Genomic DNA, 57,671 nt, shown 5'->3' with positions numbered 1-57,671 from the left:
ATTAGTTAACAGCCTTGATGACCATGCATTATATGGCAAGTCATGGTACAACCAGTGGACGTTAGGCAGAATGATTCAGTTCAATACCGCCTCCCCAATGAAAAATGTACGCACTAAAGTACGACGCTTTAAAAGGGATTATTCCCTAAAGTAATGAACAAGCCCCAGACCGCCTCATTACTTTTCGGCTGTACGGATATTGATACTGGTCTGTGATTCATCTAACAGCCAAACCCTCACATATGACTTATCTTATTGATTATTAACAACTCTAATGATTATTCATTTCTATCATCCTTAGTGGTATAACAATGAGCTATAATTTATCTGATTTCTCCGTCAACATTCCAATTACCCCTGCACTCTTTGAATTTCAAACCAAAGTAAGGGACAAGTTGTATGATTTTAATCATACTCGCCCATCAGCGTTTCAACACCGAACCGCGATCCTCACCGATTTGCTCGGCAGCCTAAATGGCGCGGTTATCCTCTCACCATTTCACTGTGACATGGGTAAAAACATTCACTTCAAACAAGGCGGCTTTTTAAATGCTGGGGTCACCATCCTTGATCTAGCTCCTGTCACACTGGGTGAATTTATCTTGATCGGACCGAATGTGGTGATCAGTACCGCAGGGCATCCGCTTGATCTTGCCCAACGAGTGCAACCAGTGGCGGCAGGCAACCCTATCACCATAGGTGATAGCGTCTGGATTGGTGCGGGAGCTATCATCCTTGGCGGTGTCACGATTGGTGATCGTAGTGTCATTGGTGCTGGCAGCGTGGTCACAAAAGACATTCCGGCTGACAGCCTTGCGGTTGGTAATCCATGCAAGGTAATAAGACGGATTGAACATGGCGATATGCCATCAGATGAAGCGATTGCTGAGATGTGGCGGCCTATATTTGAAATGAGGTCGCAAACAGCAACCTCGTGATTCAGTGAGCGATCCTATACTTACTGTTCAGCATTGCGCTGCGCATACAATCTCTTACGGTAAAGCCCTTGCTAAATACGGCCATGAAGCATTTAATGACAAAAATATTGTGTATTAAATGGCTATTTCCCCTAGAGAGGACTTTCACCTCATTAGTTCTTTGCCCATGTAGGGCGTGCACAAATCATTCTCAAGAATGTCGCACAACACCATGAGGCGAGTATGGCAACACAGCAAAAAGGTTTACAAGCAGTCGCGTTATTAGAGGCATTGAAGGGAATGGCCTCTTTGCTTGTTGGATTTGGCATCCATGCATTGGGTGGCCAGGATATTCATCAAGCGGCTGAATTTATTGTCAGTCATTCACACTTAAATCCAGCCAGTGATATTGCAAACGTGTTTCTTCACGCTGCAGACTCTCTTGCTGATACCAATATGATACTTATCGCGCTAGGCGCCTGTTTTTACAGTTTAATTCGATTCATCGAAGCATATGGTTTATGGCGTGGTCTGGAGTGGACAGAATGGTTTGCCTTAGTCAGTGGCGGTATCTACTTACCTTTTGAAGTGTATGAAGTCGTTGTTCATAAGAATTCACTCAGCTTTGGGGTGCTAATCATTAACCTGATCGTCGTCGGGTACATGGCCTATATCTTGCGCAGCACACATCACTCAAGCAGTGATAATGAAAAATGAGCAAGCTCTAAAACAACTCATTGATAAAAGGCACCTTTATCTGGTGCCTTTTACTATTAACCGTTGACTGTCAAACGATAGTAATCAATGTCTTGCTCGTTATAGGCATAAACAAACCCTAACTTGGTTAACACATTGATTGAGCCTTTATTTTCAGGCTCAACACCGGCAATGAATGCTTCGGCCTGTTGCTGCTGAATAAGATGCTCTACCAACCCTTGCATTGCCTCCGTGGCAAAGCCCTTACCCCATGATGCCTCAGCGATCACATACCCGACACGGTACAGCTGACCATCGGGAAAAACAAACAGATAACCAATCACCTGCCCTTCGCTGGTCAGGCGAATAATCTCACCAGTGGCTTGCATACTATCCAGCCACTGATCAACTAAAACGGGAGAATTCAACTGCTGACAAGCGGGTGGTAAAAAACGGCTAACACGCTCAGTAAAGATCGACATAATTTCATTATGTAATCCACTGAATGTGCGATCTAACCCTGCTGCGTGTAGTCTAGCCGTCATAAAAGCCATGTTATCGTGCATATACTCAGTACCTTGTTTTATGCCCTCAGAATGCTGGCTATTCTACCGCCATCGTGACTAGTGAGTAAAAAAGGATTAATAAGAATCAATTTGTTATCATACTGGCTCAAAGTTATAACCCATATCAATTTCCTTTGTGGGTATACACGCCATACTCTTATCGAATCATTTAACATCTCAATACAAAACAGGAGAACACCATGGATGTGCTCATTTTGGCAGCACTGATCCTACTTAATGGCGTATTCGCCATGTCGGAAATCGCCCTTGTTACTGCACGAAAAAGCAGACTACAACGTTTAGCGGACGAAGGGGATAAAAGAGCGACTAGCGCAATTGCGCTTGGGGAAGAACCAACTCGATTTCTGTCTACCGTCCAAATCGGGATCACCGCTATCGGTCTGCTAAATGGTATTTATGGTGAAGCAGCACTTGCCGATCCCTTTGCGGTGATCCTGCAAGATATGGGAATGGATGCAAAAACCAGTTCAATCGCCTCTACCGCGATTGTGGTTATCGGTATTACTTACCTCTCGATTGTGGTTGGTGAACTGGTACCGAAACGTCTGGCACAGATCAATCCCGAAGGGATAGCCCGCTTAATGGCTCGTCCCATTTCATTACTGGCTAGCCTTTCCCGTCCATTTGTTTTTCTCCTCACGCTATCAACAAACTTGCTATTACACCTGCTTGGTCAGGGAAAAACTAAAAACGATAACGACAGCCTGACGGAAGAAGATATTCAAGCCGTACTGAAAGAAAAGTCACAGAACGGTATTGTCGAAAAGCAAGAGCATGAGATGGTTCGCAATGTTTTCCATTTTGATGATCGCCGTGTCACCTCGTTAATGACCCCGCGCAATGACGTGGTGGCGCTGGATCTCGATCAAGCGATCAATAATAACCTAAATAAGCTTATTGCCTCTGAGCACCACTGCTTTCCCGTCACCAAAGGGGATCTCAATAATGTACAGGGCGTGATCACCACCAAACAGCTGCTACAGTACCAAATTAGTGCATCCCACAGCGACATCAGCCAGTATACAACTACCCCTGAATTCGTACCGGAAACATGGACAGGTACCCAACTACTGGAATATTTCCGTCACACAGGCATTCCCATGGCCCTTGTTGTTGACGAATATGGTGATATTCAAGGTATTGTGACGCCGAAAGATATCCTTGAGGCTCTTGCCGGCGAATTCAAAACCTGTAACCCGGATGATGTCTGGTCAGTCGAAAATGACGATGGTAGCTGGAGCATGGATGGTCTGATCCCCACTCAGGTCCTCAAAGATCTCCTCGATATCAAGCGACTGCCTGATGAAGATAAAGGCGGCTACCATACCCTCAGCGGGATGGTCATGTGGTGCTTAGGCGGAATGCCTACCGTAGACGACAGTGTCGACTGGGAAGGTTGGCATTTCGACGTGGTGAACGTTGAAGGTAACCGAATCGACAAAGTGACTGTCAGCAAGCTATGCGACCACTCTGAAAGTGAAGACGGCCAACAACAACCACAAGGCCAAGAAGAACAACAAGAAGATAAATAGCGCCAATTTCATCACGCAACGAATTAGCGAGATGGCTAAGGTAAAGGCAGATAAACGGGTTCTAGCGAACCCATTACTGTTTTACCCCAACATGCGAGAGTAAAAAAAAGCCCCGCTATCACTTTTGATCGCGGGGCTTTTTGTCAGTTATACGTCGTTATTATTATCAGGCGACGACATATTCCCCTTTTTTCTCAGCCTTCTCTGGCGCCTTCACATTGAAGAACAAGGCAAACAGCACAGGTACCACAATCAAGGTCAAGATTGTGGCAAAGCCCAAGCCCGCCATAATGGTGATCGCCAGTGAATCAAAGAAGGCATCAAATACCAATGGGATCATCCCCAAAATCGTGGTCAGGGCAGCCATGCTCACCGGACGTACACGGCTGATAGCACTATGAACGATGGCATCATACGGTGCTTTACCTTGCTCCAATTCAATGTTGATTTGATCCAACAAAACAATACCGTTTTTCAATATCATCCCACTCAGGCTCAACAGGCCAAGCAGTGCGGTAAAGCTAAACGGAACATTGGTAGCCAATAAACCAATCGAGACACCAATAATCGACAACGGCACCGTAGCCCATATCACCAACGACTTCTTGACCGAGTTGAACAAGAAAATGGTAATCACAAACATCAGTAGATACCCCATCGGCATCGAGCTCATCATCGATTGCTGAGCGTCCAGTGATGACTCATACTCACCGCCCCAGTCAATGCTGTAACCTGCTGGTAATGGCAGCGCATCTATCTGCGGTCGAACTCGGGCAAACAAGCTGGCAGCCGTTTCATCCCCAAGTACATTGTGATCAGCCAATACGGTCAAGGTTCGTTTGCGGTCACGACGCTGGATCAATGGTTCTGTCCAGCCTAAATCAACCGAATCAATGACCTGCTCAATCGGCACATACGCTTGCTGCACCGGACTCCACAACTTGAGGGTTTGCAGGGTACTGAAATCTTCTCGTTCAGCCTGCGGCAAACGCGCAATAATCGGTAGCATGTGTGTACCGTCGCGCAATACGCCAATCGTGTTACCGCCATAGGCCATTTGCAACGTACGGGATAAGTCTTCTTTCGAAATCCCCAGCCGACGAGCCTTGGTTTCATTAAACTGCGGGACTAACTCCTTGGTTCGCTCCCGCCAGTCGTGACGCACATTTCGCGCCCCCGGATCGGCCAGCAGAATATCTTCCACTTGCACGGCAATATCACGCAATACTTGCGGATCCGGGCCGATGATCCGCGCCTCTATTTTTGAGGCCGGTGACGGGCCAAATTCAATCAACTTAAACTGAAATGTTGGCTTTGGAAAATCGAGAGCTAGCGAAGCATCAAGCTGATGCAACAGCGCAAACATAGCTGCACGATTGGTTGTCCGTACTTGCAACTGGGCATAGGCTTCATAGCTTTTCTCTGGCTGATAAGTCAGCACAAAACGCGGTAGGCCCTGTCCAACCGAAGTAGTGACAAATGCTACATCATCGTGATCACGAATGTATTTTTCGACCCGCTCTGTCTGCTTAATGGTTTCACGAATATCGGTCCCTTCCGGCATCCACATATCCACATAAAACATCGGCATGTTCGATGGCGGAAAGAATGACTGCTTAACATGACCAAAGGCGATAATCGCCGTCACTAATAAGCCCAGCATACTGATCATGGTTAGCCAGCGAAAACGCAGGGCAAACTTAAGTGTGCTGGCAAACAGGGTAAACAAAAAGCCTTGATAGGGTGAATCATCGTCTGTATTAGTCGTATCACCGTCTTTCAACAACAGATCAGCCAAAAACGGCGTCAATGTCAGAGCGGTCACCCAGCTGAGGAACAGGGAATAGCACAATACCCAAAAGAGCGATCCCATGAACTCACCCGAGGCATCGTCTGACAACCCGATCGGGGCAAACGCGGTGATCGCAATCACCGTCGCACCCAACAATGGCCATTGGGTCTGGCGCACGATATCAACGGATGCCTGAAGTTTCGTCCGCCCTTTTTTAATCCCGACCAAGATCCCTTCGACCACCACAATGGCATTATCAACCAGCATACCCAGTGCGATGATCAAGGCCCCGAGCGAAATTCGGTGCAGTTCGATATTATTCCACTTCATCAAAATGAAGGTACCAAGCACCGTCAACAACAGTACCAAACCAATGATGATGCCGCTGCGTAATCCCATGGCGAACAACAGCACCACGATCACGATTGCCACGGCCTGCCCAAGGCTGACAATGAAGTCCTGAACCGATTTGTCGACCTCTTTGGCCTGATTATAAAACTCATGCAGTTCTATACCGGCCGGTTTGAAGTTCTCTAATTCAGCCAGGCGGGCATCAATCCGTTGCCCTACTTCCACCACATTCACACCAGAAGAGAACGATAACGCAAGGCTAATCGCCGGCTCACTGTTATAGGTCACCACATGGGTCGGCTTTTCTTGCAAACCTCGGGTGATGGTGGCGACATCTTTCAACCGGATCAAATTACCGGTGTCCCGACCATGGATCACTAGATTTTCCAGCTCCTCAACACTCCCCATGCTGCCGTTAGGTCGAATGATCAAGCTCTCACCATTCACCATGATCTCACCGGACGAAATCACGCTATTCTGCTGATTCAGCAAACCCACTATGGTATTCATATCGAGGTTAAGGGCTGCCATGCGCTCCAGAGAAAGTTCAACAAAGATTTGCTCTTGCTGGTTACCGCTGATGCTGACTTTTCCTACCCCTTCAACCAAATCCAACTCGCGAATCAGATAGTCGGCATATTGCTTGAGCTCAACATAACTATACCCTTTGCCAGTCATCATCAGCATCACGCCATACACATCGCTGAAATCGTCAACAATTTGCAATGAAGTGACACCCGCTGGCAACATCGGCTTGAGATCATTGACCTTACGCCGCATCTCATCCCAGATTTGCGGTAACTCTTCGGCACCGTATATCATTTCCATACTGACCATGATCTGGGTCATCCCCGCCGATGAGGTTGACGTTACCTTATCGATATACGGTAACTGCCGCACCGCTTTCTCCAGCGGATAAGTCAGCTCTTCTTCTACTTCTGTCGATGTCGCCCCCGGGTAGGTGGCGATAATCATGGCGTCTTTTATAGTAAATGCGGGATCTTCTAAACGACCAAGACCAAAAAATGCGCCGATCCCCCCCACCGCTAATACAACTAAAATAAGCCAGCTAATGACTTTATTTTTAATGGAATATTCCGCTATATTCACGGCTTAGCCTCCACCGCTTCCGGTGCTATCATCCAATGCTTATTCACACTACGATCTCCTAATGACTCCAAACAAAATGTCTGTTTTTCAGTCGCTTGTCGCCATTCCACATGCTGAACACTGTCGTCAATCAATGTCCAGACTAAAAATTGTCCCAACTCACTCATTGCAAGTAGTCCCATGATGCTCACCGCCCCGACCAGCCCCCATCCCAGCAGCTGTAGTCTCGGTTTCTGAGTACGGGTATGGGCGACGATCTTCACAGGCTACCTGCCTCAGAGAGATTTAAAGGTAATGACTCAACCACCATCCCTTCACGTAATTTACGCAGACTTGATGTCACCACACGATCGCCCATGGCTATCCCCTGATTCACAATAGCCCCCTGATTATTCAGCTGCTCAACCAATACTGGCACTCGATTGACACGGCCATCAACCCACTTCCAGACATAAAACTGCCCAGCTTCACGGCCTGCTACCAACGCTGATAATGGCAGTTGGTAACCTTGCAATGCACTCAATCCGGCAGCGGCCATATCGACATTCAAGGTCACATTGGTACCAGGTAGAATGGCAGGATCACGCTGTGGCATTTCAAACCACATTTGGTAAGTCTGGCTTTGTGGCGCGAGTTCACTGGTGTGCTCGCGGTAGCTCACCGGATACATTGTGGTTTCAGAACCAAATCGGGCTAATGGTTGATATCTGCGGTCACGCTGCTGCGGATTAATCATTGCTATCACGGCATCGGGCACCGCAATATTGATATACACCCGATCATCCTGATAAAGGCTCACTATCGATTCACCAGGGCTTACTGCCTCAAATGACTCTTTCTCGACCGCGGAAACCACGCCATCAAAAGGCGCGAGCAAACGGGTATACCCCAAGCGTGCCGTCGCGGCTTCAAATCCGACTTGAGCCAAACGCTGATTGGCCACCAACTCATCCAGCTCAGCATTAGAAATCATCTTGCGCTGATATAATTCACGGCCACGCTGCAACTGCTTTGAGGCGAGCTGGTATTGCACCGTTGCGTCACTGAGTTGTTGTTCAAACTTATCAGAGTCTAATTCAGCCAATCGCTGCCCTTTAACCACTCGTTGTCCGGCATGCACCAGCACTTGTTGCAATTCACCTTCCACCCGGAACGCCAACGGGGTATTTTCTGCCGGTTCCACCTGACCATTAAAGCGGCGAGGTTGACTCATCACCGATTCAGAGACCGACAAGGTCGACACTGCCAGCGGTGCTGTCGCTTTCGTCTCCGGCGGATCTTGACAACCTTGCAACAAAATAAGTGACAACGTCACAATCGAGATTTGCTTGATCATAATTAAATGCCACCCTCACGCTGCCACGCACGAACTTGTTGACCCGGTTGCAAATCTTTTGCACCCGCCGTCACAATCACCATCCCTTGTTTCAAACCATCTACCACGTCACCGTTATCATTCAAGGTAACGGCTAATGCATTAACCACGCCCGTCGCAGGATCAAACTGCCATACCGTGCCGCCATGACTGTCTTTCTCTACCCAACTCCCTTCGGGTAGGTGAGTCGCAGCCGTTGATAACGTTTTAGCAAAATGGACTTGTCCTGCCATGCCAGAAAGCAGATTACGATCTGATGGGCGATCAATCGTGACCTTTGCGATATAGCTATTAGTATCTGGATCAGGCTGAGTAGACAGCTCTTTGAATTGAGCCGGAATCGGTAGGGTCGGATAGTTGTCCATCACCACCCAAGACATGGCCTGCTGCAAGGTAGTCAAGTCCGACTGCTCAACAAACGATACTGGCAAACTAAAAATAAGATCGAGCCGATCGACATTTTGAATATTCAATACTGGCTGGTTAGCACCAATAAACTGGTGCTGATTTACAAATTTCAGCGACACCACGCCCGCAAAAGGGGCACGCAACACGGTATCCTCAACATCCTTATGAGCCAGCGCCAAATTGGCCATCGTGGTTTTATAGTGAGTTTCATTACGGTCAAACTGATCGGTACTGATCAACGTCTTTTCATACAGCTGTTTCGCCCGTAGATACTGACTTTTAGCTAATTCAAATTCCGCTAACTTAGCCTCATACGCCAGCTGATAATCGCGATCATCAAGTTGGGCGAGAACCTGGCCTTCTTCAATATACTGACCCACACACACGGTTACTTTTTCAATTTCACCCGGTACCTGAAACGACAACTTGGCATGCTGAAAAGCTTCAGCCCGTGCAGGAAACGTATCACTATACTGATCCATCAGCACCGGAATTTCATAAAGCTTCACGGGCTTCACTATAGCTTGATGGGGTTCTGAGTTGGCCTGATTGCATCCCGCTAACAGCCCACCGAGTAGCACAATGGCAGCCATTCTTGTCCGTGGGAAACAAGGAATAACGACGTTACTCACTGTTGATCTCTCTGATGTCGATACTATACATGCGTGCAGTATATGTTGATCAAAGTGAAGATCAAGTTTATTTTACACTTGGACAATAAGTGGCTAAGTACGTATCAAAGATGATATTTGGTACAATATCTGGTAAAAAAGGCTAAGGCTCTAAAGTAGATAAAGTGATGACGGTAAGAAAACAAGGCCGACGCAGCGCAGAGGCTGCCGAAGAAACAAAGCTAACAATCATGACAGCTGCTGCTAACATGTTTTGTGAACTGGGGTATGAACGCGTATCACTGCGAAATATCAGCGAACGAGCCGGTGTATCCCACAGCTTGATCCGCCACCACTTTGGCAGCAAAGAAAAAATCTGGCACAGCATCAGCGATTGCTTAGAATCCTATATCCATACTTATATGTTCGCTTTATTGAACGATATCCCTGCCGACTGCCCGTCTAACCAACGGTTATACCAGTTTGTGGTTCGTATGCTTGCGCATATGATCGTGCACCCCCAATCAATCCAGCTCATTGCCGATGCGGTCAGGCAAGAAGATACACTGTTTGATTACTTCATCGATAATTCAGGAAAAATTGAGCATCTTGTCCAGCAACAAATCGATGCCTTTCACCATGACTTCCCTCAACACCAAATTGAGATGAAAGTGCTGAAATGGCAGATGATGATATACGGCCATGCAGCCGCGAGCATGAAACCGTTTATTGCCGATACTTGGGCAGAGCAAACCCGTGATCTCAACCAGTGTCTGCTTAATCACTGGGAATTATTTAACCAGCAGATGGCGACAGCTTTTGTCATTTCACCCGATCAAATGCTCCACCCAGACTCGCTGGAAGAGCTGGTATTGGATATAGCCTGCCAGTGGGTGGGTGGGTGGTAAGTAGCCATATTCAATTAATGGCAATAAAAATGCCGTCCAACAATGAACGGCATTTCAATTAAACAATCAGGACTCGATGCAATAACGTTTGAAGGAACGGATCTTGCGCTGATAACCACTTCAGAACAGCGGTTTCAACTGCTGATATAACGACTGGTAGACATCGCGTTTGGTCTGGTAACGCGCAGCATTGTCCTCATTCGGTTCATGCCGTTGTACCAATGCCGGAACCGGACAGACATCCGATAGTGTCGCCCCGTCGCAGACCCCTAACATGGCCAAGCGCGCCGCCCCTAATGCCGGCCCCACATCTCCGCCCTGACGGTAAACCAAGGGCAAACCCACGATATCGGCCAGCATCTGACGCCAGTATTCACTACGGGCACCACCACCAATCAGTGACACCTCTTCTGGGATCATTTTGGTGACATGCAGGGCATCGAAACCATCAGCAAAGGCAAAGCCTACCCCTTCCAACACCGCTTGAGCCAATTCAAGCTTCGTCGTAGAGTGGGTCATTCCGAAAAAGACCCCTTTTGCATTTGGGTTATTATGTGGCGTACGCTCACCCGACAAATACGGCAGAAACACTACCGAGGAATCGCGATCCGCGCCGTTTTCAACCTGCTTGATCATCTCACCGACCTCATCAAAACCGGTTAAGTCAGCCACCCATTGCAGGCACGACGCCGCACTTAAAATAACAGACATGGTATGCCACGTACCGGGAAGCGCATGGCAAAAACTGTGCAGCGCCGATTCAGGGTTGGAGATAAAACCATCACTGACCGCGAAATAAACTCCCGATGTACCCAATGACAACATCGCCTGACCCGGTTGAGTGATCCCCACACCGACCGCCCCTGCGGCGTTATCACCGCCACCGCCAACCACGGGAACAGACTTCATTCCCCATAGTGCCGCTATGTCGGGTGACAAAATGCCAGTCACATCACTGCCCTCGAACAAAGCCGGCATATGTTGACGCGTTAGCCCCGTCGCCGCCAGTAACGAATCATCCCAATCACGGCGGTTCACGTCCAGCCACAACGTACCGGCTGAATCTGACATCTCAGACGCAAAATCCCCGGTCATTTTAAATCGCAGATAATCTTTAGGCAGCAGTACTTTATCAATCTTAGCGAAAATCGTTGGCTCATAGTTCGCCACCCACTTCAGCTTCGGTGCGGTAAAGCCCGGCATCATAATGTTGCCAGTAATAGCGCGACTATTTGGCACCGCCGCTTCCAGTTCCAGACACTCTTGCTCGCAGCGACCGTCATTCCATAAGATCGCAGGACGCAACACTTTGCCCTGTGCATCCAGCAGTGTGGCACCGTGCATTTGACCCGATAAACCAATCGCCTTGACGGCCTGCAGATCGATCTGATTTTTTAATCCGTCGATAGAGGCGCAAGTTGCCGCCCACCAGTCTTGCGGGTCCTGCTCTGACCATAACGGTCGAGGACGAGAGACCTCCAGAGAGACGCTATGAGAAGCAACGATCTCCCCCGAATCCAGCATCACAATAGATTTAACGCCAGATGTCCCTAAATCAATACCAATATACATTTCGAGCTCCTCAATTCTGATGCAGATCGACAGCTGTACATGACACTAGGATGGCAGCCACCGAGTTCTTTAACCTTGAGCAATCTTAGCGCGCCCCTTTATTTGCACAATTATGATTTTTAATAGTCTGATACACGGATTTAACGACTGAGCGTAGGATCACATCGAATGCGGTGACAGACTGGTAGACTCTGCGCAAACGAATAAATAAACCTTAAGGACATGATGGATAAGCGTTTTCGAATCACCCTGCTTTTTAACGCCAATAAGGTATACGACCGAGAAGTCATTGAAGGGATCGGTGAATACCTGCAAGCATCGCAATGTGACTGGGATATCTACCTCGACGAAGAATTTACTACCCACATTGAGAACTTCCACGAATGGAAAGGGGATGGGGTGATTGCGGATTTCGATAACCCGGCGATCAGAGCCTTACTAAAAGATGCCACCATTCCCGTAGTCGGTGTGGGTGGATCGTATGAAAATGATGCGGATTATCCCGATGTACCCTATGTCGCCACGGATAATCACGCACTGGTTGAATTGGCCTTTCAGCATCTACGTGATAAAGGACTTGAAAACTTTGCCTTTTACGGCACCCCTCCGGATCCGTCAAAACACTGGGCACAAGAGCGGGAAAAAGCATTCAAAGCTCTCACCCAACGTGAAGGCTATGCCCACGCAGTTTATCAGGGAAATGAAACCAGCCCGCAAACCTGGCAATACGACATGAATCGGCTAGCCGATTGGGTACAGCGATTACCCACCCCGATAGGGATCATCGCGGTAACCGACTCACGTGCACGTCATCTGCTACAAGTGTGCGAGCACCTCAATATTATGGTGCCCGATAGAGTCGCGGTGATCGGGATCGACAATGAAGAGCTGGCGCGTTATCTAACCCGCGTCTCGTTAAGCTCGGTCGGCCAAGGCTGTAAAGAGATGGGCTATCGCGCCGCGAAAGTACTGCATAAACTGATTGAAAATAATGCCCCTACCATGGCCAAGCCGACACGCATTCTGGTGCCCCCCACTCAAGTATTTGAGCGCCAGAGTACCGATTATCTGGCATTAAATGATCCCTATGTCATACAGGCGATGCACTTTATTCGCCACAATGCCTGCAAAGGGATCAAAGTAGACCAAGTTCTGAATTACGTCGGCATTTCACGATCCAACATGGAGGCGCGTTTTAAAGAAGAATACGGCCATTCTATCCATCAGGAGATACATAACGCCAAGTTAAAGCGCGCCTGTAACCTGTTAGTGTCAACCTCATTGCCCATTGCGGAGATTGCCGAACTGTGTGGCTACCCTTCATTGCAGTATATGTACACCGTCTTCAAGAAAAACCTGAACCAGACGCCTAAAGAGCACCGAGATAGCGAACATGCCGTGGCGGAGTAATTTCCAATATCCATGATCCCCCAATTGTCTCTCCGAGTGGTGATGTGATACCGCCTCTCGGAGATATTCAAATAGATATCGTTAAGCTTTATGCTGAAAAACATACCCATGATAAATATAACAACGATAAAGTTAAATATGATAAACAACGCTAAGTCGATTAATAAAATGAATCACTATTCGTCACCATATACAATTATGATGAAAAATAATTAAAATTATTAATACGTCAATTATTTTAACAAACAGTTAAACAATAACATTATAATTCAACTGCAATCACTCATGACTGACAACAGAAAAGACAACGTGTATGCTTCACAAGATAAAATTTACTAATATTTTAAATTTTATGTGAACTTCCGCACTTTTATTTATAAATAAAACGAGATATTATCAGCCCATCAAAGGATTTGCTCTACAGTTCAAGTTAGCACTATTTAAAGGATTTTTTCGTGCCAGTACGTCTTACATTCCAAGGTAACTATCGCCGCTTAAGCTTCGATTCTATCACCTAGCCTTCTAGGTTGATTTGTATAAGCGATTAGCTGCATATGAATCAACACCTCAAATCTCACCGCTTGTTGGGTAAACATAACTGCTTAATTCTATGAATTTAAGGTTAACGTTATTATTTATCTGTTAAAGAACATACCCACACAATTCGGAAATGAGTAATAATTTAGTCATATCAACACGTTAGATTAATATCAACAGTGCTATTGACTTTATTTATGCCTTAATAATACAGACCAAAAATAAATATTTATGGTTGTATATTATTGCACCTAAAAAATAATTTATTCTATAAAACAGTATTCACAACATTGATCTATTAAGAGGTTTTAACATGTCTTCTAAATTATGGGGCGGCCGATTCGATCTGCCAACAAATAAACTTGTTGAAGAGTTTAACGCAACCATTCTAATTGAAAAACGCCTATTCCCAGTGGATATTAAAGGCAGTATTGCCCATGCAACTATGCTGGCAAAACAAGAAATCATTACCCAAGAAGAAGCGGCACAAATTATTTCTGGTTTGCAAGCAGTCGCAAAAGAAGTAGAAGAAGGCACGTTTGTTTATGATACGGCTGATGAAGACGTTCATATGTCAATCGAGAAGCGCATGACAGAAATCATTGGCCCTGTCGGCGGTAAACTGCACACTGCGCGCAGCCGTAATGACCAGACCACGCTAGATTCAAAAATGCACATGCGTGCAACTATCAAAGAAAATCTCGCCCTGATCCGTCAGATGCAGGAAGTGATTATCCAGCGAGCAAAAGGCGAAATTAACGTCATTATGCCTGGCTACACTCACCTGCAAACCGGTCAGCCAATCCTGTTCTCACACTGGATCATGGCTTACTTCTGGATGCTAGAGCGCGATTTCTCTCGCTTTGAAGATCTGTACAAGCGCATGGGTCAATGCCCATTGGGCTCAGCAGCTCTTGCAGGTACAACCTTCCCTATCGACCGTTTCTATACCGCTGAGCTGCTTGGTTTTGACGAACCAACGCCAAACAGCATTGATTCTGTCAGTGATCGCGACCATATGGTTGAATTCAATGCTGCAGCGGCAATCTGCTTCATGCACTTAAGCCGTCTGTCAGAAGAAATTGTCATGTTCTCTAGCCAAGACTTTAAGTTTATTGAACTTTCAGATGATTTCTGTACTGGCTCAAGCATCATGCCACAGAAGAAAAACCCAGACATCGCAGAGAAAATCCGCGGAAAGACTGGTCGTATGTACGGTAACCTGATGGCAATCCTGACCACAATGAAAGGCCTGCCGCTTGCTTACAACACCGACATGAGTGAAGACAAAGAAGCCGTTTATGATTCAATGGATACGCTTCAGCTGTCACTTCAGGTAATGACACCGATGATTGAAAAGATGGTGATCATCGAAGCCAACACCCGTAATGCCGCAGATCGTGGTTTCTCAACGGCAACTGATATGGCGGATTACCTAGTACGTAAAGGCCTGCCTTTCCGCGAAGCGCACCATGTTGTGGGTTCAACCGTTAACTACTGCATCAAGCACGATAAGAAGCTAGATGAACTAACCATTGATGAATTCCGTTCATTCAGTGAACTGATTGAAGACGATATCTATCAAGACATCACCCTAGAAGCCTGTGTCTCTGCACGTGCCTCTTACGGCGGTACCGCACCACAAGCCGTTGAAGCCCAAATTCAACGCGCTGAATCCATTGTTGCTGCTGACTAACTAGCACACTCATGCTGCCAGCCAACGTTCCGGTTGGCAGCATCACTCCTTATTGATTAAACAATTAACTACTACGTCAAAACGTATGGTAGGGATTTCTTATGAGTATTGAATTTTGGCTACAGCTTGCTGTAGTGCTGGGCTGTATCGGTGTCGGTGGCCGATTTGGCGGGGTTGGCTTGGGTGCTGCCGGTGGCTTGGGTGTCTGTCTGTTGGTATTAGGTTTTGGTCTTCAGCCCGCGTCTCCACCGGTGACCGTACTGCTGATCATCATCGCCGTTATCGCGTGTACCAGTGTGTTACAAGGTGCTGGCGGTTTGGATTTCTTAGTTCGTGTGGCAGAAAAACTGCTCCGTAAGAAGCCGAGTGCCATTACCTTTCTGGGCCCATTGATTTCGTCAATGTTTGTTGTTTTCTGTGGTACGTCTTACGTAGCGTTTGCGGTTTACCCGGTAATTGCCGAAGTCGCAGCAGAAGCAAAAATCCGCCCTGAACGCCCGATGTCAATGGCGGTTATCGCCTCTGGTATCGCTATCACTGCCAGTCCGATGAGTGCGGCGACGGCAGGTATGATCGCGACCCTTTCTATCTATGACGTCTCTTTCTTCCAGATCCTTGCTGTTAGCATGCCTGCCTTTGTGATCGGCACCCTGTGTGGCTGTGCGTTTGTGTATAAACGCGGCCTAGAGCTAGAGCAAGATCCTGAATTCCAGCGTCGCATCGCAGCTGGTGAGTACCAACTTATTCATGAAGAAGTGGATGTACAACAGGAAGAGTACAAGCCATCAAAAGGCACCAAGGCGAGTGTACTGGTGTTCGCTTTAGGCGTAGCCACCGTTATTCTTTTCGGTACCTTTAAGAGCCTGCTGCCATCTTGGGATGTTGACGGCAAAACGGTCGTACTATCCACACCAATGCTGATCCAGATGGTCATGCTCGCGAGTGCCCTATTTATTATCGTGTTTGCCAAAGTACCAGGTGATAAATTTGCCTCTGGTTCAGTATTTCGTTCTGGCCTGATCGGTGTAGTCGGTGTATTCGGGATCTCTTGGATGACAGGTACCTTCTTCAATGCGTACCAGCCTTTCTTTGAAACAACCTTTGAAGGCATGGTCGAAAGCGCCCCAATGATGTTCGGCCTGATCCTATTCTGTTTCTCTGCCGTTATCTTCAGCCCATCAGCAACGGTTTCTGCGCTGATGCCACTGGGTGCCGCGATGGGCATTCCTCCGGGCCTGCTTGTTGCGCTGTACCCAGCGACCTGTGGTGACTTCATCGTCCCAGGTGCAGGCCAGATTGGTTGTGCATCATTTGACCGTACCGGCACAACAAAATTAGGTACCTACGTAATTAACCACAGTTACCTGCTGCCAGGTTTTGTCATGATTATTTCATCAGTGACTGCCGGTTACTTTATTTCAAAAATTGTTTTCTAACAGACGTTAATCACCCGTGGTTTACTGCCACAGCGGGTAATAACGGCACGACTAAAACAACAAAAGAGGGACTTTCGTCCCTCTTTTTTTATTACCATACATAGCATAATGGGGTCAGTTAAACGTTACTCAGTGACGCCCGATGCCAATAGCTCAGGAGAAGGAACATAAGTATTAAGCTGACAGTGAGCAATGACTTCGCCATTATGTTCTATCCGGCACCGAAATGCGGCCATCCCTTTATTCTCCATCAGACGCTCACCATAGATATCCAGCACGGAATGTTCAGCAAAAACTGCAACCTCACTGTGATAGCGACGAGTGCCTAATAAGAACCCAATGGCCGGTTTGCGCCCTTCACACCAAGCATGATAACCCGCCCACCCTGCTACAGATTGTGCCATTATCTCGATTCCGACATAGCCGGGCACACTGCGTAACACATTATCAAAGAACACATGACGGTCGGTAATCACCGTTCGGCAATGAATATGCTCACCACCGACATCAATTAACTCATCCACCATGGCCATTGGCGCATCATGGGGGAGCAGTTCAAGCAACGCGGGAGGTCTATTCATCAGGATACCCAAATATCAAGCTAACGTTGTTACCGCCAAAGGCGAAGGAGTTACTGAGGATCGCTGGGGAAGCCAATCTCATCCCCGGAGCCGCCAACTGAATGGGGAGATCCCCAAGCTCACCATCATTCACCTGATGCGGAAGCGGCAGCTGATAACGCAATACATGCCAGCACAGTGCAGCTTCTACCGCGCTGGCCGCCCCTAATGTGTGCCCGGTTAAGGGCTTGGTTGAGCTGACCGGTACCTCTTTACCAAACACCCTCGCGATGGCTTTACTTTCCATCGCATCATTAAGCGGTGTCGCGGTTCCATGGGCATTGATATACCCAATTTGCTCCAGCGTCAGCCCGGCATCGGCAAGTGCATGGCGCATGGCTTGTTCTGCCCCACGACCTTCGGGATGTGGGGCTGATATATGGTGAGCGTCTGAGCTGTCGCCCGCGCCCAATAAAGCAATTGCGGGGCCATCAGAGTGGTTATCCGGCTCGGTTGACAGCAGCATAAATGCTGCCGCTTCACCGATATTGATACCCTTTCGGTTCACACTGAAAGGGTTACAGTGGGTCGCAGACAGTGCTTCAAGGCCATGAAAGCCATTAAGAGTAAGTTTACACAAGGTATCTGCACCACCGACGATCACGGCATCCACCATACCCGCCCGCAACAACCGTGCGGCAGAGAGATAGACCCGGCCACTGGATGAACAGGCAGTTGATACCGTGTATGTCGGGCCAGTCACCCCAAAGTGATCGGCAATAAACTCAGACAGATTTCCCGGCTCTTGCTGATGGTAATGGTAACCATCAGGAAATGCCCCGGTCTGCTGATAGTGCAACATGGCGGTTTCACCGTCCGCCATACCGAACGTACTGGTTCCCACCACAACCGCAACGCGCTCGTGCCCATAACGTTTAATCGCATGCGCTATCGGCTCCGCTATCTGATTCAGTGCTGAAAGCGCCAACCGGTTATTACGGGTATTCTTATGGTGGAATTGATCCGTAATCAGCGGTAGTTCACTGGTGACCTGTCCAACAACGGTATCACTGCCATCATTAAGCCATGCGGTCGAACTCTGCATTCCCGCTGATTGCCCCGTTCGCAAACCCGTATGGATCTCTTCAACTGACTGGCCTAATGCGGAATGCATCCCACAACCGTGGATATATATAGGGTTACCCTTACTCATGGTTATCTTCTTCTTGGCTTAGTACAGTGGCCAGTGCTGATGCTGAATCATCGCAACGAATTTTCTCAGATCCCCTTCAAGCGGGCGATCTTCTTCAACCGGTGCAAAATCTTCCAACACATGGAACAACATGGCACTCAGTGCCGGACTCAGCTCAGCCTGCTTCAACTCCCCCTGACGCATTCGCAATACCAGCCCTTGCGCTGATGCAATCAAAGAGGCCGCGGTCACCTGCTCAGTTAATGTCAAGACCCGCAGGCAGTCACGGGCAGCAATCGTCCCCATGCTGACCTTGTCCTGATTGTGACACTCGGTAGAACGTGAAAAGACACTGGCAGGCATGGTGTGTTTAAGCGCTTCTGCTGTCCACGCAGAAATCCCGATTTGCACTGCTTTGAAACCATGATTAATGGGCTGACGTTCACCTTGGCAGCCACTCAGGTTATAAGGCAGGCCATTATTAAACTTGTAATCCATCAACTGGGCCATCTGGCGATCCAATAAATCGGCAATATTGGCGGTCGCGGTTTTTAGCATATCCATTGCCATGGCAATGTGACCACCGTAGAAATGCCCACCGTGCAGCACTCGCTCATTATCCCCATCGATGATCGGATTATCATTCGCGCTATTTAATTCGTTTTCAATCATCTGGCGTAGCCACGGCAGACTATCTTGCAAGACGCCGATCACATGCGGGGCGCAGCGCAGTGAATAACGGTCTTGTAAACGGTCACAATTCTGCGGCGGACGATTAGCCTGAAGATCGGCACGTAGCCAGCTAGCAATCTGTTGCTGACCAGGATGAGGTTTTACAGCAAATAAAGCTTCGTCAAAGTGGAAGTCATTACCCTGCATCGCCACCGAGACCATGCCGGTGATCTTGGTCGCCAGCTGTGCCAGATATTCAGCCCGTTTATAAGCAAGACAGGCCAGCGCAGTCATGACCGACGTCCCGTTCATCAGTGCCAGCCCTTCCTTTGGCCGCAATTTGATTGGGGATATACCCAACTCGGCAAATACATCAGCTGTCTGCTGAACTTCGCCTTTATATAGCACTTCTCGCTCACCAATTAACGCAGCAGCCAAATATGACAGCGGCGTCAAATCACCGCTAGCCCCAACCGATCCCTCTTGTGGGATACGAGGCGCAATATCATGATTGATAAGAGTGACAATTTGATTAAGCAGATCATGACTGACGCCTGACATCCCCTGAGAAAGCGAGCATAAGCGGGTAGCCAGCACGGCTCTGGCTTGTTGGTGATCGAGATCATCCCCTAAACCGCAACCATGAAAACGAGTCAGATGGAGAGGCAGCTCATCAACCAGCGCAGGAGGGATAGCAACCGTACACGAGTCACCGTATCCGGTTGTTACACCATAAATGACCCCTTCGTCTTGCAATAATCGCTCAAGAAAAGCGACACTTCGGTCAACTTTGCTGGTAAATTCAGCGGAGCTATTCATTACTGCGGGAGTACCATTAGCAATCGCTTCGACATCTTCGATGGTCAAACGGCCTTTGCCAAACATCACAGGTTGTTGTTTCATTGTTGTCATGACTTAATTCCATTTTTCAGTCAAAAAATAAAAGTATTACGGAAACGTCCTTCGTAATACGACTTTTCCGGTAGAGTGAAGCCGAGGCAGCCCCTGCCGATCAAGCGAGGTATAACTAAACTGCAATTTAGCCTTATCCTCATGCCATATCAGGCTCAGTTGCACTTCCATACCAGGTAAAATCGGCTCTTGAAACTTGATCACCTCCATCCCGCCAAAGGCTGCCACCAAACCAAATACGTCACAGGCGTATTTCACCGCCCAATCAATATGCGTTACGCCAGGCAGCACAGGGTGATCCGCAAAGTGCCCCTGAAAATCACTCAATTCTGGGTCAATGTGCAATTGCAGTTGCCGCTCAGCGCCCTGTCCCATAAGCGATAAGGGTACTGGCTTACGTTTACTCATACAGCCTTCCTTGATTTTGATGCTAGCCCGCCCGTCAGTGCGACCGTTCCGTAAATAAGTCAGATAATTGATTGATGAGTCGTTTACCCTGCGGATTAACTGGAATCGTTGTCACTATCCGATATCGGCGAGGGATCCCCACAGGCTCAATCCACTGACGCAGTAACTGACGAAGCAGCAATGAAAATTTTCCTTTACCTTGTTCTGCATATAACACCTGCCCAGCAGCAGAGAGCACAACAACCGCAGCCAATTGAATCCGCTGTCCAGTTTGTAACGGCAGTACGGCCGCCTCCTCAACCCAATCAAGTTGGCATAATCGCTGCTCAACCTCGACCAGTGAAATGCGCTTCTCTTCGATCTTCACGATTCGATCAGCCCGCCCCTTGAGAATAAAGCGCCCGCCATCAACAAGATCACATTGATCCTGAGTCTGATACCAGTGTTGAAGATCAATAAAAGGTGACAAGATCCGAAGACACCCAGCAGGATCCAACTGGGCTTGGATCCCAGGGAATAACCGCCAAGGCGTTGCATTATTGACTTGTTGCCGATAACCAATCCCACCCGTTTCAGTGCTGCCAAACACTTCAATGGCTAACTGCCCAAATCGCTTCTCAACCTCAATGGCAGAAGCATAAGGCAACGGCCCGCCGGATGAAAAAACACGTCGATAAGTCCGATCATTGATCGCAGGTGGCAGACGACGCAGTAACGCCGGGCTGCTGATCAAAATGGTTTCTGGATCCGCATGCGCCATCACCTGCTCAGGATAAATACGATCTAATCGCTCAAAACAGCGTCCTGCACACAGCGGCCAGATCACCCGAAACAGCAACCCATAGATATGCTGATGCGATACAGTACTGACCACGCAATTTGCTGAATCCAGCTCGGCCCCCCAACAAGCCTCAAGCTGATTAATCTCATTCTCAAGTTGTTGAAAAGATTTACTGACACATTTAGGAACACCGCTTGAACCAGATGTAAACAGCAATAATGTCGTCGTTGCTAAATCCAAAGGCACCGCAAATTGCCGCTGTACGGCGGCAGTGTGATGACGCGCCATGCATTCACAAAAATAACCTTCAGCCAGTCTTACAACGGGTAACTCTGTCCCTAGCTGAATATCGTCATCACACAGCAGGCCATCAAATTGACCAGTGAGCGCCTGCAGGGCGGCGGGTTGTGTGTTACCCGGCAGTACGCCTTGCCGCCCTGCTGCCGCGACCCCTAACAATGCCACCAACAGCCAGTAGCTATCTTGAAAGCACATAGCCCAACGCTGAACGGGCACCGTCTCCAATTCGGCAGCTAAACAAGCAACATCCAACTGCAGTTGCTGCCAAGTTTTATCCCCTGTTGCTGATGTCGCAACACGCAACATATTGTCTCGCGGCGTCTGCAGCAAGACGTCTGCGAGTGGTACCCAATGGGCTGATTTAAATGCTGTCACTGTTCTTGTCTTCCGTATGATTCATGTTTAATGACGACAAACGAAAGAATTAAACAACTGCATTCTGTGAAGAAATATAGTTCGCTAAGCTCTCGACGGATGTAAACTTCTCTTTGGTAGTTGAATCATCAGCATCAATAATAATGTTATATTTGTTTTTAATTGCTAAGCCTAATTCAAGTGCATCAATTGAATCTAAACCCAGTCCATCGCCGAACAAAGGCGCTGATGTTTCAATATCATCAACTGTAATATCTTCTAAGTTCAGTGAATCAATAATCAATTTTTTTACTTCAATATATAATTGTTCCATGATATCGAGTCCTTAATATTCCATTACAAAATGTAAATTTTTTGCTATGATTATCTTTGTTATTTCTGTTATTACCAATAAAACCCAGTACGACCACCCTATCATTTAGCCAACCAATACTGGCCATTAATGATAATTAAGATATGTAAACAATTTGGTAGCCTGTGAAAAACGTAAACTCACTTAAGAATGCAGTCACTCTTTTCGTCGGCGTTCAAACACAACAATGATAATTAACCCGTTGCAATGCGGCGTTGCCAACGCCAATCAAAACGCGTGTCCGATACTGACCACGCATCGGTTTCCGACAGAAGACCAGCAATGATCGCTAACCCTTGCGGATAGTCACTCTCCCCAACAGGCTGATCATGTTGGGTGATGATACGTTGGCTTTGCCAATCCAGCTGATATTGGTCCCCCGCTGAGAGCACTAAGCCCAAGGCATAGCCATGATATGGGCTTCGTTCATAAATAGAGTAGTTGTCCGGCAATGGCTCATCAAAATCAACCACCAGCACACGGTGATGTGGGTATTCAGATAAATAAGCCACCGCTTCTATTAATCCCGCATGCACAGAATGCAGACACGCTGATACCGACGTTGAGGGTATAGCCTGTTTAGTGGCAATCGTAAACAGCCCTACCGCAGTATTATGGACTGACTGAGAGAATGCCATTGGTGATGCGGGCTGCCCCGCAATCACATGGTCAAGCAGCTGACATGTTCGGCTAAACTCACCATGTCGACTCGAAAAAATAACGTAATCGACTTGCTGATCGGTCGAGAGAGTAATGGCCGTCTGAACGGCAAGCTTACTTAGCGTACTCATACGTCGCCGCATCATAGCCGGAATGCTATCGCTAGGTACCGCGGTTAATGCTTCTGGCCAACATTTCCCATCAGCTAACCATTGAGACCATGATTCGGGTTCAGTTAATCCTGGAGATATTGCACTCCAATTCAGAATATTAAATTTGATAGTGCTCATGTTTAAATTAAACCACCACTATTCCACTAAGGTATCGAAAAAATGATTAATACTTTGAAACATTTAGTCATCTTAAATTAAAAAATACCATAACAAAATAAGTTACCCAATGTCATTACTAAATATACGAACATCACCACAATAATTTAATCAGATGGACGCTATTTCTATATATTTAGATGAGCTCTGCAATGTAACACTTGTTATTACAGTTTTTAGGCATTAAACAATGCGTTTCATCTCTTACACAAAAACAATGATATCAGTCATCATCCTTAATAATAGAAATGTAAATAAACAGAATGTATTAAAATAAACTTTGCATAGCCTACTTCATCGTTAAAATAAAAAGCCCGCATCACAGCGGGCTTTCTCTTTTAAACAGTAGTCACCTATCGATACGGCTTAGTCTCGGATTTGTCGCACTCGGAATGAGCGACCTTTCAGCTTACCGTTATCCAGCTTTTTATGTGCAATACGCAGCACATCATTCAAAACCGCCACATAAGAGCAGTTATCAAACACGTTAATTTTACCGACTTGATCACCGCGGATACCATTTTCACCCGTTAGTGCGCCTAGAATATCGCCTGGGCGTACTTTCTGCTTTTTACCGCCATCGATTTGCAATGTCACCATCGCAGGACGGCGCGTCGGCTGATCCAATAACGATAATGGTGGCAATACCGCAGGTTCAATGGTTTTTTCCAGATATTCTTCCAGCATCAGTATCTTGTAATGCTCACTATTACTGTATAGCGAACATGCAACCCCTTGGCTGCCCGCACGGCCTGTACGACCAATTCGGTGAACATGCACTTCGGTATCTCGTGCCAATTGATAATTGATCACGCAATCCAGTGCATCAATATCCAGACCACGTGCCGCCACATCTGTCGCAACAAGAACAGATGCACTCTTGTTAGCAAAACGGACTAACGCCAAGTCACGTTGACGCTGATCAAGATCGCCATGCAGTGCAATCGCGCTGAAGCCGTAGTGATCTAAATCTTCTGAAATCTCCTGCGCTTCTCGCTTGGTATTACAAAATACCACTGCAGATTCAGGACGATGCTGAGCCAATAATACCCGTAACGCATTCATGCGATCGTCGTTGTTGTCTACTTTATAGAAAAACTGCTCAATGCTGCTATTGTCATGGGTCGCTTCCACTTTTACCGTAACGGGATTACGCATCACATCTGCGGCAATTTTCTCAATTTGTTTCGGGTACGTCGCACTAAATAGCAGTGTTTGACGATCCACCGGCGCCCAATCTAAAATCGCATCCAGTGAGTCCTGAAACCCCATCTCCAACATCCGGTCTGCTTCATCAAGCACCAGCATGTTCAGGTCATCAAGCGACAAGAAGCCCTTACGTACGTGCTCTTCCACGCGACCCGGAGTGCCCACAATAATGTGTGCGCCGTGCTCAAGAGAGCCAATCTGCGGACCAAATGGCATACCGCCACACAGTGTCAGCACCTTAATATTATGGATAGCACGTGCCAGCTTACGAATTTCTTTCGCAACCTGATCCGCCAATTCACGAGTAGGACAAAGCACCAACGTTTGTACACGGAAACGTTTTACGTTCAAGTGCTGTAGCAAACCAAGGCCAAAGGCCGCTGTTTTACCCGACCCTGTTTTCGCCTGAGCAATCACATCTTTACCATCAAGGATCGGCGGTAGACTTTGGGCCTGGATTGGAGTCATCTTGGAATAACCCAGTGAACTTAGGTTATCAATTAATTCCGGTTTAAGATTCAAATTAGAAAAGGCGTCTTTACTCACGGCCATATATCCTGTCAGGTTAAAGAAGGGGTTATGCGATACCTGTTACCATGAATATCAGGCCAAGAAAGGAGGTAGTGCTAACCACAAGGGCAGCGACACTACCAGTATCAAGACAAAAAAGATATACCCAAACGATCTCAAGGTGCGCGTTTCATCAGAATGAACCCGACACCTTAAGGGCACTTAACGGTCTTTGATAGAGCGGAGGACTAATCCGCAGGATAGATAACGCCGAGCGAAGCGGCACGCGAGGCCCCGGTCACCTCAGGCACATTACTCGGCAGGTTATGAATACGCTGTCGAGCCAGCCAGGCAAAGGCCATCGCTTCCATATAATCAGGATCCACGCCAGCATCTCGGGTATTAGCAACCTGCCATTCGGGCAATAACTGAGCCAGACGCGCCATCAGAGCCGGATTACAGGCCCCGCCACCGCACACCAACAAGCCTGGTGTCGGCCCACAGGCAAAACGCGCAACCTGTTGAGCAATGGTGACGGCGGTAAACTCCAATAAGGTTGCCTGCACATCGACGGGCAATAGCTCGTCAGATATTTGCGTCAGTTGCTGATCAAGCCAAAACAAATTGTAATGCTCACGACCCGTACTTTTCGGGTAAAGCTGTAACAGGTAAGGATCGGAGAGCAACAGGCTTAATAACTCGGCATTCACCGCCCCCTCAAGGGCGAACGCCGCATCCTGATCAAATTTTTCACCTCGGTGTTGATACACCCAAGCATCCATCAGCATATTACCAGGGCCGGTATCATAGCCGAGTACGGGCTGATCTGGGCGCAGCACTGAGATATTCGCGATCCCCCCTATATTAAGAACCACGGTTGCAGAGTCTTGCTGGATAAACAGGGTACGGTGGAAAGCGGGCACTAGCGGAGCCCCTTGGCCACCGAGCGCCATATCTTTCCGACGGAAGTCTGCCACCGTGGTGATCCCGGTGCGAGCGGCGATCAGATTGGCATCACCAAGTTGCATCGTAAACGGGGTATCTCCTTCCGGTTGATGGAACACCGTCTGACCATGATTACCGATGGCGGTTACTGCACTCGGCTCCGTGCAGGAAAGAGCAAGTAGCTGGTTCACGGCATCGGCAAACAATAGTCCCAGCCGGTGATCCAATTCACCGATCTGTTTGAGGTTGGTTGCCTGACCAATACAGACATCCAGCAATGCAGATTTCAACGTCACAGGCATCGGAAAACAGTCGCTGGCCAGCAAGCAGACTTGCTGATCGGCGTCAATCTTCACCAGTGCGGTATCGACACCATCAAGACTGGTACCCGACATCACACCAATATACAATTCCTCACCCATGGCTGCTCCCTTACTCATGCTCGTCCCCATGCTTTATCTGCCCATCAGCAATACAAATAACCGTGCATTACAGCTTAGAGATCTGATCATTCGTGCCAGAGAGGGATCCTTGTGGCTCATGACTTGCCGTTTGGATCGGTGTGGCACTATATGGCGACTGGATCAGCTGTACCTGCATGGAAACCACATTATTGATCATATTCAGCAATGATGCCCACTGTACCGTTTTTTCTTTTTCAAACAGTGAATCAAAGTTATCGGGGCTCCACTCAACAAATGGCCGCGGATTTAGAGCGCGTCCCAAAAAGCGCAACTCATAATGCAGATGTGGTCCCGTCGACAGCCCGGTATTGCCCGTCCAACCAATTAAATCGCCTTTTCGAACAAAATGGCCACTTTTTACGTTAAATTTTTTCAAATGTGAATAGGTCGTTGCAAACCCCAACGTATGGCTGAGCTTAAGAAAATTCCCGGACCCTTTATTGCTCGGTCGAACCACCTCAACCACGCCATCTGCCGGTGCATAGATCTCAGTGCCAATATTGGCGGCAAAATCGAGCCCAAAATGACGCTTACGCTTCCCTGTAACAGGATGTATCCGCGTTCCAAACTGGGACGACATCCGGATCTGTGGGGTTGGGTTGCCATTGGGGATCATCCGAAACAGCGTGCCCCGTACCGCAGAACTGATCGCGGCACTGTCTACCCGCTCTTCTAATGAAACCGGCTCACCGTCTTCATCACTCTGCAGCCCCAAAATGGTTTCAACATCATCAATACGCTGGGTGAGAAGCAATAACTCATTTTTCTTCTCATTGAGCTCTTCGAGCAACGCCTTGTTCGCCGCGTTTTCTTCCACCAAAGAGTCATTGAGCAGCTGCGCTTCCTCGCTTAACTGCTTGGCTTGGACATCAAGCTGCTGGGCTTGTGCATTGAGTACATTGACTTGGTGGGTAGATGACAGCTTAGCTTGATAGAGGGTATAAACGTTATAACCACCCGCTCCACACAACGCCAATATTGAGGCGACAGCTAATGCAAAATAACGTTTTTTAAAGCGGCGAATTAAATAATGGGAAGTGCCGCGATGATCGGACACCGAAATACAAATATTGTCTGACATGATAACTACGACTCATCGTTATGTTTTTGCAAATCTGCTAGCTGCTCTAGCTCACGATGTAATAGTTCATCAGTGCCAACATTCAATTCAACCAAGCGTCGCAAGTAGCTGACACTGTCTAAATCGATGTGGATAATATGCATGCGTAAATAATGAGAGTCATGATCGACAAGTTGAGTTTCCATCTGCAGCTCAATCTCACTGTCATTCAGAAAGAACCTGACAATATAATGGTTATCAGTATCTTGCGAACACCAGTGATCCGGACGAGTCAGTAATATACCCTGTAATGATAAGTCTCTGACTTGCAAAGACCATTCACCACTAGCATGGATCAGGGTTGCAGATGCCGGATAAAGAATACGACTAAAATGACGGCGTTCGACCATAATCTCTTCATTTTTGTTGTTCTTTTATGTATTAATTCTAATGATAAATATAAAAATTAACCAGATTTATCCGGAATATTGATAACTTTAGTGTTAAAACTATGATCCCATCACAAAAGGGGTCCCATTCCTCCTATGGAATATATAAACGTCTCATTATTTGCAGCGCCAATATTTTGACGAAAACATCAAAAAAACGCTAACTAGAGTACGGCTGACGGTATATTTTTGGTCTTAAAACAGCCGAAGGCTACCCCGGTAGCCTCAGGCAACCCGCGTCAATGTTTAAGAAATTCCGCAATTGCCAGATACACCCGTTCACACTCGTCTTTTACCAGGTTTTCCATGTTCAAGAAGGTGTGGATCATCTCGCTGAAATGCAGCCACTCACATCGCCCCCCCATGGCCGTCATTTTCTCGTAATAGGCGATCCCGTCATCGCGCAACGGGCAGAACTCAGCCGTGATCATCAAGGTATCGGGTAACTTAGGGCTTACATGACCATATAACGGAGAGCACTGCTGACGGTTCTCATTATTCTGGAAATAATTATCGAAATACCAGCCAACTTTCCCTTTTTGTAGCAGATACCCGGTTGCATTTTGCGCCATCGACGCTGAAGCCATGGTGTAATCCAGACAGGGATAAATCATCACCTGCTTGGCCAGTGTTACGTGATGATCATATTGCGCTTTACCGCTGACCGTCGCGACCATCGCCCCACCCGCTGAATCGCCGGCGATAGATAAACGCGGCACATAGTTCAGCTGCCTGCCATCCAGCGTTGTCCATATATTCTGAACCACAGCATACGCGTCATTCACCCCGGCGGGATACGGGCACTCAGGCGCCAGACGATAATCCACCGACACCACGATATGCTGAGTTGCCTTCGCCAACTTACGACAAATAGGATCGTAGACCGTTACACTACCGGCCATATGCCCGCCGCCGTGGTAATACACCAACACCGGTAATGACCGCTCAGGCGCCGGATGATAAATACGCACCGGGACGTTGTATTCATCGTTATGAACAACATCATCCTGCACCCAAGAAATAGCGGGAATATCGGTCACGAGCTCTTGGGTTAAATTCGCCAGCCCCTCGCGAGCATTCGTGGCTGTCGGCTTAAAACCATTATCAATGAGTACGGCCAGTTGCTGATTAAAATCAGCAAGCCAAGGCTGTAACTTAGGACTTACCTGACGCATAGAGGCTCCTTGTCCGTCATTGACACAGTTTGTGGGGATTAAGGTTGAAACCTCATCAATTCATCAACGCTGATTTCTGCCTGATAATCGACACCATCAAGGCAAAAGCCATTGAGTTGCATAAAATCAGTTTTATAGCCTTGATAGTCACCTATTTGCGCAAAATTATCCGGGGTTATTTGCGCCATCAGCACACTCACTGACTGCTGAATACGGTCATCGAGTTCCCAGTCATCCATTCGGATCAATCGACTATTATCAACGGGGACCGCGCTGCTCTCTCCATACAAACGTTGCGCATAAAGTCGCTGCATCTGCTCGATACAACCTTCATGAACACCTTGTGCTTTCATCACCTTAAACAAGGCCAAAATGTACGGTGAAAATGCAGGAATAAACACACTGGCTTTAGTAACCAGCGCTTTGCACACGGCCACATACGCACTGCCATTGAAGGCGGCCATTTTGTCATTGAGCTGATCGGCGGTGGCATGCAAATGTGCTTTTGCCCGGCCTAAAGTACCATGATGATAAATAGGGTAAGTCACTTCCGGTCCGATATAAGAATACGCCACCGTTTTACACCCTGAAGCAAGCACGCCAGCATCAGACAACATACTGATCCAACTGGCCCAGTCCTCCCCGCCCATGACTTTTTCCGTCGCATCAATTTCCTCGTCAGTCGCCGTCCCAACCGTCATGGGTTCCATCATATCGGTTTCAATATTGATAGTCGGCCCTGAGATAGGATCACCGAGGGTTTTAATTGATGATCGCCATAATTCCCCAGTTTCAGGGTTTGGTCGCGCGCCCGTCGCCAGGCTGTACACCACCAAATCAAGCTGGCCGCCAAACTCAGCGTGAATATAATCAATCACCTGCTGGCGCATTTCTGGGGCAAACGCATCACCGACAAAGTTCTTGCCAATCAGCCCCGCTTTCTCCGCCTCTTCCCGGAAAAAAACATTGTTATACCAACCCGCCGTACCGACCCCTTTATCGCTTGGCCCGCGTTCAAATGACACACCGATAGTATCCGCCTGTGCCCCACCAAACGCCAAAGCAATGCGCGAGGCAAGGCCAAACCCTGATGACGCTCCCAGCACCAACACTTTCTTCGGTCCATGAATGACGGGGGATGCGGCCCGTACATAGGCAATCTGATTACGGACAGCCTGCTGACAACCATAAGGATGCGCAGCACGAGCAACGACTCCTTTTACGACGGGTTTAATAACCATAGTCACTCCTAAATTTAATCCCCTCTAGTTTGCGCTATGGGTATTACGGAAGCAACATTTTAGGCCATACCCTGATCATGTAACGTAACGATTCTAAAACTTTTCTTCTCAGTTTCAGCACCAGCACGCTGCTAAAAGGTGCCGTTGAAAGATCGCATTTTTTACTAAACATTGTTTAGTAAAGGTCGTGACGGCTTCATAGATCCCATTTGGGAATTCTATTTACACTCAACCCATCAATTAATAATAACGACTTACAGGTGGTTATACGTCATGAGTACGCAAGCAAAAGCATGGGTTGAAGAGATAGTGCTTCCTACTTACCCAACCGGCAAAGTTGACCCAAACCCTCTCTTTTTAGAAAACCGTGTTTATCAAGGTTCATCGGGTTCCGTATACCCTTACGGGGTCATTGATAGCATCACTGATGAGAAAGTCGATCAAACCTATCAAGCGGTTTATATCGAGAACGATTATATAAAAATCATGTTATTGCCTGAGCTCGGCGGCAGAATCCATCGTGCATATGACAAAGTGAAAGGACGTGATTTTGTATATTACAACGAAGTCGTAAAACCCGCTTTAGTCGGCCTGCTTGGCCCATGGATCTCTGGCGGCATTGAATTCAACTGGCCACAGCATCACCGTCCAACCACCTACATGCCAACGGATTTTACCATTGAGCATCAGGATGATGGCTCTGTCACCGTCTGGATGGGAGAAGTCGAGCACATGTATGGCCTGCAAATCATGGCCGGCTTCAAAGTCTATCCAAACAAATCATTAATCGAAATTACCGGGAAGGTCTATAACGGTAATGAGACCCCTCGCCAGTTCTTATGGTGGTCAAATCCAGCCGTAAAAGGGGGCGATGACCATCAAAGTATCTTCCCACCCGATGTCACTGCAGTATACGACCACGGTAAACGTGATGTGTCTAATTTCCCTATTGCGACAGGTATTTACTACAAAGTTGATTATTCACCTGGCACGGATATCTCACGCTATAAAAACTTACCCGTGCCAACATCGTATATGGCTGACAAATCAGCCTATGATTTTGTCGGCGCTTACAACCATGATGAACAAGGTGGCCTGCTGCATATCGCCAATCACCACGTGTCACCGGGTAAAAAACAGTGGTCATGGGGTAACTGTGATTTCGGTATAGCGTGGGATCGTCAACTGACTGATACCAATGGACCTTACATTGAGCTCATGACGGGAGTCTTCACTGACAATCAGCCTGATTTCACATGGATAGAAAGCCACGAAGAAAAGATCTTTGTGCAACACTTCTTACCCTATAGCCACCTTGGCAATGTCCATAATGCCAATACCGACGTCGCCATTAAACTTGAGCGCACCCCTACCGGGGTAACATGGGCGGTATACGCCATTGCCGCGATCACCGAATATTCCATGGTCATTAAAGACGGCGAGCAGCCGCTGCTGGATCAGAGCTTAACCTTAATGCCCGGTGAATCACGCGAAGGGCGCTATGAATACGATGGCCACGGTTCATTAACCATGACGGTCACCGCAGCTGATGGACACACCGAACTGACATACACCGAGCATGAACGTGCAACCGATGAGCCAACGCCAGATCCGGCCACTACACCCGCGATGCCTAAAGAGGTTGAGAGCGTTGAAGAGCTGTTCTTCATTGGTCAGCACCTGCAGCAGTACCACCATGCAACACGCAGCCCAGTCGATTATTATCAAGAGGCACTGACCAGAGACCCTCATCACTATCAAGCCAATGTGGCAATGGCGACCCTTGCTTACGAGCGTGCTGATTATCCGGCCACGGTTGCCTTCGCTGATGCGGCATTAGCACGCGCACATAAACTCAATAAAAACCCATTGTGCGGCAAAGCCAGCTATTTACGGGGATGTGCTTACGAAAAACTAGGACAACTGGACGATGCGTTCAATGATGTATTTAAAGCCACCTGGAGCGGTAATTGCCGTGATACCGGGTTCTATGCCGCAGCACGGATTGCCACCAAGCAAGCTCGATTACACGAGGCATTGGAATACACCGAGCGCACTTTACAGCTCAATGGCATGCATTATCATGCTGCTACACTGAAAGCCTACTTGCTGACCTTACTGAACCGCCATACAGATGCGATCCAGTTCATTGATAGCCAATTAGGTAATCAACCTCTGGGTTATGGCTTAGCCTTCCAGAAATACCAACTGACGCAAACTGAAACTGATTTACATGCCTTCCAGCAATTAATGAATGGACGTGAAGCCAATACGATTCATCTGGCAAACTTTTATCTGTCTATTGGGGCAGAAGAGAGTGTTCGGTCCTTACTGGCGCATTGCGACAGCCAAGGTGCGATGACCGCCATTTACCACGCTTTCGTGTCAAATAATCCTCAAGCCGCTAACAGCGAGTTAGATAAAGCCGCCAATTTATTTACTGATAACGTATTGTTCCCAAATACACTGACAGAAATAGCTGTTCTCACCACTTTTTCAGATCACTATTTCACTCAATATCTACTGGGCTGCTTCTTCTACGCCAAGCGAGATTATGTGAGTGCGGTCAACCATTGGGAAAAAGTACAACAGCTGAATCCGGATTATGCGCCAGTGCTGCGTAATTTGTCAGTGCATGCCTACAACAAATGCCACGATAGCAAAAAAGCCATCGCTTTAATGTCGCAAGCATTTGTCTTAACACCGGATGATGCTCGAATATTGTATGAGCTTGATTATCTCAAGAAAGCATCGGCAACGGATCCGGCTGAGCGCTTGCACACGTTGACCTCTCATCTGGGCATTGTGGCAAAGCGTGATGATCTGACGGCTGAGCTACTCAATCTGTGCAATATTACCGGCGAACTGGCACGCGCAGCGGATTGTTTAGCAACGCGCCAGTTTCACCCTTGGGAAGGTGGTGAAGGGCGTATTACCGGGCAATTTATCACCAATAAACTGCGTCTGGCACTTAACCTGATACGTCAGCAACAGTTCCAAGATGCCATTAATTGTTTAGATTCCGCGCTGCATTATCCTCATAACTTAGGTGAAGGACGCTTAGTCGGTCAAACTGATAATGATCTGCATTACTATCTGGGTTACTGCTATCAGCAACTCGACCAGCATGAACAAGCAACACGGCATTTCCAGTGCGCAACACAAGGGAAACAAGAGATAGGCCAAAGTCGCTACTATAACGATCAACCAGCCGATTACTTGTTTTACCAAGCCGCAGCATGGCATCAATTAGGGCACACTGAACAAGCACTCGCAATCTACCAAAGCATGGTGACCTGGGCGGAGTCCGCATGCCATACCCCCGTCGAGATTGATTTCTTTGCGGTCTCACTCCCCGCCCTGATTGTATTTGACACAGATGCGCAGGCAGAACACACGCAGCACTGCCTGTTTGTAAAAGCAATGGGGCAACTGGGGCTAGCATTCTTAGCCCAACATGCTGACAAACGACACGATTTTGAATACACCTTGCAGGCGTTATTATCCCAATCGCCAGCACATACCAAAGCGAACTTATTCAAAGAAGTCGCACAACATAGCTACGCATTCGGTCAGTACGATCAAGCGTAATAGATAGGCACCTCTGGCGGTGACCTATCGCTAGAGGTGCCTGTATACCATAACGAGAATAGATGTGTACCTCTACAAGGATTGACTATGAGTAAAACAAGCGATCAACTCAATATGAAAAACATCTGGCTCATCAGCCTAGTTGCCGCCTGCGGTGGATTGTTATTTGGTTACGACTGGGTCGTAATTGGTGGGGCGAAACCGTTTTATGAAGCGTACTTCAATATCACCAGCGCATCACTCTCTGGCTGGGCGATGAGCTCTGCGTTATTAGGCTGTATCGCGGGTGCCTTTATTGCGGGTACTGTTTCAGACAAATACGGCCGGAAACGCCCATTAATTTTGGCTGCCGTATTATTTATCATTTCGGCGTGGGGAACCGCTGCGGCAAACAGTTTTGATGCCTTTGTTATTTATCGTATTATTGGCGGTATTGGCATTGGCTTGTCGTCAGCTTTATCGCCAATGTACATCGCTGAAATTGCCCCAGCTGAGAAACGTGGCCGCTTTGTCGCAATCAACCAATTGACCATAGTGATCGGTGTATTGGCAGCCCAAATCATTAACTTGATGATTGCCGAACCTGTAGCCGCCAATGCCACACCGGCTGATATTCTCCAGACCTGGAATGGTCAAATGGGCTGGCGCTATATGTTCGGTGCCGAACTTGTCCCGGCGTTTGCATTTTTAGTACTCATGTTTATTGTTCCAGAGTCACCACGCTGGTTAGTCAAAATGGGCATGACCGATCGCGCAAAAGCCACCTTACGGCGTATTGGCAGTGACAGCTATGCAACACGCACTGTCGAAGAAATTGAAGGTACCCTAACGGCTGAAACTCGCTCATTGCCTTTTAGCGCGCTACTTAAGCCGGATGTAAAACCGATCCTGATTATCGGTGTTGTACTGGCGGCATTCCAACAATGGTGTGGAATCAACGTCATTTTTAACTACGCCCAAGAGATCTTCGCTTCAGCAGGATTTGATATCAATGACACCCTCAAATCCATTGTGGCGACGGGCTTAATCAACTTATTGTTTACCATTCTTGCTATTCCTTTTGTCGATAAAATTGGTCGCCGCAAGCTGATGATCATTGGTTCTTTTGGACTGACAGTTATCTACGGCTTGATGTCAGCAGCGTACGCGTTTGGCATCCTGGGATTGCCCGTCTTACTGTTAGTGCTGATTGCTATCTCTATTTATGCCCTGACACTGGCTCCGGTGACCTGGGTACTGCTGTCTGAAATTTTCCCGAACAAAGTCCGTGGGATCGCCATGTCAGCCAGTACCTTTGCGTTATGGGTAGCCTGTTTCGCGCTTACCTATACCTTCCCATTATTAAATGAAGGGTTAGGCGCTTCAGGCAGCTTCTTGTTATACGGTGTGATTTGTGCTGCGGGTTTTGTCTTTATCTATCGCCGAGTACCAGAAACCAAAGGCCGCTCTTTAGAAGAATTAGAAAAAGAGCTTGTGGCACAAACTGGGCATGTGGGTAAACACGTCAACGTATAAGCCACTACGATATTCACTCATCACAATAAGGCCACCGATAGGGTGGCCTGTTTTTTCTTCGCCATAAACCAGCGGGCAGGAAAGCCCGTGCACTTAAAATAATGCATCCAGCTCTTGTTCAACCCACAAGTAGCTCATCCCCATCAGCAATTCGACATTCGACAACCGTCCGTAAGCGACAAGCGTCTGATCTTGCTTTCTTGCGGTTTGATCTTCGAAAGGATTAATCAATGTTTTCTGAGTGATGGCATCTAACCACGTTGAACCAAGCGCACAGGTATTACCATATAAAATGATCTTGTTGATATTGAGCGTAATGAGAAAATTATATAGCGACTGACCAATGATATGACCCGCGTGCTCAATAATATCGAGTGCGAGTGCATCACGCTGCTCAAAACGCGTAATAAAATCATCAAATGACACCAAAGGAGGAGACGGTGGCTGTAATTGCGCCCGTTGCCGGTATTGATCACACATCGCTTTGGAAGACGCTTCTGTTTCTAAACAACCCTCACGGCCACAACCGCAGAGAATACCGTTATCCGCCACTTTGGTATGGCCAATTTGACCACTGCCAAACATCTTGCCTCGGTATATATTATTGTTAATCAAAAAAGAGGAGCCGATGCCATAGTCGACATTTAGCACACAAAAATCGTCACCATTGTGCCCATCTAACCATTTTTCAGCCAGTGCTATCATAACGCAATCATTGTCGACCAGCACATCAACCTTTAACCGCTGCTCTAGAATATATTTCAGTTCAATCGTTGCCGTCCAAGGCGCTTGTGGCATACGCATAGAAGACCCCACATGAGTGTCGACCTGACCATGTACGGCAATTGATAAGCGATAAGGTGACGTTCGGTTAGCTTGTCGGCATGCAACAATGACCGACACGATCGCCTCAATCAATGCCTCTGGGGTTGTCGGTGCTATCGGTTGATGAATAAAATCAGAACATTGATTAATTTCATTATCCACCATCACCGCTTGAATACATGTCGGGGATACATTCAAACAAATGGTATCAGGACGATGGCGTGAAACCCTATATAGCCCTTTAAAGTTACCCTTGCTGACAACCGTTGCAGCGGTATTTTCTACTCGTCCTTCTTCAATGAGCGAGGCGATAATATTGCTCACGGCCGGTATACTTAACTGGGTCGCCTGAGCCAATTGCGACTTACTCAATCCTTTATGCTGGTACAGTAACGCCATAATAATACGACAATTATATCGACGAACTTGTTGGTTATTGAGGCCAGAATTGGCCGAACGATTAAATGTATTAGTAATCATGGTTTAGTATTCGTTGTGATATTGGTATCACTTATCAGCAAGCCGTAGACATACAGTAAGACCTGCAAACTATCACAGTTATAAAAGGGTTTATTGATGGCAATTCACACACTAGAGAATGGTCAGTTAAAAGTCGTCATTAATGAGACAGGCGGGACAATTGATGCCTTCACCTATAGCAACCAATCGCCATTCGATATTCTGCGGCCTCGCTTAGTCGACAGCACAAATTTCGCGGGAAACAGTAGTTCATTTCCCATGTTGCCAATGGTGAATCGCATTCGTGGCAATCAGTTTACTTGGCAAGATCGGCATATCATCCTCCCCGTCAATGAGGCTATCGATGCGGATTTTTTTCTCCATGGCAATGGCTGGCTCACGCAATGGCGATGCAAAACACCACCGCTCACCGCCTCTACGAGATCACTATCCACCAACACAATGCTTCCCCATGAGCCATCACTGACATTGACCATGCAGTCACACATTCCCGATGTCTGTCGCTATACCGCCGAACAGTATTTCCAGCTGACCCATTCCGGTTTAACCATCACATTACGCTTGACCAATACCGGACAACAGCCCTTCCCTTTTGGGCTGGGATTTCACCCCTTTTTCCATTGCCTGCCTGATACCTTGGTCCAGTTTTCAGCAGAAGGCATGTGGCTTGAAGGGACAGATTATCTTCCAACCGACTATATGACACCGATTCCTGACGCGTTTAATTTTTCACACCAGAAACCGATCCCCTCGATGTGGATGAATAATGGCTACAAGGTGCATGAAGGCGGTATCAAAATAAGATTACAGCACCCCAATGGCCTATCCATCCAGATGGTCAGCCCTTGCCAATATTTACAAGCCTATAAACCCGAGGGCGACAGTGACTTTCTGTGCCTGGAGCCTCAAAGCCAGCATGTCAATGCGCACCATTGTGCTCACCATGACAGCCTCACCATCCTAAAGCCAGATGAAAGCATGAGCATCACAATGTCAATTACCATTCAGCTAACAGCAACAGATTAACTCTCCGGCTGCCGATCAAAACTTAACGTTCGTGGTCGAGCAGCCACACTTTAATGTCCAATCCACCACTATAACCGGTGAGTTTACCTGAGCTACCGATCACCCGGTGGCATGGCACAATAATAGGAATGGGATTTTTACCATTTGCCCCACCGACGGCCCGCACAGCGTTAGGGTTACCTATTTGCTTGGCAATATCACCATATGAACAGGTCGAACCATAATCAACACTCTGCAACGCCTGCCATACCGTGCGCTGAAAGTCAGTCCCCTGCATATTTAAAGGCACATCAAACTGGGTACGTTGACCGGAAAAATACTCCGTCAACTGCTGGCAGCAACAGCCTGTCACGGCATTAGGCGTTTGGGCCTGCTCAGGATCGGCATGCAGTTCAATCGCGGTAATCCCGGCATCATCAGCGATCACATTCAGCCAACCCAACGGGGTGTCGATAAGTTGATTGTTCATTCCAACGTATTCCATAAATATAAAGTGAGATAGCTACGCCACGGCGCAGCACGTTCAGGTTGACAATATACCTGCTGAAGGCTTTTTTTAATCCCGAGATCCCCGTCTAAAAAGATATCCGGATCACTGAAACCACGCATCCGCAGGTAATTCACCGTCCATGGACCAATACCGGGCAGCGCCAATAATGCGTCATGATCCTCCAGCGCTTGCTCGGTGGCATAAGCCGCAAACTGTCGCAGCGTCTCCCGCCGTCGGGCAGGCATCCCTAATGCCTCTAGATCGACATTCAGCAACTGTTCTGGTGACGGAAAAAAATGGTAGCCATCACGATTATCAGGGTTCATTGCCACCAGCTGTGTCACCAGATTACGCGCCGCTTTTATCGACACCTGCTGACCCAATATTGCCCGTATTCCTGCCTCAAACGGACTCCAAATTCCAGGTAACCGCATGCCCGACATCGCCAGTGCAGGGATCTCGAGTGCCTGCTGAAGCGCATGATCAATCAAGACAGAGTTAGCGTCCAGATCGAGGCAGCGACGGATATTCCTGATCACTTTCGGCAACATGGTTAACTCGAATAAATAAATTTCCACCTCAAACAATGATCGCGCCGCACAATGCCGCGCCGTGAACCAACCAACGCCGATTCCGTCGCTAAACGTTCGGCCATAATGATCCTCACCCACCCACTCAAGTCCCTTGATCATTCTTCCGGCATAGAAGGCCTGAATAGATCGCCAATCGTACGGCGGGCGGTAGGCCAAGGTCACACGTATCGGTTCACCACTGTCTGCTCGATTGCCGCCTTGCTTGCGTACCACCGAGGGGGCAAGGGAAAATTGCATCTTAAAACAATCATTGAAACGACGAAGACTACCAAAGCCACTGGCCAAGGCAATCTCGGTGATCGGCAATGCTGTTTCATGCAGTAATTTTTTGGCCAGCAGGCATTGCTGATAAAGGCTGTAGGATTTTGGCGACATGCCAATCGCTTGCTGAAACAGCAGCCGAACATACCGAGGGCTGACCCCCAGTCGTTCGGCAAGCGCTGGCAGGGATCCATCAACCAGCCCCCCCTCATCAATTAAACTCAGCGCACGATGAAATGTAGTATTGGTGCCGCGCCATGCAGACGATCCCGGCGCACTATCTGGCCGGCAACGAAGACAAGGGCGATACCCTGCTTGGGCGGCCAAAAATGCCGTCTCAAAATACTCAACATTCTTTTCCAAGGGAGGCGGTGCAGGACACACGGAACGGCAATAAATACCGGTTGTTTTAACCGCGGTAAAAAATAACCCATCATAGCGATGGTCACGGGCCAGACGGGCTTGCTGACACTGTCGCGGTGGCATCATGGTTGGAGACTCATCCGGTTTATTGACTATACCTTCAAGTCTACACTCCGCCCATAACAATACTCGCCACTTTCGGTAGTGGTTATGAACCGCTATTATTCAGCTGCAAAAGATCCCATTTATTGCCATAAAGATCTTGAAAAACCACCACGGTGCCATACGCTTCAACCCTTGGCTCTTCGTTAAATATCACCCCATTGGCTTTCATTTGCTCATAGTCTCGCCAAAAATCATTGGTCTGAAGAAACAAAAATACCCGTCCCCCGGCTTGATTGCCCACCGCTTGCTTTTGCTCGTCACTACTGGCTTGGGCTAGCAATAAATTGGTTCCCGTCGAATTGGGGGGTGACACCTGCACCCAGCGCTTTCCGCCGCCTAAGTCGGTATCTTCAACGACAGTAAACTGAAGTTTGGTGGTGTAAAACGCTATCGCATCATCATAGTTATCAACGACCAATGCGATATTACCGATTTTTTGTTCGACAAGTTGAGACATAGTTGGATCCTTAGTGCAAAAACAGCGTTTGCGTTATTCAGTCATTAGCGGCAATAAAATACCCCAAGACCCCTTTGGGTATTGAGGCTGATTATGTTGTTACAGCGGCAATGGTTAATGATACTGGCTCAACGAAGCCAATATCGTATCACGCTGTTTCTGCAACGGTGCCATATAACGCTTCATCGGTTTACGCATTCGATAAGCTGAGAAGGTATTTCGCACACGTGCGACCAAGAACAGGCCATAGAACCCAGCCAGTGACGCGCCAGCCATCATCGTTTGCTCTACATACTCACACCCCAAATAATAGCCAGCAGGAACAAGAAATACAGCCGCAACGATCAGAAGAATAAACAGCACGGGTGATACATTAAAATAAGCTTGCATCGGCAGCGCTTGTGACACTCGATTTTTACTCAGGTTGTAACACGTTTCTATGTTATTGACGTATTGGTAGCCTTTTCGCCTTAACACAACATTGGTCAGCCATAAGTAATCACCTTTATCCGCTGTACCTAGAGCACTCTGCGGTAAATTCACTGTGTATACGTCACTTTGGCTTTTGGGCACGCTTGGTGCAAAGCGTCAATGGCCTCTGGCATCAGTTTTTCGGCACTGAATAGCGCACGCTCATGTTGTAATGCCTCACCGCAACCTGGGCAGTGCACATCGTTAAGATAGGTCTTTTCACCACAATAATGATGAGTCAATGTCTTTTCCTTATCGGCCCTTTCAGAGAACAAGCTGGCTTGGATGTTCATTAAAAACAATCCGCCCCGTACTTATTACAGATAAGAATTATATCGTAAGACATGATTCAGCAATAACAATTTAGATTTTTTGTCCTATATTTTCAATATGTTGCGTGAAAGCAAACCACCCATCGCAACGAATTAAAGCGACCAAACTGTATTGGATACGATAAGTTTATTCGCTCGTAAGAAAACGCTCTTCTTTGACATACTCAAAAACACTGAAGTCGTCAGTGGGATCGGGCTGAAATTCATTTATTTTTACAAACCCAAATTTCTCATAAAAATGGTGGTTACGGTAGGCTTTCGACGGCGTGAGCAATGACCAATGATTCGCTTGTTCATAATGCGCTTCAATGAGTCCTATCACGCTGGAGCCAATGTGCTTATCTTGAAACGCTGTACCTAAATATAGATACTTAATATCAACAGATTGTTCACCATCAAACACCATGCATACGCCACCAGCGAGCACGCCACCGTGCAAAATGTTGAAGAAGTGACCCTGTGCAATTTGTGCCTCAATCCACTCTATTGATTCAATGTTAGGTGGAAACGAACCGTACTGGTTGAAGTCATCTTCAAACGCGTCAAATGCTCAATCTTGCAGTAACTTGGCATCCTGACATATGGCCAATTTTATTTCGGTCAATGGCATCATTAATCCCTTATCAATGAACCCGTTATTTTAATAACGACATATCCCCAAGTTACCTCAACATGCGAGCATAAGGTAAGTTCAATCTGCTAAAGAGAAAACTCAATACCTTTTTTTGCGAGATCGGACTTGGTCTTGCAACCATTTTATCGCCCAGAAGGTTTGCGTCGTTAGACGTAGTGAAAGGTATGATTGGCTACTATTCGCATTGCTAATTATTAACGTAAAGCATCGTGAGCTAGCCAGGGGATAAGTAATGGGCCTTCATAAGAAGACCCATTGCGGTTTTATTTATCCATATGTAGAACAGTTCGGATTGACTCGCCTTTGTGCATCAATTCAAACGCTTCGTTGACATCTTGCAGCCCCATGGTATGAGTGATGAATTCTTGCAGACCAAATTCACCCGCTATATAACGGTTAACGATTTCTGGTAGCTCAGAGCGACCTTTAACGCCACCGAAAGCAGAACCACGCCATACACGGCCTGTTACTAGCTGGAATGGACGTGTTGAGATCTCTTGACCTGCACCCGCCACACCGATAATCACTGACTCGCCCCAACCTTTGTGACAGCACTCTAGAGCCTGACGCATCACGTTAACGTTGCCGATACACTCGAATGAGTATTCAACGCCGCCATCAGTCATTTCAACAATCACATCTTGAATTGGCTTGTCGAATTTCATTGGGTTAATGCAATCTGTTGCGCCCAACTGCTTCGCTAGCTCGAATTTGCTTTCGTTGATATCAACACCGATGATGCGGTCTGCGCCCGCCATACGAGCACCAATGATCGCTGAAAGACCGATACCACCAAGGCCGAATACAGCAACGTTATCACCTTTTTCAACTTTCGCCGTGTTTAGTACTGCACCCATACCCGTGGTCACACCACAGCCAAGCAGGCAAACTTCTTCAAGTGGTGCTGCTTTGTCTACTTTCGCCAATGAGATTTCAGGTAGTACCGTGTACTCAGAGAACGTTGAACATCCCATGTAATGGAAAATGGTTTCGCCATTGATAGAGAAACGACTAGTACCGTCAGGCATCAGGCCTTTCCCTTGGGTTTCACGTACCGCTTGGCAAAGATTCGTTTTACCTGACTTGCAGTATTTGCATTCGCCACACTCTGCAGTGTAAAGCGGGATAACATGATCGCCGACCTCAACACTGGTAACGCCTTCACCGATCATCTCAACGATACCGCCACCTTCATGACCTAAGATTGAAGGGAAGATACCTTCTGGATCATCACCTGAAAGTGTGAATGCGTCAGTATGACAAACTCCAGTAGCAACGATACGGACCAGCACTTCGCCCGCTTTTGGAAGTTGTACGTCGACTTCTTCCATTTTAAGTGGTTCACCAGCAGCCCAAGCCACCATTGCTTTTGATTTAATTGATGTTTGACCCGGTTTGATTTCAAGTGTCATTGGTTTTTCCTTATTGCTTACTTATCGACAGAAAAGTATGCATAAATAATAGTGTAAGCGTCAGTTTGACATAAGCGACGTTGAGTTTAGCTCACTCGCTATCACGCTTTGTTGGGAAGTAGTATAGAGGCTCAAGGATATTTGATAATCCGGCAAAAAAGAAAATGATTATTACCAATGTGTAATAATTAACTTCTAGATCGCGAAAGCGATATGTTCAGAAGAAGAGTGCTGGTTTTCACCGCTCTCGATGTATACCTAGGTTACCTCAAGATGCGGGGTTCAGAGCGAGTGTACAAAATCACACCCAAAGGGCGAACGCTCTGAAGTCACTGAGGGATAAGTTGTGATCTGGGCATTTTATTTACTGGATATTGATAATATCCATAATAATGAGAAATTTTTACTATATAGCCAATAATCCTCTTGGATTCAAAACACATCAAAACAGTTTTTATGCTTGTTTTTAACCGATACAGCAGGAATACCTGCCGCCCACACTACAAAATAACCATCTAACTCATTGTTATAAAATAAAAATACACAATAATTACCATGTGGTAATAGTGTTTTACTTGTTACGCTCATTGTCTGTTATTTGGTAACAGCTATGATGACTCCATCGAAACACGCTGCCCCGAGCCAACAAGCAATATCTCATATACGGGGTAGTAAGGCAGATTAGGCAGAAAGCAAATCTAATCCGGTTTCATCATTTTCATACTCATCGCCAACCCGGTGAGTAACCAAAACTATTAATCATTTAACGGAGCTTTATCATGAGCAATGTATTTTACATGCCCCCTGTTACCCTTATGGGTCCTAATGCAATTCAATCTCTAGGTGCTGAATTAGCATCAAAGGAATTGAAAAAAGCACTTATCGTTACCGACAGTGTATTGGTTGAAGTAGGTCTTGTTAATAAGTTAACAGATGAGCTAAAAGCACATAACTTAGATTTTGTTGTTTTTGATGGTGTTCAACCTAACCCAACTGAGAAAAATATCGAAGATGGTCTAGCATTACTTGCACAAAGCAATGCAGACTTTGTGATTTCATTTGGTGGTGGTTCTTCTCACGATACAGCAAAAGGTATCGCCTTAGTTGCAGCTAACGGTGGTCATATCCGTGATTACTCGAAAGGTGTACACCTATCTAAGAAACCACAACTTCCATTGGTAACCGTGAATACAACAGCTGGTACAGCTTCGGAAATGACAGTATTTGCTATTATCACAAACCAAGAAGATGAAACTAAATACCCCGTCGTTGATAAACATTTCACGCCTATCATTGCGGTGAATGATTCTGAACTAATGGTCGCTATGCCTAAATTCCTTACTGCAACAACCGGGATGGATGCATTAACCCACGCCATTGAAGCCTACGTATCAACTGCCGCAACACCAATCACGGATGCGTCAGCAATTAAAGCGATTGAACTGATTGTCGCAAACCTAGAAACAGCGGTGAATGACGGTGAAAACCGTGAAGCACGTGATGCAATGCAATACGGTGAATACCTTGCAGGCATGGCTTTCTCAAATGCATCTCTCGGTTATGTACACTCAATGGCTCACCAATTAGGTGGCGTTTACAACCTATCCCACGGTCTATGTAACGCAATTCTCTTAGCTGAAGTCTCACGCTTTAACGCTAAACAAGTACCAGAGCGTTTTGTTCATATTGCTAAAACAATGGGTGTTGACGTATCGAATCTAACACAAGAGCAAGCAGTAAATGCAGCTCTTGAAGCGATTGATGCACTCTCTGAAAAAGTAGGTACTAAGCAACGTTTAGCAGATCTTGGTGTGACAGAAGATAAACTCGCATTCATGGCACAAAATGCCCTTAACGATGCCTGCTCGCTAACAAATCCTCGCCAAGCAAACCTTGCTGAGATTCTTGCGATCTTCAAAGCACGGATGTAATAACCAATAAAACCCACAGAAGGTTAAAGCTTCTGCTTTAACCTTCATCATTGAATAAGACGGTAAACTGCATGACAACATTAACGGATAAGCCGGGTATCACCTTACTTAAATCAGGTTCTTTTAAGCTCAATGATTTAAGTAAATTGCTAAACGTCGAAGGACTAAAAAGTGATATGGCAGAAGTTGCCGTTACAAATAACAGTGCTGAATTAACGATTGGCCATTTCACCATGTCACCCGGTGTCGGATTTGAATACTTCTACGATTCCGCTGAATACAAGGTGGTGACTAAAGGTAAAATTGTTATGCGCGATATGGAAGGCAATAAATATGTTGCTGAAGTGGGTGATGTGATTTTATTCGCTCCTGACGTGAATGTGATTTTTGATGCCGAAAGTGATGGTGAAGCGATTTACACCGCCCACCGAAAAGCGGCGGCTGATTTTGCACCGGCAAAATAACTAGCAATGACCTATAGTTAAAAGCCTTGAATCCTATTCAAGGCTTTTTTGTTTGCCCTGCGACGCTAGATACTGATGATCGAGAGCGGTGCTGAGGAGAGATAAAACTCAATGCCCTTTTTTGCGTGCACGGGCTTGGTTTTGAACAGTATTGACCATCTTGCCGAACGCTTTATCTTTGGCGCGCTTCTCTGCCAAGCTGGCACTGTTAAACGCCTGCTCTCGCATCAGCTTCTGGTAATTATTGAAGCGACGCAGTTCAACCGATCCATTCTCTATCGCGGCCTGTACTGCGCATCCCGGCTCTTGATCATGGCTGCAATCGCCAAACCGACACTGCTGAGCCAGCGCTTTTATCTCACTGAAGGTCTCTTTGATACCGTCTTCGCAATCGCTCAATTGCAGCTCACGCATCCCTGGGGTATCCATCAACAATCCCCCTTGAGGCAACCATTTTATCGCCCGGAAGGTAGTAGTGTGGCGGCCCTTGCTGTCATCCTCTCTGATCGCACCAGTTTCCATGACTTGCTGACCGAGTAAGCCATTGACCAAGGTCGATTTGCCAACTCCAGACGATCCTAGCAGCGCCAGCGTTTTACCCACTTTGCAATACCCTGACAACTCATTAAGGTGTTCACCATCAAGGGCATTGAGGGTATGTACTAGCAAAAATGGATCCAAGGCCTGTACCTGCAGGCGTTTTTCTTCCGCCTCGGCACATAAGTCCACCTTAGTCAGCACCACTATCGGCTCAACCTCCGCCTCTTTGGCAATCGCCAGATAGCGCTCGATTCGGTTAAGGTTAAAATCATCATTCAGTGAACAGACAATAAACACGCTATCCACGTTCGCCGCGATCAACTGCGACTCTACCTTCGTCCCTGCCGCTTTACGCTGAAACAGTGACTGACGTTCAAGCAGGCGTACCAAGCGCAGCTGCTTATCAAACAATACCCAGTCACCGACACAAACACGCTCGCTGTTTGGCGTCTGCGTCAGATTGAGTGGGCCCTGCTCACTCATCACCACCACATGGCTACGATGTTGTTCAATCACGCGGCCAAGAGTGAGGCTCTCTGGCTCATCCAAGCTAAGCTGCTGTTGAAAGTAAGGACGAAGCCCTAATTCGACGAGTGATGGATTACTCATTTTTTATACCTGTTCACTGATTGCTGGTTGCATCAACACACAAAAAAATAACGGCGCGAGAAGCAAGGGGCTGTTGTATTGCATCATAAAGTATAAAGCGATAGACAGGTCAAGAGTGCCATCGCCTCAAACTGCGTTGGCATTCGCTTGGTGATCACAGCTATCAGCAGAACTCGATGGCATGGTTAAAGACAACACCTTACGGTAAATATCAAAAGGCGGGTATTTCCGGAGACGTCCTGCTATTGCAAAATGTTCGCTTTACCGACAAAGTAGCGGCCAACTTAACTGACGACACGATCACTTAAACCGTCTCTCTTTGATTACATCAGGTCCCTTCAATGTCTAAATCTGACGCTTCTACTGCTAGTGAAATAATTGATAACTTTGTGGCACCAAAGTGCCTGGCTAGGGTAGAAATCCTTTATCAAGATGATGATATTTTATTGATTAACAAGCCGAGTGGTTTGTTAAGCTTATCGGGAAAAAACCCACTTAATTGGGATTCAGTCCATTATCGTTTAGTTAACGGCCAAAGTGCGACCCAAATGACACAAGCAACGCCTGCTTTTATCGATGCTAAATTACCACATCGGCTAGATTTAGGGACTTCTGGCATTATGGTGGTGGGGCTTAACGATACGGCCTCTAAAAGTCTGAATAAACAGTTTCAAGCACGGACAGTGCAAAAGCGTTACGTCGCGATGTTAGCGGGGTGGGTTGAAGCGGACAGTGGCCAAATATCGGCCCCGATTGCTAAAGATAAGGCTCTGTTTCCCCGCGTGAAAATTTGCCATGGCACGGGCAAAAGTGCCATTACTGACTATCAGGTAATAAGCCGTTTGGATAATCCCCCTAGAACGTTAATCCAATACACCCCTGTTACAGGTCGCACCCATCAATTGCGGATCCATAGTCTTGAATTTGGCCACCCTATTTTAGGTTGTGATCTTTATAACCACCCAGCACTCAGTAATAACGTTGAAGCGAATGACATCTCACAGCGCTTAATGCTCCATGCCAGCGATATTTACTTTTGTCACCCAACCACGGGTGAGCCTATTCATGGTCATAGCCCAAGTACATTTTAAGATTGAGTAAGCACATTGAAGGGCAAGAAGGCATTATTGCTAGGTCCCGGATTCATCTAGGCAAAAGAAAGCCTCGCTCATAGGGGTATCTTAGTTATTAAAAAAAAGCTCTGACCATAACGGCCAGAGCTTTTCGTTTAACCTAGTGATTCGCTAGATTTGTTCCCATGGTGAACCCGCAGATTCAGGTTTGTCACCTTTCGTCCACCATTTCGCCTTGTACGTTGTACCTTTGCGAGTGACTTTATTACCGCCATCATAGGCTTTGGTTGCGCTCCACTCTGCAACGGCACCGCTATCTTGCGCTTGCCATACATCCGACTGACCTGGGATATCACCGGTCGTCCACCACTTCGCAGTGTACGTCACACCATTGTAGATAACCGTGTTACCTTCCGTATAAACCGTGTCTTTATTCCACGTTGTCGCGCCTTGCTCTTGAGCTTTAACCGAAATCGTTTTGGCAGAATCAACGCTGTTGTTACCACCATCAATCACATTCACATGCACGTTAACCACTTGGTCCGCGTCAACCGTTGGCGCAGTCAATGTCATGCTGCGATCATTACCCGTCACCACCATGGTTAGGTTCTTATCGTTGCTCCAGGTGACAGTAAAGTTGCTATCGTCCACATCTTGAATATCAAGCGTTAGCGTTAGGTCTTGACCACTGTTAACCGTATCTTCCCCATTAATAGCAATCACTGGCGGGAAGTTCGCTGGCATAGGTTTTGCCGTTACAACCATCTCATCACTACTGGTTTCAGCATCTTGGTTCGTGACAGTAAGCACAAAACGATATTGAGTGATCGCATCCACCGCAGGCACCGTAACTTGAGCAACCGCCTGATTAGCCGATTGAATCGTCAACGAACCATCCACTGATGTCCATTGGTAACTCAACACATCATTCGCAGCAGAGGTTGAACGACTACCATCCAACACCACCACATCGTTATTGGCGATCAGCTCGATATCTGCACCCGCATTCGCTTGTGGTGCTGCACCTTCAGTATCATCGATGATGGTCACATCAAAGTATTTCTCAACACACTGACGGTAATCACCCTCAATAAATGCAGAGAAAGGCCCTTGATAAGCCACTAGCTGACATTTATACGTTGCGCCTGATGGCGTGTCTGGTGTCCAGCCCCAATCTTGTTCCCAATAAATACTTAGTGCGCCTGCGCCGCCGTCATCAAACTGCTTCATATCTGCGCAGCCAAGCACTTCATTCTCAGCGATTGGTACACCTAAATAGTTAGCGAAATTACGATAATAATCGATACGGTTTTGCGATTGCTTATGCTCGCTACTGCCGCCACATTCCACACCACCGTTGATGATTTGCGTGGTCACGCCGAACCCCGGAACCAAGCCATTAGCAAGATCACGTTCGTTTGGCTGCCAAGTGCCATCAATCACATGCAACATGCTTGGTTTTGGTGGCTGCGGATATAAGTAGAAGAACACTGCGCTAGCAAGGTTCAACCATGTGTCTGCAACTAGCTCTGGCTCATTAAGAAGTTTGTCTACGTTGCCGTAGATAGATTGAGAAAATGGACCGTAATTATAGTTGTAACTTAGCTGCTTAGATCCGCGACCGAAATAACTCTTGTAGCTACCGTCCGCAAATGTACCGCATGGATAGGCTTGCGCTTGCCATAGTGAAGGATCGCAAACGCCATAACCGCCAGCGGTGCCCTCTTCCCAGCCCACTTCACGCAAATAGAACAAGCCTTGTTGCCACTCAGGGTTATCGCTGTGCGGGTTGTGTCCGCCCGTTTCTTGAGTGAAATGAGCAAACATGGTCGCCAATGATTTACGACAGATCGCATCTGAATCACGGCCATCGCTGTAAGTGCCACAAAATGCCGGATACTTACCAATCGCCTTTAAGAAATTAAGATAAGTATATTTTTCATCACGCTCAGGAAATATTTCATTCCAAGACGCTTGATTAACAAGGCGCTCCACACGTTTTACGTTTTGCGGATTGCTCACCGCGTTCACCTGAATCGCTTCAACGGTTTCGTTGTCCAACGTTTCAATAGCATCTTTGACAAGTTGCAATCCCTCAGGAGCACTGGCAATAACATTCGCCTCGTCTTGTTGCAGTTGGCTTAACGTCATCTCATGTGACTGTGCAAAAGCGGAAGAAGAAAGAATTGCAAGCGCGATAGAAGATAGATGCAGAGATTGAATTCTGATCATATGCTGTTTCCTAATTATTATTAACATTTGGTCGGTAACCATCATTAATGAAGGTTCGTTGACAACGTTTTATTGACGATTATTTTCGACCGATAGCATACTAGAAAAAGGGGAACTTACAGCCTGAACTAAGGACGTTATTATGAGACAAACATCGAGGAAATAGCATAATTTCATGAACTGTGAACTAATATCACATTAGGTTTCTTTGTTACAAAATATTCAGCCACGGATCAGAATGCATTATTTCCCCTCCAATCTGCGAGTCAATAACCAACCCTGAATTAAAATGAAAGCAGTTTGTCCCTAATACTTTCGTTAGTATCTAACTTATTGGTTTCCCTTTTTTATCAAATTCATTACGACACGGGTAATTTATGATTAAGAGCTTGAATTCGCTCAATGCCAGACGCAACATCAGCGTCTTGGGGATGAAATTAAATTAACCATGACGAGAGTGATGTGAAAAATCACGAGGAGATCACGCAGTTGAGTGAATCTGGCTCATGTGAAAGTAACTATTGATCGTTTGTCAGCGGAGGGCATTATTCGTTTAATTGACCGCAATGAAAAGAACATGGGGTCTGCACGATTCTGATTGCTTTGAGCGAAGGTAACGACAATGACTACATTAGATATACAAAAACTGACGACTGAATTTCCGTTGTTAAACAAGATGATTGCACTTGAAGAAGTGAGCTGGTTTAACCCTAACATCACGAGCTTAGAAGAAGCGTTGCCTTATGTGGGGCTAGGGAAAAGTAACATTGAAGACGCCAGCCAGCGTTTAAGCCGCTTTGCCCCTTATTTAGTCAAAGCCTTCCCTGAAACAGCGGCAATGAATGGCATCATCGAATCAGACGTGCTTGAGATCAGCAGCATGAAGACGAGTTTGGAACAGCAATTTGGCACACCGATCACCGGTCGCCTGATGTTAAAAAAAGACAGCCATTTGCCGATATCTGGCTCGATCAAAGCGCGTGGGGGCATCTATGAAGTGTTAACTCACGCCGAGCAGCTGGCGATAAACGCGGGCTTACTCGCGGAATCAGATGATTACAGCAAGCTGTTTAGTGAAGAATTTAAACAGTTTTTCAGTCAGTACAGCATCGCCGTCGGTTCGACAGGTAACTTAGGCATGTCGATCGGTATCATGAGTGCAAAACTGGGCTTTGAAGTATCGGTTCATATGTCAGCAGATGCGCGTCAATGGAAGAAAAACCGACTGCGCTCGCATGGCGTTAACGTGGTGGAATACGAGCAAGATTACGGCGTAGCCGTTGAGCAAGGGCGTAAAGAAGCTGAAAAAAATCCAATGTGCTTTTTCATTGATGATGAAAACTCTCAGAGGCTTTTCCTTGGCTATTCAGTCGCGGGTGAGCGTTTGAAGAAACAGTTTGATGACAAAGGCATTCTTGTTGACGAAAACCACCCACTGTTTGTTTACTTGCCGTGTGGTGTCGGCGGTGGTCCTGGTGGGGTGGCGTTTGGTTTGAAAATGGCGTTTGGTGATAACGTCCATTGTATTTTTGCCGAGCCAACCCATTCGCCATGCATGCTATTGGGTGTGCATACTGGCTTGCATGACGCCATTTCCGTTCAAGACATTGGCATCGATAATATCACCGCAGCCGATGGGTTAGCCGTGGGCCGAGCATCGGGGTTTGTCGGCCGTGCAATGGAGCGTTTATTGGATGGCTATTACACCATGACCGACGAAGCCATGTATCAGCAATTAGACCGCTTAAACCAGCAAGAAGGCATTAAACTGGAGCCATCGGCATTAGCGGGCATGATGGGGCCGGTTATTGTGTCGAAAGATTTGCCATACCAAGCTCGCATGCAGTTTGACGACGTGAAAATGCACAACGCAACACACCTTGTTTGGGCAACGGGCGGCGGTATGGTACCTGAGCTGGAAATGGCCTCTTACCTTGACAAGTCCGGCATTAAATCTGGCAGTAAATAATGCAAAACATGTCCTCCTATCCTGTGTAGTGCTTCACTTGAGCATGGCACAGTAGTGAAGATTTAACCGCTTTTAACCCGTGATAGATAAAAGCGGTTAACTTAAATGTCGATGAATTTATAGTAGCAAAAGTTGAAGTCTCCACACGCAAGTCAAAAGGTAACAACAACACACTGGCTCCGAATTAACATGCATGATGGCTACTTCAATAAAATCTTTAAAAACGGTTTGAATAAAGGGGATTGGTTACTAATGAGCTGCAAACTCACTACAACTAAATACACAGACAAACATCAAAACAAGCTCATATCTAACGATTTCAAACCAAGTCGTATAACTAAATATCAAGTACTCGAATAGGCCAGAACTAGTTAATCAATCACAACCATCACAAAAAAAGTCAAAGTTACTCACCAAATGTCGGTATTTCACGCTCTGTAGCAGAGATACTAGGCCGACACTAATAACGTCATAATCAAACCCCTAATAGCTAGGGTTAACTCATACAGGAACAACACCTACAACGGCAACGGTGTTGTTCCTGCTATAACATAGTTTAAACGTTACATTTCAGCAGCAGGTGTCCACGTTGACATCTGAATAAACCCGATATCAAGCGGTGGGTGTTTTTCTATCAGTGCTTTTACTTCTCGGCTGACAAACACCCTATCGCCAAAGTGTTCCACTCTAAAAATAGTTAAGTGTTTGGGGTTTATTTTGCTAAGTTTTTCCTGAGAGAAAACCACTCTAGTAATTTCCGATTTGATCTTCTTCAGTATGAGATTGCCATCTTCATCAAATACATCTGGATCAAATTCAGATAACTCAAAATCAAGTACATCGAGTGAACCAAAAGTGTTTACTGCGTAATAATTTTCAACATATTTCTCATCGATGCTTCTGATCACTGCAGGTACAAACTTGGTTGCGTAATAGTCTAAATCTCGCAGTTCTTTATAGATTCCACGGCTAAAAATCGGCACACAGGAGGCTTCATGAGCATTAGTGTAGTTATGCACAATGCCAGCTTTCTTGTCTTCATCATGAAACATGTTTTTGAAAATTACGGGGCGACCATCAAAGGGGATTAAATGCCTAGCAACATCGAGTCCATAAGGGTTCGGCGTTCTTGATAACACAAGATTACTGTCATCATTTACAGTTTGGAGTATAAGAAAAAAGTCTTCCGTGGATAAATGCATTGATTAGGCTCCTATTTTGGGCGTCCAGCCACCTGACCAGTTGATGGTTTTGGTTTCATTGCGGTTAGTAATGGTTTCACCAATGTGGTTTCTTCCTGTTTTTTTGCAGGCTAAGCGACTCGCTTTACGGGCAGGACCAATATTGTGGACATTACAGCACCCATCACCGCCGTTCTTAAAGTAATCGTGGATATATGTTAGACGCAGTTCAAAGTTAAGGATTTTCTTTAGCACTTGGGCGCTAATTTCATCAGCTTCTTTATGGACATTAGCTTTTCTGGCGCTGTCTGAATAATTTTTATTACATACATCAAACTCAGCAGCATTCTCGTTAATCATTCTTTCTACCACTTTATGATACGCCTTGGGATCTATATTTCTGTCAGGATGCGAACCGCGGTGTAGTTGTATACCAAGGTGACAGGCGCCTGGGAGAGTGGCCGGAAATCCAGCCAAATTTGGCAGTAGATTAATATCATACCCCTCTCTAGACAGTATTTTTGCCACAAAACAACTATTAGCTGCTTTCGAGGTAATTAAGTGGTGCGTTTCCATGTGTACGCCAGCCAGATAGGGGTGCGTATCAGCCGTAAATTTCTCATTTATTTCGCTAATCCATCGCTGCCGATACTGCTTATCTTTTAGTATAGGGGCTATATCACCCTCATCATTCGCAATTTCAGAATCATGTTCAGATACTATGCTAGACATAGGTTAAGGTACCTCCAAGATGTCGTGGTCTTTTATGTTGTTTTCTGCAATGTCTGCATTCATCCGGTCTATCATTACGTTCGCGTGTCACTCGTGCAGTGCGGTTAACAAATGCTTTGGTGACACCGAAGCCACGCGCAAGACAGAGTTCCCCAATCTGTGCCATGCGTTTCTGGATATTAAGAAGGTTTTCAACCATATTAGTGAAGGCTGTTAGGGCTTTTGATGCATCTTGAAGTCGGTGTTTTGCACGGCAAAGTTTGCCATTGTATTGGTAAGTCTTGCTGTAAAGGCGGCTAATCGGGCTGCGGCAGCTGTACCACCAGTAAACAAACCGACAGCGATAGCCAGCAGTACTTCAAGCAAAATATATGTGCCACCAGCTCCAGCGTTATAGGTATAGAAATTGGGAGGGATAGTACTGAATATCCGATTAAAATAATTTAGAAAAGTCGTAATCAACGGACTTTCATGTATCACACCAAGGAATACCGCATATTGACTAGAATGACGAATTTCAAAATACAAATCAGGATCGATGTCTTTTAATGGCCCTTCGATAAATTGTGCGATACCACCAAGGTTGCAGAGCCGCATATCATCAAATAACTGCATGATATCATCACGATGATCCCAAAGTTTTTCGGCACCGTCGATCTTAGCTATTGTTTCGTTGTATGCGTGAATGGCACCTTCTGGGGTAAATAGGTCTTCAATTGCATCCGGTACTAATGGGCTAAGAACATATTCAGCGAATACATCTCTTTGAATTGTGCTTAATTGCCGTGATTGTACATCGCATCAAAAAAAGAGATCTCGCCGTTGCTAAAGGAGGCGACATTTTTTACGCCTTTTTCTAGAACTTCTCGATAGCGGCGTTCTGTATCCTCATACGCATATGTGGCGTAGTTCGCTGCACTATCCCATCCGACCTCAACCCACGTTTCAAGAGTGCCCCCAAAGTCTTGCCAAAACTGAAGACTGAAAAGTTCGAGGTTATCCTTAATCCATAACTCTGCACCATCGGCTACCCCATCTGCAAGACTCCAATTGCCAACATCATTCCACCGTTTATTGAATGGCTTCATATGTCTGAGTATATCTTCATAGGTGTCATGCAGATCAGCGATAACATCTATTACCTGCGCCTCAATTTCAGCGTTAATGCCTTCTTTACCGTAGATCTCAATTAATACGTTAACTTGTTCTTGTGGAATGTCCTCAATTACGTAAGTGCCTGGCTCGTAGAGCTCGGTTTCTTTCGCTGTTTGAAGATCATAGGAATCAGTATTATTCAGAACGGTTTCATTTGTATGTGAGGTTGATTCACCCACTGCATGCACTGTGATACTGCCGGCATCTGATTGAGTTCGTACTTCAGCATTCAAAAATGGAATTGCGGTATCCCACGGGTCTTGAAAACTGGCAACAATTTTCATCCAGTTTAAATTATCCTTAGCGTATTTTCTTTCTTGTGATATAGCTTGTGCTCGTGAAAAAGGTAAGGGATCAGGTTGCTGATCTGGTATCTCGCCCAGAGGAATATTTGATAGTGATTTATCAATCGGTTCGCTGCGTAAAAGATTTGAAAACTGACTATCAGACGGCTCGCCCAGAGATGTATTTAATGACGCATTATCGGATGCTCTATCTTCGGATAGCCCATCGAGAGTGACAGGAATACCTGCATCGCCTATAAACACATTGCCGCTTCCCCCAATGATTACACCGCCGTGAGATGTACGATCTCCAAGCCGTGCCGCTGGTTTGCCATTGATAAAGACTGATGATGAGCCAGCGCTGATTTAATCTGGTGGTCCACAGCAGACCAGAGCATCACCTTGTCGCGCTGCGGGTATTCCGTTAATAAAGACCCTTGACTGACTGGGCCACCGACATGAGGGACTTTTCCTGTACGTTTGGGGCAGACGTGATTATCGCCTACACGAGCAGCTGGTTTTTTTAGACATGGCATTCTCAAAGGGTTAATTTTGAGAAAATTATCTGGTCAAAAAGGTGTGTAGCAAGTTGGATTAGACGACTATGCGAGTAGTTACACACAAAATTGATTTACGAATATATAAATTTCATCCAGTAACGAACGACATTCTCATAAAATAAAACTAAGTAGTTAGCAACATCACAAGCTATAGAGTTAACGCAAAGCTAAAATTGCCGACTACTCTTTTTAATCCTGATTACGTTAAGATGCATTTAACTCATTAACTGTCGCTGAAAGCACCTTATAAATCTATAGTTAAATGTCGCTGAAAGCATAAAGTGTCCTATTAGTGTTTTATTCATCAAACAGTTATGACGAGTTTAAAAGTATAAAGCGTCCCAAAATAAAAGCATAAGATGTCTTTTTTCCAAAGTAACTCAACCTGAGTATTTCTGGCAGTAAGAAAGTTACTTACATGAAACCAACCACACATGAAACCAAGTCTTCTGTGACTCATTTTTGTCGGATAGACGACACTCGTTACCGAGTGCCGCCCTCCTAAGAACCGTACGTGCAACTTTCACTGCATACGGCTCAAGCCTCCGCTAAGGCGTATTACGTTACCCAGCAACCTAGATAGCAGTTAAAGCAGGATCAAACCAAGAGTGACGGCTTTCCTTTTTCGGCTTCCTCTTTGCCAAGTAATCTTGGTGCTGAGGATCGAACGGTGTCGCTACACTTCGGATCTTCACATGTCTTTTAATTGGCGTTTTCGCTATTTGAGCCAAGTTGTAGTGACAGTCCATGTTCGCGATTTTCTGCCAACCATGAAATTGCCAACCACCACTTCTGTTCATGTAGTATTTGCGCCTTACCCAGTCTTTTGGTTTGGTGGGATGACGTCTTACCGCCCATCGCCACAGCAACCAGAAGATTTGATGACCGAGATAACCGAAAGTACATTTTGCAACGCAGTGGCGATAATAATTCGCCCAACCCTTCAGTTTAGGGTTCAATAGTCTGATAAGATCATTGACTGGCATTGTTGCGTGCTTCTTGATGAGTTCACGCAAGTTTCCCAAGAAGGAGAGAACGTTAGTTTTACTCGGTTTGATGAGCAGCTTGCCTTTGTACTTCCTGAGATTAAAACCCAGAAAATCAAAGCCATCATCTATATGAGTAAGGTGCGTTTTCTCTTCAGAGAGTGCCAACCCTCTCTCTTTTAGAAAATCAATCAGTCGTGGTTTGACTTCGTTAACAAGAACATCTTTTGATGAACCTGTTATCACAAAATCGTCCGCATAGCCTATAAAGTTAACTCGTTCTCCCGATTTCTTAGCCACTTCTTTTACGAGCTTTTCTAAACCCGCAAGTGTCAGTAACATAAGCGTTGGGGAGATAATTCCGCCTTGCGGAGTTCCTTCTGATGTTCGGTAGAACAAGCCCTTATCGATATAACCAGAGCCTAACCACTGCTTCAGCATCCTTTTGTCTATTTGAACATTATCAAGTAGCCATTCATGCCCAATCTTGTCAAAGCAAGCTTTAATGTCACCCTCTAAAACCCAACGGCCTGAACGCTTAAGGCACAAGCATTTGAAGCATTGTTGAATTGCATCTGCCGTACTGCCCCCTGTGTCAGGATAGTTGTCACTGTCAAAAATCAATCAATTTAGAGGGGCGGAAACAGAGGAAATATGTCTCGTTATTCACAAGAAAGAAAAGAAGCTATCTTGAGAAAGTTGTTACCACCGTTGTCTCGCTCTGTCGCTGAGATAGCAAAAGAAGAAGGCATCAGTGAGGCAACGCTGTATTATTGGCGAAAACAACTTCGACAATCAGGAGCCGTTG

The 57,671-nt window shown here is 46.6% G+C and carries 48 protein-coding genes and 4 pseudogenes (1 of these 52 running past the window's edge); 17 read left to right on the top strand and 35 right to left on the bottom strand.

The window, feature by feature from the left end:
- From L4D12_RS06360 to L4D12_RS06350, 3 genes are all read left to right on the top strand, one after another.
- A protein-coding gene (locus L4D12_RS06360) for a ClbS/DfsB family four-helix bundle protein (RefSeq protein ID WP_428446985.1) crosses the window boundary here: on the top strand, positions 1–154 show its final stretch. Its footprint begins 362 nt before the window's first position; only the last 154 of its 516 coding nucleotides appear in the window; the start codon falls outside the window, past its left edge; it ends in the stop codon at positions 152–154.
- A gap of 157 nt (positions 155–311) precedes the next feature.
- On the top strand, positions 312–938 hold the full coding sequence (locus tag L4D12_RS06355; RefSeq protein WP_428446984.1) for a sugar O-acetyltransferase: 627 nt from the start codon (positions 312–314) through the stop codon (positions 936–938).
- 222 nt (positions 939–1,160) lie between these two features.
- The gene (locus L4D12_RS06350) at positions 1,161–1,634 is read left to right on the top strand and encodes a DUF2127 domain-containing protein (protein WP_428446983.1); all 474 of its coding nucleotides are present in this window, start codon (positions 1,161–1,163) and stop codon (positions 1,632–1,634) included.
- A gap of 56 nt (positions 1,635–1,690) precedes the next feature.
- Here L4D12_RS06350 and L4D12_RS06345 read toward each other — a convergent pair whose 3' ends face one another.
- On the bottom strand, positions 1,691–2,179 hold the full coding sequence (locus L4D12_RS06345; RefSeq protein ID WP_428446982.1) for a GNAT family N-acetyltransferase: 489 nt from the start codon (positions 2,177–2,179) through the stop codon (positions 1,691–1,693).
- Between the two features lie 200 nt (positions 2,180–2,379).
- On the opposite strand from L4D12_RS06345, the gene L4D12_RS06340 reads away from it, so the two are divergent.
- Complete coding sequence (locus tag L4D12_RS06340; RefSeq protein ID WP_428446981.1) at positions 2,380–3,732, top strand: hemolysin family protein; 1,353 nt, start codon at positions 2,380–2,382, stop codon at positions 3,730–3,732.
- Positions 3,733–3,898: 166 nt separating this feature from the next.
- On the opposite strand, the gene L4D12_RS06335 is transcribed toward L4D12_RS06340, so the two are convergent.
- Genes L4D12_RS06335 through L4D12_RS06320 form a run of 4 tightly spaced genes read right to left on the bottom strand, consistent with a single transcriptional unit; the run spans position 3,899 to position 9,400 of the window.
- Complete coding sequence (locus L4D12_RS06335) at positions 3,899–6,985, bottom strand: efflux RND transporter permease subunit (RefSeq protein WP_428446980.1); 3,087 nt, start codon at positions 6,983–6,985, stop codon at positions 3,899–3,901.
- Positions 6,982–7,248, bottom strand: coding sequence for a hypothetical protein (locus tag L4D12_RS06330; RefSeq protein ID WP_428446979.1), 267 nt, complete (start codon positions 7,246–7,248; stop codon positions 6,982–6,984). The genes L4D12_RS06335 and L4D12_RS06330 overlap by 4 nt, the downstream gene beginning before the upstream one ends.
- Positions 7,245–8,321 (bottom strand): efflux RND transporter periplasmic adaptor subunit, encoded by a 1,077-nt coding sequence (locus L4D12_RS06325; protein ID WP_428446978.1) that lies wholly within the window; start codon positions 8,319–8,321, stop codon positions 7,245–7,247. The genes L4D12_RS06330 and L4D12_RS06325 overlap by 4 nt, the downstream gene beginning before the upstream one ends.
- A 2-nt stretch (positions 8,322–8,323) precedes the next feature.
- Entirely contained in the window at positions 8,324–9,400 is a 1,077-nt protein-coding gene (locus L4D12_RS06320) for an efflux RND transporter periplasmic adaptor subunit (protein ID WP_428446977.1), read from the bottom strand.
- 167 nt (positions 9,401–9,567) lie between these two features.
- Here L4D12_RS06320 and L4D12_RS06315 point away from each other — a divergent pair, with 167 nt between their 5' ends.
- Positions 9,568–10,287: a TetR/AcrR family transcriptional regulator gene (locus tag L4D12_RS06315; RefSeq protein ID WP_428447099.1), complete on the top strand. Its 720-nt coding sequence runs from the start codon at positions 9,568–9,570 to the stop codon at positions 10,285–10,287.
- 120 nt (positions 10,288–10,407) lie between these two features.
- Here the strand turns inward: L4D12_RS06315 and xylB are convergent, their stop codons facing one another.
- Entirely contained in the window at positions 10,408–11,859 is a 1,452-nt protein-coding gene (gene xylB, locus L4D12_RS06310; RefSeq protein WP_428446976.1) for a xylulokinase, read from the bottom strand.
- 222 nt (positions 11,860–12,081) lie between these two features.
- Between xylB and L4D12_RS06305 the strand changes: the two genes are divergently transcribed.
- The 3 genes from L4D12_RS06305 (at position 12,082) to L4D12_RS06295 (ending at position 16,938) form a co-directional block, all read left to right on the top strand.
- Positions 12,082–13,269 carry a XylR family transcriptional regulator gene (locus L4D12_RS06305; protein ID WP_428446975.1) on the top strand — a complete coding sequence of 396 codons (1,188 nt, stop codon included), beginning with the start codon at positions 12,082–12,084 and terminating at the stop codon, positions 13,267–13,269.
- Between the two features lie 850 nt (positions 13,270–14,119).
- The gene (argH, locus tag L4D12_RS06300) at positions 14,120–15,502 is read left to right on the top strand and encodes an argininosuccinate lyase (protein ID WP_428446974.1); all 1,383 of its coding nucleotides are present in this window, start codon (positions 14,120–14,122) and stop codon (positions 15,500–15,502) included.
- A 101-nt stretch (positions 15,503–15,603) separates the two neighbouring features.
- Positions 15,604–16,938: an anaerobic C4-dicarboxylate transporter family protein gene (locus tag L4D12_RS06295; protein ID WP_428446973.1), complete on the top strand. Its 1,335-nt coding sequence runs from the start codon at positions 15,604–15,606 to the stop codon at positions 16,936–16,938.
- 125 nt (positions 16,939–17,063) lie between these two features.
- Here L4D12_RS06295 and L4D12_RS06290 read toward each other — a convergent pair whose 3' ends face one another.
- The 13 genes from L4D12_RS06290 to fabV all read right to left on the bottom strand — a co-directional run bounded on the left by L4D12_RS06290 (position 17,064) and on the right by fabV (position 30,532).
- Complete coding sequence (locus L4D12_RS06290; RefSeq protein ID WP_428446972.1) at positions 17,064–17,519, bottom strand: hotdog family protein; 456 nt, start codon at positions 17,517–17,519, stop codon at positions 17,064–17,066.
- Positions 17,512–18,711, bottom strand: a complete 1,200-nt coding sequence (locus tag L4D12_RS06285) for a beta-ketoacyl-[acyl-carrier-protein] synthase family protein (RefSeq protein WP_428446971.1) — start codon at positions 18,709–18,711, stop codon at positions 17,512–17,514. The genes L4D12_RS06290 and L4D12_RS06285 overlap by 8 nt, the downstream gene beginning before the upstream one ends.
- A gap of 18 nt (positions 18,712–18,729) precedes the next feature.
- On the bottom strand, positions 18,730–20,274 hold the full coding sequence (locus L4D12_RS06280; protein WP_428446970.1) for an HAL/PAL/TAL family ammonia-lyase: 1,545 nt from the start codon (positions 20,272–20,274) through the stop codon (positions 18,730–18,732).
- A 36-nt stretch (positions 20,275–20,310) separates the two neighbouring features.
- Positions 20,311–20,682, bottom strand: a complete 372-nt coding sequence (locus L4D12_RS06275; protein ID WP_428446969.1) for an ApeI family dehydratase — start codon at positions 20,680–20,682, stop codon at positions 20,311–20,313.
- Positions 20,683–20,716: 34 nt separating this feature from the next.
- On the bottom strand, positions 20,717–22,069 hold the full coding sequence (locus tag L4D12_RS06270) for an AMP-binding protein (RefSeq protein ID WP_428447098.1): 1,353 nt from the start codon (positions 22,067–22,069) through the stop codon (positions 20,717–20,719).
- A gap of 118 nt (positions 22,070–22,187) precedes the next feature.
- Positions 22,188–22,451 carry a phosphopantetheine-binding protein gene (locus tag L4D12_RS06265; RefSeq protein ID WP_428446968.1) on the bottom strand — a complete coding sequence of 88 codons (264 nt, stop codon included), beginning with the start codon at positions 22,449–22,451 and terminating at the stop codon, positions 22,188–22,190.
- Between the two features lie 233 nt (positions 22,452–22,684).
- The gene (locus L4D12_RS06260; RefSeq protein WP_428446967.1) at positions 22,685–23,440 is read right to left on the bottom strand and encodes a beta-ketoacyl synthase chain length factor; all 756 of its coding nucleotides are present in this window, start codon (positions 23,438–23,440) and stop codon (positions 22,685–22,687) included.
- A 405-nt stretch (positions 23,441–23,845) separates the two neighbouring features.
- Positions 23,846–25,234, bottom strand: a complete 1,389-nt coding sequence (gene dbpA, locus L4D12_RS06255; RefSeq protein WP_428446966.1) for an ATP-dependent RNA helicase DbpA — start codon at positions 25,232–25,234, stop codon at positions 23,846–23,848.
- Between the two features lie 212 nt (positions 25,235–25,446).
- On the bottom strand, positions 25,447–26,565 hold the full coding sequence (locus L4D12_RS06250) for an anhydro-N-acetylmuramic acid kinase (RefSeq protein WP_428447097.1): 1,119 nt from the start codon (positions 26,563–26,565) through the stop codon (positions 25,447–25,449).
- Positions 26,566–26,632: 67 nt separating this feature from the next.
- Positions 26,633–27,688 (bottom strand): M23 family metallopeptidase, encoded by a 1,056-nt coding sequence (locus L4D12_RS06245; RefSeq protein WP_428446965.1) that lies wholly within the window; start codon positions 27,686–27,688, stop codon positions 26,633–26,635.
- A 5-nt stretch (positions 27,689–27,693) separates the two neighbouring features.
- Positions 27,694–28,077: a PilZ domain-containing protein gene (locus L4D12_RS06240; RefSeq protein WP_428446964.1), complete on the bottom strand. Its 384-nt coding sequence runs from the start codon at positions 28,075–28,077 to the stop codon at positions 27,694–27,696.
- 278 nt (positions 28,078–28,355) lie between these two features.
- Positions 28,356–29,291 carry an alpha/beta hydrolase gene (locus tag L4D12_RS06235; RefSeq protein ID WP_428446963.1) on the bottom strand — a complete coding sequence of 312 codons (936 nt, stop codon included), beginning with the start codon at positions 29,289–29,291 and terminating at the stop codon, positions 28,356–28,358.
- Between the two features lie 38 nt (positions 29,292–29,329).
- The gene (gene fabV / locus L4D12_RS06230; protein ID WP_428446962.1) at positions 29,330–30,532 is read right to left on the bottom strand and encodes an enoyl-ACP reductase FabV; all 1,203 of its coding nucleotides are present in this window, start codon (positions 30,530–30,532) and stop codon (positions 29,330–29,332) included.
- A gap of 273 nt (positions 30,533–30,805) precedes the next feature.
- On the opposite strand from fabV, the pseudogene L4D12_RS06225 reads away from it, so the two are divergent.
- A pseudogene (locus tag L4D12_RS06225) lies at positions 30,806–32,677 on the top strand (DUF5107 domain-containing protein); the annotation flags it as partial.
- Positions 32,678–34,210: 1,533 nt separating this feature from the next.
- On the top strand, positions 34,211–35,638 hold the full coding sequence (locus tag L4D12_RS06220; RefSeq protein WP_428446961.1) for a sugar porter family MFS transporter: 1,428 nt from the start codon (positions 34,211–34,213) through the stop codon (positions 35,636–35,638).
- 93 nt (positions 35,639–35,731) lie between these two features.
- Here the strand turns inward: L4D12_RS06220 and L4D12_RS06215 are convergent, their stop codons facing one another.
- Entirely contained in the window at positions 35,732–36,943 is a 1,212-nt protein-coding gene (locus L4D12_RS06215; RefSeq protein ID WP_428446960.1) for an ROK family transcriptional regulator, read from the bottom strand.
- 96 nt (positions 36,944–37,039) lie between these two features.
- Between L4D12_RS06215 and L4D12_RS06210 the strand changes: the two genes are divergently transcribed.
- The gene (locus tag L4D12_RS06210; protein WP_428446959.1) at positions 37,040–37,969 is read left to right on the top strand and encodes an aldose 1-epimerase; all 930 of its coding nucleotides are present in this window, start codon (positions 37,040–37,042) and stop codon (positions 37,967–37,969) included.
- 22 nt (positions 37,970–37,991) lie between these two features.
- Here the strand turns inward: L4D12_RS06210 and L4D12_RS06205 are convergent, their stop codons facing one another.
- The 7 genes and pseudogenes from L4D12_RS06205 to L4D12_RS06175 form a co-directional block, all read right to left on the bottom strand.
- Positions 37,992–38,438 carry a methylated-DNA--[protein]-cysteine S-methyltransferase gene (locus L4D12_RS06205; RefSeq protein ID WP_428446958.1) on the bottom strand — a complete coding sequence of 149 codons (447 nt, stop codon included), beginning with the start codon at positions 38,436–38,438 and terminating at the stop codon, positions 37,992–37,994.
- A complete protein-coding gene (locus L4D12_RS06200; RefSeq protein ID WP_428446957.1) occupies positions 38,435–39,802 on the bottom strand; it encodes a DNA-3-methyladenine glycosylase 2 family protein in 1,368 nt (455 codons plus the stop codon). Before L4D12_RS06200 ends, L4D12_RS06205 begins: the two co-directional genes overlap by 4 nt.
- 82 nt (positions 39,803–39,884) lie before the next feature.
- The gene (locus L4D12_RS06195) at positions 39,885–40,298 is read right to left on the bottom strand and encodes a VOC family protein (RefSeq protein ID WP_428446956.1); all 414 of its coding nucleotides are present in this window, start codon (positions 40,296–40,298) and stop codon (positions 39,885–39,887) included.
- Positions 40,299–40,412: 114 nt separating this feature from the next.
- Positions 40,413–40,841, bottom strand: coding sequence for a hypothetical protein (locus L4D12_RS06190; RefSeq protein WP_428446955.1), 429 nt, complete (start codon positions 40,839–40,841; stop codon positions 40,413–40,415).
- Entirely contained in the window at positions 40,838–41,062 is a 225-nt protein-coding gene (locus L4D12_RS06185; RefSeq protein ID WP_428446954.1) for a hypothetical protein, read from the bottom strand. The genes L4D12_RS06190 and L4D12_RS06185 overlap by 4 nt, the downstream gene beginning before the upstream one ends.
- Positions 41,063–41,228: 166 nt before the next feature.
- A pseudogene (locus tag L4D12_RS06180) lies at positions 41,229–41,618 on the bottom strand (GNAT family N-acetyltransferase); the annotation flags it as partial.
- 380 nt (positions 41,619–41,998) lie between these two features.
- Positions 41,999–43,147: an S-(hydroxymethyl)glutathione dehydrogenase/class III alcohol dehydrogenase gene (locus L4D12_RS06175; RefSeq protein ID WP_428446953.1), complete on the bottom strand. Its 1,149-nt coding sequence runs from the start codon at positions 43,145–43,147 to the stop codon at positions 41,999–42,001.
- 779 nt (positions 43,148–43,926) lie between these two features.
- Here L4D12_RS06175 and L4D12_RS06170 point away from each other — a divergent pair.
- Both L4D12_RS06170 and L4D12_RS06165 read left to right on the top strand, forming a co-directional pair.
- A complete protein-coding gene (locus L4D12_RS06170; RefSeq protein WP_428446952.1) occupies positions 43,927–45,078 on the top strand; it encodes an iron-containing alcohol dehydrogenase in 1,152 nt (383 codons plus the stop codon).
- A 71-nt stretch (positions 45,079–45,149) separates the two neighbouring features.
- Entirely contained in the window at positions 45,150–45,542 is a 393-nt protein-coding gene (locus L4D12_RS06165) for a hypothetical protein (protein WP_428446951.1), read from the top strand.
- A gap of 108 nt (positions 45,543–45,650) precedes the next feature.
- Here L4D12_RS06165 and rsgA read toward each other — a convergent pair whose 3' ends face one another.
- Positions 45,651–46,691, bottom strand: a complete 1,041-nt coding sequence (rsgA, locus tag L4D12_RS06160; protein WP_428446950.1) for a ribosome small subunit-dependent GTPase A — start codon at positions 46,689–46,691, stop codon at positions 45,651–45,653.
- Between the two features lie 176 nt (positions 46,692–46,867).
- On the opposite strand from rsgA, the gene L4D12_RS06155 reads away from it, so the two are divergent.
- Complete coding sequence (locus L4D12_RS06155; protein WP_428446949.1) at positions 46,868–46,999, top strand: hypothetical protein; 132 nt, start codon at positions 46,868–46,870, stop codon at positions 46,997–46,999.
- A 33-nt stretch (positions 47,000–47,032) separates the two neighbouring features.
- Positions 47,033–47,782 (top strand): RluA family pseudouridine synthase, encoded by a 750-nt coding sequence (locus L4D12_RS06150; protein ID WP_428446948.1) that lies wholly within the window; start codon positions 47,033–47,035, stop codon positions 47,780–47,782.
- A 153-nt stretch (positions 47,783–47,935) separates the two neighbouring features.
- Here the strand turns inward: L4D12_RS06150 and L4D12_RS06145 are convergent, their stop codons facing one another.
- A complete protein-coding gene (locus L4D12_RS06145) occupies positions 47,936–49,996 on the bottom strand; it encodes a chitinase (protein ID WP_428446947.1) in 2,061 nt (686 codons plus the stop codon).
- A 622-nt stretch (positions 49,997–50,618) separates the two neighbouring features.
- On the opposite strand from L4D12_RS06145, the gene dsdA reads away from it, so the two are divergent.
- Positions 50,619–51,965, top strand: a complete 1,347-nt coding sequence (dsdA, locus tag L4D12_RS06140) for a D-serine ammonia-lyase (protein WP_428446946.1) — start codon at positions 50,619–50,621, stop codon at positions 51,963–51,965.
- A gap of 563 nt (positions 51,966–52,528) precedes the next feature.
- Here dsdA and L4D12_RS06135 read toward each other — a convergent pair.
- From L4D12_RS06135 to L4D12_RS06110, 6 genes and pseudogenes are all read right to left on the bottom strand, one after another.
- Positions 52,529–53,167, bottom strand: coding sequence for an imm11 family protein (locus L4D12_RS06135; RefSeq protein WP_428446945.1), 639 nt, complete (start codon positions 53,165–53,167; stop codon positions 52,529–52,531).
- Positions 53,168–53,170: 3 nt separating this feature from the next.
- Positions 53,171–53,878: an AHH domain-containing protein gene (locus L4D12_RS06130; protein ID WP_428446944.1), complete on the bottom strand. Its 708-nt coding sequence runs from the start codon at positions 53,876–53,878 to the stop codon at positions 53,171–53,173.
- Between the two features lie 213 nt (positions 53,879–54,091).
- Entirely contained in the window at positions 54,092–54,493 is a 402-nt protein-coding gene (locus L4D12_RS06125; protein ID WP_428446943.1) for a hypothetical protein, read from the bottom strand.
- Positions 54,494–54,654: 161 nt separating this feature from the next.
- Entirely contained in the window at positions 54,655–55,581 is a 927-nt protein-coding gene (locus tag L4D12_RS06120; protein WP_428447107.1) for a hypothetical protein, read from the bottom strand.
- Positions 55,570–55,853, bottom strand: a pseudogene (locus L4D12_RS06115) (PAAR domain-containing protein); the annotation flags it as partial. The gene L4D12_RS06120 and the pseudogene L4D12_RS06115, both read right to left, overlap by 12 nt.
- Positions 55,854–56,452: 599 nt before the next feature.
- Positions 56,453–57,448 (bottom strand): annotated as a pseudogene (locus L4D12_RS06110) (reverse transcriptase domain-containing protein); the annotation flags it as partial.
- Between the two features lie 69 nt (positions 57,449–57,517).
- Here L4D12_RS06110 and L4D12_RS06105 point away from each other — a divergent pair.
- Positions 57,518–57,671, top strand: a 154-nt coding sequence (locus L4D12_RS06105) for a transposase (protein ID WP_428447096.1), incomplete at its 3' end; no start/stop codon positions are given.

This window comes from Photobacterium nomapromontoriensis, assembly GCF_050336815.1.
GTDB classification, from domain to species: Bacteria; Pseudomonadota; Gammaproteobacteria; order Enterobacterales; family Vibrionaceae; genus Photobacterium; species Photobacterium nomapromontoriensis.
The sequence above is the reverse complement of the archived record's forward strand: the minus strand, read 5'-3'. Positions and strand labels throughout refer to the sequence as shown.

Excerpts from the sequence above, each read along its gene's own strand:
- L4D12_RS06220 (WP_428446961.1), top strand. The coding sequence starts at position 34,211 with ATGAGTAAAACAAGCGATCAACTCAATATGAAAAACATCTGGCTCATC.
- L4D12_RS06250 (WP_428447097.1), bottom strand. The coding sequence starts at position 26,565 with ATGGGTGAGGAATTGTATATTGGTGTGATGTCGGGTACCAGTCTTGAT.
- L4D12_RS06195 (WP_428446956.1), bottom strand. The coding sequence starts at position 40,298 with ATGTCTCAACTTGTCGAACAAAAAATCGGTAATATCGCATTGGTCGTT.
- L4D12_RS06125 (WP_428446943.1), bottom strand. The coding sequence starts at position 54,493 with ATGCAGTTATTTGATGATATGCGGCTCTGCAACCTTGGTGGTATCGCA.
- L4D12_RS06350 (WP_428446983.1), top strand. The coding sequence starts at position 1,161 with ATGGCAACACAGCAAAAAGGTTTACAAGCAGTCGCGTTATTAGAGGCA.
- argH (WP_428446974.1), top strand. The coding sequence starts at position 14,120 with ATGTCTTCTAAATTATGGGGCGGCCGATTCGATCTGCCAACAAATAAA.
- L4D12_RS06305 (WP_428446975.1), top strand. The coding sequence starts at position 12,082 with ATGATGGATAAGCGTTTTCGAATCACCCTGCTTTTTAACGCCAATAAG.
- L4D12_RS06240 (WP_428446964.1), bottom strand. The coding sequence starts at position 28,077 with ATGGTCGAACGCCGTCATTTTAGTCGTATTCTTTATCCGGCATCTGCA.
- L4D12_RS06155 (WP_428446949.1), top strand. The coding sequence starts at position 46,868 with ATGGCATGGTTAAAGACAACACCTTACGGTAAATATCAAAAGGCGGGT.
- L4D12_RS06245 (WP_428446965.1), bottom strand. The coding sequence starts at position 27,688 with ATGTCAGACAATATTTGTATTTCGGTGTCCGATCATCGCGGCACTTCC.
- L4D12_RS06295 (WP_428446973.1), top strand. The coding sequence starts at position 15,604 with ATGAGTATTGAATTTTGGCTACAGCTTGCTGTAGTGCTGGGCTGTATC.
- L4D12_RS06210 (WP_428446959.1), top strand. The coding sequence starts at position 37,040 with ATGGCAATTCACACACTAGAGAATGGTCAGTTAAAAGTCGTCATTAAT.
- L4D12_RS06165 (WP_428446951.1), top strand. The coding sequence starts at position 45,150 with ATGACAACATTAACGGATAAGCCGGGTATCACCTTACTTAAATCAGGT.
- L4D12_RS06215 (WP_428446960.1), bottom strand. The coding sequence starts at position 36,943 with ATGATTACTAATACATTTAATCGTTCGGCCAATTCTGGCCTCAATAAC.
- L4D12_RS06175 (WP_428446953.1), bottom strand. The coding sequence starts at position 43,147 with ATGACACTTGAAATCAAACCGGGTCAAACATCAATTAAATCAAAAGCA.
- dsdA (WP_428446946.1), top strand. The coding sequence starts at position 50,619 with ATGACTACATTAGATATACAAAAACTGACGACTGAATTTCCGTTGTTA.
- L4D12_RS06315 (WP_428447099.1), top strand. The coding sequence starts at position 9,568 with ATGACGGTAAGAAAACAAGGCCGACGCAGCGCAGAGGCTGCCGAAGAA.
- L4D12_RS06145 (WP_428446947.1), bottom strand. The coding sequence starts at position 49,996 with ATGATCAGAATTCAATCTCTGCATCTATCTTCTATCGCGCTTGCAATT.
- L4D12_RS06270 (WP_428447098.1), bottom strand. The coding sequence starts at position 22,069 with ATGTTGCGTGTTGCGACATCAGCAACAGGGGATAAAACTTGGCAGCAA.
- L4D12_RS06150 (WP_428446948.1), top strand. The coding sequence starts at position 47,033 with ATGTCTAAATCTGACGCTTCTACTGCTAGTGAAATAATTGATAACTTT.
- L4D12_RS06260 (WP_428446967.1), bottom strand. The coding sequence starts at position 23,440 with ATGAGCACTATCAAATTTAATATTCTGAATTGGAGTGCAATATCTCCA.
- L4D12_RS06290 (WP_428446972.1), bottom strand. The coding sequence starts at position 17,519 with ATGAATAGACCTCCCGCGTTGCTTGAACTGCTCCCCCATGATGCGCCA.
- xylB (WP_428446976.1), bottom strand. The coding sequence starts at position 11,859 with ATGTATATTGGTATTGATTTAGGGACATCTGGCGTTAAATCTATTGTG.
- rsgA (WP_428446950.1), bottom strand. The coding sequence starts at position 46,691 with ATGAGTAATCCATCACTCGTCGAATTAGGGCTTCGTCCTTACTTTCAA.
- L4D12_RS06340 (WP_428446981.1), top strand. The coding sequence starts at position 2,380 with ATGGATGTGCTCATTTTGGCAGCACTGATCCTACTTAATGGCGTATTC.
- L4D12_RS06345 (WP_428446982.1), bottom strand. The coding sequence starts at position 2,179 with ATGCACGATAACATGGCTTTTATGACGGCTAGACTACACGCAGCAGGG.
- L4D12_RS06275 (WP_428446969.1), bottom strand. The coding sequence starts at position 20,682 with ATGAGTAAACGTAAGCCAGTACCCTTATCGCTTATGGGACAGGGCGCT.
- L4D12_RS06130 (WP_428446944.1), bottom strand. The coding sequence starts at position 53,878 with ATGTCTAGCATAGTATCTGAACATGATTCTGAAATTGCGAATGATGAG.
- L4D12_RS06170 (WP_428446952.1), top strand. The coding sequence starts at position 43,927 with ATGAGCAATGTATTTTACATGCCCCCTGTTACCCTTATGGGTCCTAAT.
- L4D12_RS06185 (WP_428446954.1), bottom strand. The coding sequence starts at position 41,062 with ATGAACATCCAAGCCAGCTTGTTCTCTGAAAGGGCCGATAAGGAAAAG.
- L4D12_RS06285 (WP_428446971.1), bottom strand. The coding sequence starts at position 18,711 with ATGAGTAAGGGTAACCCTATATATATCCACGGTTGTGGGATGCATTCC.
- L4D12_RS06265 (WP_428446968.1), bottom strand. The coding sequence starts at position 22,451 with ATGGAACAATTATATATTGAAGTAAAAAAATTGATTATTGATTCACTG.
- L4D12_RS06355 (WP_428446984.1), top strand. The coding sequence starts at position 312 with ATGAGCTATAATTTATCTGATTTCTCCGTCAACATTCCAATTACCCCT.
- L4D12_RS06280 (WP_428446970.1), bottom strand. The coding sequence starts at position 20,274 with ATGACAACAATGAAACAACAACCTGTGATGTTTGGCAAAGGCCGTTTG.
- L4D12_RS06200 (WP_428446957.1), bottom strand. The coding sequence starts at position 39,802 with ATGATGCCACCGCGACAGTGTCAGCAAGCCCGTCTGGCCCGTGACCAT.
- L4D12_RS06205 (WP_428446958.1), bottom strand. The coding sequence starts at position 38,438 with ATGAACAATCAACTTATCGACACCCCGTTGGGTTGGCTGAATGTGATC.
- L4D12_RS06325 (WP_428446978.1), bottom strand. The coding sequence starts at position 8,321 with ATGATCAAGCAAATCTCGATTGTGACGTTGTCACTTATTTTGTTGCAA.
- L4D12_RS06135 (WP_428446945.1), bottom strand. The coding sequence starts at position 53,167 with ATGCATTTATCCACGGAAGACTTTTTTCTTATACTCCAAACTGTAAAT.
- fabV (WP_428446962.1), bottom strand. The coding sequence starts at position 30,532 with ATGGTTATTAAACCCGTCGTAAAAGGAGTCGTTGCTCGTGCTGCGCAT.
- L4D12_RS06235 (WP_428446963.1), bottom strand. The coding sequence starts at position 29,291 with ATGCGTCAGGTAAGTCCTAAGTTACAGCCTTGGCTTGCTGATTTTAAT.